We start from the raw sequence: 57,671 nt of genomic DNA on the forward strand, positions 1-57,671 counted from the left end.
GCGGTCATGTTGGCTATTTGAGCAGTAAAAACTGCCAACGCCAAGTACAAGATTCTGATCCTTGGTGGGCATGGAATCGGGTTTTACAATGGTTGGAGGAAAAGCGAATAGGGTAGTAGGCGAAACAATATTCAAGTTGCGAAAATACTCGACGGATGCAGTCGTATTGTTTGGAAGCCTAAAAAAGTCAACAGATTAGCTTGTTTTCACTACTTGTCTAAATAAAATATTGCAATACAGAGGATGGCATTGCCTGAGAAATTACCACAATATTATTGGTAAACCAGCAATAACAGAAGCAACACCTGTCCAGAGAGTAAAGCGTTCAACATCTACTTCATCTAAAGCAACGCTCATTTCCTTAATTGCTAATAGCAGCGCTGTCAGTAGCAGCACAAAGAAGGCAAGGTACTCCAAATTAATAATCATTCATTACTCACTATGTTTTGCAAAAAAGTAGTTCTAATAGATTTTTAACAAGCTTTGGCAAGATTTTTTTGTTTCAGATTTAACAATTTGTCAGAAAAATTAGTTCCCACTGAAGAGATATCTACTTCAGATAGCCAAATCATTGTTTCATAACCAAACCGACCCATTTCTGGCTCTGGCCCCATAGGCATCTCTACCAAATATTCCCAGCTACCTGACTCAAATCAGCAGTTTTTGATGATGCCTTCTCCACCCATAAAACTTACTATCTGACCTTTACAAAGCTTAGGTACTGGTAAAACACTTGCAGACATTCCTCGTAATTCCTTGGGTAAAACTGTATAGCTAATGTTGTAGCCAAAATAAAATTTCCTCTTGTCTACCAAAGGTTTTAATATATTCTCTTTCACAGGATGTAAACTTAAGTTAATAATCGTACATCTAAAGTAATAATAATGGCACGTATATGTGTATATATAGATTAATAAATAAACATATGAGCTAGGGAAAGCAATCACAGTTGCTTGTAGTTATGTTTACAGCCCGGCTTAACATTTAACAACTCTTCTGGCAGATTCATATTACGAAAAACAGGCGCAGCTACTTTGCTAGGTAATTAAGTTAATATTTGAAATGCCATCCGTCAAATTAGAAAGCATTGCCCTAATTTGATGTAATTCTTCTGCTTATTCAATAAAGGGAGTTATTGTAAAGTTTACAAAATCTTCTTTGTTGTTCAAAGCTGTGACCTCGCGTTGGTCTGGCGCATAGTATAGTAACACTAAACCGTCAAACCATATCCACCCATAATAATTGTCGTAATTAAACAAACTAGTAGAGTAAAACTCCCTTGACTTTTTGACTCAATGACCGCTTCTAATGATATTTGGCTACCTGCACCAAAAGATTTAACTTTGCTACCGGATGAGATTCATGTCTGGCGCATAGACCTTGACCAACCAGAACCACAACTGCAAAATTTAGCAGCAGCTCTTTCCAGTGATGAAATGGCTCGTGCTGAACGGTTCTATTTTCAGGAACATCGGCAGCGTTTCATCGCTGGCCGCGGTATTCTCCGAACTATATTAGGCCGCTATTTGGATATCCAGCCCTTACAAGTGCAGTTTAATTATCAACACCGTGGCAAACCAGTATTAACAGATACATTTGCCGATAGTGGACTAGCGTTTAACTTGTCTCATTCCCAAGGGTTGGGTTTGTGTGCGGTGAATTGTACTAGGGAAATTGGTGTAGACCTAGAATATATTCGCCCAATGTCTGATTTAGAAGCTCTTGCCAAACGGTTCTTTTTACCGAGAGAATATGAAATGTTGCGATCGCTATCTCCCAACCAACAGCAAGAAGTATTTTTCCGTTACTGGACTTGTAAGGAAGCTTATTTAAAAGCAACTGGAGACGGACTAGCTCAGTTAGAGCAAATTGAAGTGTCGCTAACCCCTACAGAACCAGCCAAGTTACAGATAACTGAAGACTGGAGTCTTTTTGAACTAGTACCTGCTAACAATTATGTTGCTGCTGTTGCTGTAGCAAATTGTGGCTGGGATTTGAAGTGCTGGCAGTATTAATCCTAGCCATTAGTCATTAATTAAGTTAATTATTCTTCCCCTGCTTCCCCTGCTTACTTATCTTCCTGCATATTTCTCACAATTCTTGTCACCAGCTTCCTAGGTACAAATCTGACGCTTTTTGCCAATAGTTTATTCATAAAACCAGGAATGACAATGGTTTTGCCCTTCATTAAGCCGTGAAAACCAATTTCGGCTACTGTTTGTGCATCCATCATCCTTTTACCCTTGAGCAACTTAGAGTCAGCCATTCCGGTTCTTTCATGAAAGCCAGATTCTGTTGAACCTGGGCAAAGAACCGTCACAGTGACACCTGTACCTTCTAATTCATTAGCGATCGCTTCTGAAAAAGATAAGATATAAGCTTTAGTAGCAAAATAAACCGCCATCAAAGGCCCTGGTTGAAAAGCAGCAGCCGAGGAAACATTTAATATTTTACCTTCACCTTGCTTTACCATGTGCTTCACAAATAGCTTAGTTAAATGGGTGAGACACACCAAATTTACCTGTAGCATTTCCAATTCAGTAGCTAGGTCTGTTTCGTGAAATAATCCATAGATACCAAATCCAGCATTATTTACTAGCACATCAACATTAATATCGGCGAGTTGCAACTCTGTGAAAATTTCTTCAGGAGATGTTGATATAGATAAATCCTTAACGATAGTTTTGACAAAATTCCCAAATTTTTGTTGGAATTTAGCTGCAATTTCTACTAGCTTTAACCCGTTTCTGTCTACTAAGACCAGATTGTAATCATGAGCAGCAAAAATACACGCTAATTCGTAGCCAATTCCACCAGCTGCCCCAGTAATAAGAGCAGTTTGTTTGCTCTGACCTTGATGTGTTGTGTTCATGTAAGAATATTGGTGAATTCAACTTGATGAAGCTGTATTGCATTTACAGTGGTTCTCGTTCTACAATTAAGTACGCGTAATATCTGAACCGACAAGAAATGTCTTGATTTATTACCCTTTCAAATGCTTGTATGATGTGTTGGATAGATGTAGCAGTCCAAACGTAAATTTAGGACTTATGCATCGAAGTAGTTGGGCATTAGACAAGTTCGGTTATTTCAGACTGCTAGGGCTGGTTTTTGATTAATTACAAAAGCAAGCGGGTAAAATTAAAGTTTTATGCCCGATACTAACCATTCTATACTCGATTGCTTTTGTCAAGAGATGAATACTAAAAATCTACATGATTGAGCATACACCAACAGGGCAATTATATTGCCGCTGTTGGTGTATGAGTTGTTGGCTGGCATCTTAAATATTGGCTGTTCAGTAGTACTGAGTCCTAAAGAACATAAACTAAACAAAATTGTTTTCTAGTGTGTTAGGGCTTCTGTAACGTAGTGAAAATATCCGGAATGCTACGTTACGTTAGTTACGTTACTAATGCTTAAAGATCCTCCTAAATCCCCCTTTTTAAGGGGGATTTTGAGTTTCTTTCTTTTTACCCCCTTTTTAAGGGCTGTTTCATCCCCTAAAGAGCTTTAAAAATCAAGGGTTCTAGCAATTAAAAATTGGTTATCTTGTTACCAATGTGGCGAGAAAATAAACTATTTTACTGATATTTCAGTGATTAAATGTTTATCTCATCGTCACGCTTACTTACGATTTCCTCGCTAACCATCTTGACAAATCTTGTTTGAAATGCAATGAAACAGCCCTATTTTTTAAGGAGGGATCAATAAGTATCTAAAATCACAGCTAAACACTTTTCAGACATCCTATGGTAGCTGTGAATTACTAAGTGAGATTTAAGAAACCACTTTGAATTAAGTAGGCGGTATAAGTCATAAACAATTGAGAATCGATTGGAGGGCAAGCAATAGAACTACCTGCCAATGCATGAAGAGTATCTTGGCAGCTAATATGGGGTCTTCTAGCTTGTAAATACAAATCAGGAATAGTCAGTTGCTCATCAGACCACCGTTCCAGTAAAAATGGTCGCAGAGTGTACAAAGGGTTGTCCGCAGAAGTCACATTATTGATTAACTCAGATTGCCATTTTTCATAAGGAATCATTTCAACTGAATAACCAAAAGAGCGTATCCACTCAACTAATATTTTCAAAGAAACAGGTTGGGGATGTTGTAAATTGAATGCTTTACCTATAGATTCTTTTTGGCGTGATAGATAAACAATGGCTTTACTTACATAGTCCACAGGTGACATATCCAACATATAATCTACATCAGGGAAATATCCCATTTGTAGACAGCCCTTGGTCATCAAGTTGATAAAGTCATGTGTGTTACAAATGCCTGTTTTACTATCACCTGAAATCAGTGGTGGTCTGTGGATAGTTACAGGAAGCCCACGGTCACGAGCAATTTTAACTAACTTTTCAGCTACCCATTTAGTTTGAGAGTAACCAAGATAAATACCCTCCCAATGATTGAATTCATCCTGTTCTTTAACAACCTTGCCAGCATAAGCAGTTGATTCAAAAACAGCAACACTAGAAACGTAATGTACAGGCTTGACTTTAACTTGACAAGCTAATCTCAAAACTTCTTGAGTACCTAAAACATTGGCTGCTTTCAGTGCTGAGTAGGGAAAAACATAATTTAACAAAGCACCACTATGATATATAGTATCAATATTGGTAGCTAAAGTTTGAAACTGTTCAGAGCCAACACCTAACAACGGCAAAGATAAATCGCCGACAATCGGAATAATTCTGGAGTTAAATTCTTCCTGCCAAATTGCATACTGTTCCAGATTCTTTTGGAGTTTGCTTTTGCCTTCTTCGGCATTAGCAGCACGCACTAAACAATAGATATCCGCATTGGTTTCTTGTAGCAATTCCCGGATGAGAAAAGCTCCTAAAAAGCCTGTTCCTCCAGTTAAAAAGATATTCTTGGGTTCACCTACAAGCACATTAGATGCAGCACCGGGATGGATTGTGGGGTCAAGAACAGCCTCAGCTCCTAAATCTAGAATTGAGGGTGCAGCGTTGGCATTAGAGGGTGTTACCTTTGTATCTTGAACTGGTGAACCTTCTTGCACTTCTTCAGCTAAACGCTGTGAAAGAGCTTCAATATTTGGATAATGCCACAGTAGCAATGGAGATGGTTGAAATCCTAGTAACTTCTCTAAGTTACTTACTAAAATCATTGCTTGGGCTGAATCCAAGCCATAGTTTTCTAAATGTTCTTTGACATCTATTTCATCAGTTGCTACTCCTAGCAATTTAGCTAAGTTAGATACCAAAAATATTTGAATATCGTCTGCTGTGAAAGACTGTTTTATAGTCATTTTTAAATCTCCAACAATGATGTAGAACGAACAGGGTGATACTGACTGTAATAATCGGAAGCTTGCAGTCCTTGAATTTTCAAATTTTGGACACGGTACAAAAAGGCTGCACCAGTCATAATTTGATTAGCTACATCAACTACACCACGATTATTTGGTTCAGACAGATAAGAACCACGTACCCAGTCATTGAAACCGCCCATTGCCGGGCCACACCAAATTTGATAATCGACTTCTCTACCTTTTTCCCCAGAACTAGACCAACGAGAAGATAATCCTAAATACCAGCGAAAAATCAACGCCATTTTTAGTTTAGGATTATTAACTGCTTTCCCAAGTTTCTCAGGGTTCTTTTGGGATAAATAAGCCGCAGTTCCTTCCCATACTTCGGCAATAGTTTTGCGAAAAACTTGTTTTTCTAATTTCTCTCTTTCTGCTAAAGGAATCTCTTCAATGGAATCATAAGCGCGGTAGAGTTCAAATAATTTCTGCGCTCGCATGGGGAACATTGTACCCCGTTTGAGAACTTGCAATTTGACTCCCATTTCAAACATATCTGCTGCTGGGGCCATAATCATATCAGCCATTTCAGCTTGGGCTAGTAACTTTTTGGTATGTTCACAAGCCCCAGATTCAACACATGATTGATTAATGGAACCGGTCATTACATAAGCAGCGCCCATCATAAAGGCTGCTAATGCTGATTGTGGTGTCCCAATTCCCCCTGCAACGCCAATTCTAATGGGTGTTTGGTAATGATATTTTGCTTGAATTTCATCCCGTAAGGCAATAATAGAAGGTAACACACAAACTAAGGGACGGTTATCTGTATGACCTCCAGAATCAGCTTCGACGGTAATATCATCAGCCATCGGAACTTTGGCTGCAAGAGTTGCTTGTAACTCAGTAATCAATCCTTGCTCAAGGAGTTCTTTGACTATTCTGGCTGGTGCTGGTTGCAGAAATTTAGTCGCAACTTCTCGGCGAGAAATTTTGGCAATGATTTTATTTTTGATTTCAATTTGATTGGCGCTATTCAATCCCAATCCAGCAACACGGTAATAAACAATGTTGGGCGTCAAGTCGAGAAATGCAGATGCTTCTACTGTTCTCACTTGGTATTTAAGGTATAAATCCACAGCCCGGCGTTCAATCGCAGGTTCATTAGGACTGTGAATTAAATTAAATGCATAAGGCCCTTGAGGTAAAGCTTCTTGAATGCGATTTATGGCTGCTTCCAAACGTTCTGGAGTTAAACCACCTGCACCAAAGGAACTCAAAATTTGCTCTTTTCCGAGTGCAATGACCATTTCTTCAGAAGCAATTCCGCCAGCCATTGCGCCGGTAACGTAGGCATATTTCACTCCATAAGAAGAGAGAAAAGTGGGATCTCCAAATTGTTGAATGCGGATTGGGGCTGCAAATGTTAGCAGTTCTACTTGTGCTGTTGTGCCATTATCACCAGGGGATAAATACCCCTCATTAGTGACACCGATTTTTCCGGCAACTTTCACGATGTAGCAGGGTTTATCTAATACCATCAATTTATCTTTGATGGTTTGTTTCTCGAAAGATACAGTTTCTAAAGAACCTTTCCAAACCTGGTTTTTGTTATAAGACCAGGAAGAGAAATTAAGGCCATTATCGTGTTTACTTAGTACCGTATCTACGGTTGTCACGGCAGTTATCCCTCGGATTACAAGCAATGGATAATAAAGTTGAAGGGTGTAGGCTCTGTTAATGAACCGCAGAGGCGCAGAGGGCACAGAGTAAGAGAGTAATACCAATTCTCTGGGAGATGCACGTAATAATTTTTAAACGAACCGCAAAGTACGCGAAGGGCGCAAAGGAAGAGAAAGTTTAGAGAGAATTGGTATGAGATATTAAGATTCGTCGTTAAGCAAGTTTTGGGCGCAAGCTAGTTGCAATTGAATGATTTCGCTCATTTGCTGACTGTAATCTTGTCTAGCTTGTAAGAAAGCAGTGTGTGCTTTAGTTATCTTTGAATTATTAGCATTGAGCTTTTGATACTGAGTCTTATTTAAATCGAACATGCTGATGATGCTACTAATTTTTCGAGTTATGACAGGTGGCGAAGAAAGAGAAATTGGCTGTCTAATTGCGCTTGACTCAGAAGATTGTAATTGTTCTCTCGTTTCAAAAACGTTATCAATGATATTTTTCAGTTTTACTTCTTCTGGCTGAGGCAAGATGTTAGGGGAATGACTTTCTTGTTGAGTTATGTGGTTGGAAGTGTTAAGAAAATCTGTGATTTCAGATTTTTGGAGATTAGGTATGTTTGGATGCTGTATTTTGAAGCGATCGCTCCTAAGATCCCCAGCAAAATCTTCAACAAGTTTGCGATTTTCATCGCTCAAAATTGTAGCAGCGATCGCTTTCCCACCCAACGTAACTGTTCTCAATGTTACTTTGTTTGAATTAGCACTTTCTTGGGCTTTGTTGTACAACGGTGATAAATCCACCTTCACCTGATGGCTGAGTAGTTTTGCTAATGCTTTGACCATCGAAGCATGGTCATCCATCCCTCTACGATTCAGAGAAACTGTGATATGTTCTTTGCTGCCGAGAATTTTATCAATCCATCGTGAACAAACGCTACCTGCGCCTGCTTCTAGGAATATTTTCACACCATCATCGTAGACACGATTAACTAATTGCGGAAAATCAAGTTCTTGGCACAATCCTTTGGCGATGTTGTGAGCAATAGTATCTCTTTCGAGTGCAACTGGTTGATAATCGGCGGCTGAATAAAACACAATCCCAGGAAGATTTTGTGATGGTAAGCTGTTTACCTTCTTGATTTCCTCGAACTGCGATCGCATCGCCTCACAATGTATCACATGGTCGAAGGGAGCGGGGAAAGCGTTGCAACCTAGCGTTTCAATCACTCGCTTACAGGCTGCATCTTCACCAGCAATTAATACTTCTTCTGGTGTGTTGATTTGAGTTAAGTAGACGCGATTTTCATGTTTCAGGCATTCCCTAACTTGCGATGGAGTAGCCATGAGAACATAGGTATTCCAAAAATTGTTGTTTGGTGAATCTGTTAATCCCCAATATTCACGCACAGCATTTTTCGGCCCAGATAATTTATCGCCAAATAAAGGTGATGAGTTTAAGGTATTACTTCCACCCTCAAAATCACTCCAAACCCCTTGGGCAACCATCATACTAGTTTCACCCAGGCTATACCCAAAAACGCATTGCGGCTTGACTTGAAAATCATCTCGGAAAATTGCCGTCATGTATCTAGCAAAGGCAATTTCACTTTCAAACATTGCCAGTGAATCATCTAACAATTGCTTTTCAAGAGTTTCTAGTTGCCTGGTTGTCAATTTAGGTAAGCTTCTGGGATAAACCAGCTTTTCAACATCGGCAGCCCGGTTGTAGAGATTGTTACTTTTTAAGTCCTCGAAGACTTTAGGAAATAACCGGAAGACGGTACGACCAATGCCGATATAAGAATTGACTGCTGCGGGGTAAACATAAGCAACTGCTCCGGTTTTACCCAATGGTTTCGCTGTGAAATAACTACCTATTGGTGTTTGCCAATCTGTGCCGTTCTCAAAGGCATTATTTACACCTTTACGAGCAGATTCAATTTCTTTGAGTATTTCTTTGGTGTTACGTCCTGCAATTGATAAGACGTATTTTGCATCAGATTGCTGCTCAAAGGTAGCAAATGTTTGGCTGGCGGTAGCTGATAAAGAAGAACTAGCTTCAATGGATTTTTGAAGATGGTTTAGGATATCGGGTATAGTGGAGCGATCGCTAACTGCGATAGGAAACAGATGAAAAGGCATTTGCTGCAAATATCTATTATCACGCTCCTCTTGGCTGGGTTCCTCCGATAAGATTAAATGGGCGTAACTGCCATCTATACCCATGCTATTAATTGCTGCTATTCTGCGTGTGCCGCCTTTATCGACAAACCAAGGTCTTGATTCCATTGCCACATAGAAGGGACTACCTTCCCATACTTGCGGTGTTTTGACACCAGACCATTTTGGTGTGGCGGGAATATACCTGTAATAAAGACAGAGAGCGGTTTTGATTAAGCTAGCAATTCCCGATGCTGTATAGGTGTGACCGATATTAGCTTTGACGCTGCCTAATGCACAATGCAAACCATTGCCCACTTTTGGATAAGCTTGCAGTAAACCTGTGATTTCGGCTTCATCCTCTTGGGGAATGCCACTACCGAAGACTTCCACATAGTTAACTTCTGTGGGTTGAATCTCCGCCATCTCGAAAGCTTGTTTGCAGACATTGCTGATAGCTGAAGCATCAGGTTTTACCAAAGCGTCACTCAAAGTAGAATTACCTTGTGCAAAACTCATGGCATCAATTACTGCATAGATGCGTTCATTGTCTTCTTTAGCAGCTTCGTAGCGCTTGAGGACGACAGCACCAGCGCCTTCGCCAACCGTCCAGCCATTAGCTTGTTGGTCATAACCCAACGTATTGACACCTGTATTAATCGGTGCAAATTGGCTGCGGAATAAGACATTTTCCACACCACCTGCTAAATCTACTGCACCAACAACCACCGCGTCTACTTCTCCGGTAGCGAGTAGCATTTGGGCAACTTCCAACGCCTTGAGGGCAGAATTTTCGCCAGCGCTGACGGTGAATGCAGGGCCGGTAAAATTCCACAAAGCCGAAATCCGACTCGCCATGATGTTGGCAATGTGACTCACATATTCGCCGATTTCTACTGGTTGATGAATACTATCTTTAACAATGGTTTCCAGTTGGGAAAGCTGTTCGGCAGGTAGAGAAATTCCTTGGTTGAGTAAGCCATCCTTAACTTGCCAAGACAAATTCCATCTTTGCTGTAGCTGATGCACAGAGAATTCTGTCTCGGCGGCAACAATTACAGCCACATTGCTACCCTCCTGTAGTTTCGCATCTTTCACGGCGCGATCGCTAACCTTCAGAAGCAACAATTGTTGTGGGTTTAGCTTCTCGATTTCATTTGGTGGGATTTTGCACGATAAAGTATCGATTTCAAAATCCCTGATATATGCCCCTACTGGTGCTTTACCATTTGTTAAACCGTACTCTTTCAGGACACTTTCTTGATTTTCTATACCGTGCCATCTTTGAGGCGGTAGAGAAGTAAAATGCTGTGTTCCATCATAAATGCTGCGTTCAAAAGCATCTAAACCATTGCAATTACCAAAAAAGGCATCCATGCCAACAATGGCGACTTTGGTAGGTGGAACAGGTGGAGTTGATTCAACTGATTCTGCTGTAGTTCCTTGTTCTAAAATCAGATGAGAGTTAGTACCACCGAAACCAAAAGCGCTAATAGCTGCCCGTTTAATTGGTGCGTTATTATTCGGCCATGTCGTAGCTGTTCTAACAATTTTGTCGGCGGAAATTGTACCTTTTTCTGATATTAAAGGTTCAGAAACATTCATGGTTGGTGGAATTACACCATGAGACATACTCAAAATCACTTTAGTCAAGCCAACCATGCCAGCAGCAGTTAGCAAGTGACCAGTATTTGCCTTAGCAGAACCTACTAGAGGTGCAGCTTGATGTTGACCAAAGAATGTTTCTATAGAGTTGAATTCAGTTGTATCTCCTAGTAATGTGCCGGTGGCGTGACACTCTAGATAATCGATGGTTTTTGGGCTAACTTTTGCCTCATTATAGGCTCGTTCAAAAGCTAAGACTTGTCCTTTAGGATTTGGACTGAGTAAGTGTTTACCTTTGCCATCATTTGAGAGTCCATTACCGCAGATAGTAGCGAGAATATTGTCGCCATCTCTAACGGCATCAGAATATCTCTTCAGCATCACCATCCCAACACCATCGGCGGGGATTAGCCCTCTAGAGGATTTATCTAAGGGCCGGCTAATGCCGTTTTCTGCATACCCTTGAACACCGGAAAATAACATCCGCACAAATAGCGAATCTGCACAACTGATGGCTCCAGCTAACATGACATCAGCTTTGTGTGACCATAAGTAATGAGATGCTAATTTAATTGCATAAAATGATGAGGAGCAAGCAGCATCCAGACATAAATTAATCTGGGATAGAGATAAAGCTTGAGCTACGATAGATGCTGGTAAACCAGATATCATCGCATTGTATAAAGATGCTTTAGTTGCGCTTGGGACAGCTAAATCAAAATCTTCATACTGCAAAAGTTCTCTAACAGCAGGATTAATAGCTTGCTGGTAAATTGGAGAGAATAATTGATTAGATAGTTTTGTCGGGAATGACAAATTACCTAAAATTACGCCGCATTTTGCCAGAACATTTTGATTACCCCAATAACCACTTTGTTCAATTGCTTGTTTAGCAGCATACAATGACCATTTGAAGGTGTTATCTAAACCAGCAACAAATTCTAATGGGAGATTGTATTCAGATGGATTAAACTGGAAGTTGCGGATGTATCCGCCTTTGAGAGAATAGGTTTTGTCTGGTGTACCTTTAACTGGATTGTGAAATATTGTCGGATCTACTCCGATTTCTTCGACGGTTGCAGAGGATGTCGAATCTTTTTGATTAACGATGTTTTGCCAGTATTCTTCAGGATTCTTTGCATCGGGGAATAGGCATGATAATGCGATGATGGCTATTTTTTCCACGATTTATATGCTCCGAGTTTGGGTATTTAGCAAGAGATAATTAAAAGGCAGGATTTACGCTGTTCCCCAAACTTTGAACGAGGCAAGTTATAGCAATCCTATCTGAGTTGTGAAAATTACTTTTTTTAATCGAACTACAGAGGCGCAGAGAGCGCAGAGAGAAAAATAAAGAGAGATTTTTACAACTGATTTAGGACTGCTATATGGATGTTGATTGGTAAAGGAAGATTATTAGCTTCTGAGCATTTTCATTGACCAAATAATGGCATGAGCGCCGAGCATTCGTGAATAGATTTTTCCCTGGCGGTCGTGTATGATGAAGTTTGCGATCGCACTACTTGGTGTCTTAGATAGTACTTCACACGAAACGTAAAATGTTTCGTTATGTGGTATCATTGCGAACTGTTCAAATTTTTCTACTTTTCCAGGTAAACAACCTTCTTCATGAAAGTGTTGTGTCCAAACCCATAAGGCGTGCATACTCAAGTCTGTTGTATAAGGATTGACCCATTGCACCGGGAATTGTCCTTGTTGCTGTGCGCTGAGTTCTGGCCACAGACATTCTGTAGTGATTTTTTCAGGACTGATGTTTAAGACTCTTTTGATTTCTTGAAAAGCGGGGCCATGAAATAATGTAGCCCCACCATTTTGGTAAAAATCTTTTCCTGTAGCGGTGATGATATTATCTTCTTCGAGATTGAGAGATTCATAAGTGGGTACATCTGGGATTTCTCGCTGGAGATTAAGTTGAGCGCTAAAATGAAAATGGATTCTGCCTTGTGGGTTTTTACTCGAAATTCTTGCTTTAAGTTCGATTTTTTCAAGATTAGCTTTAGAAATTTCTTCTATCTCTAAAATATGCTCTTTCGCTAATGTCTCATTGAAAGTAATCCCTTTTAAAACTTTAAAATCTTGGTAATTAAACAATCTGTAACCTGGATATAATTGCTCAGAAGCATTGATAATCCAGGTCATTGCACAAGTTGCTGGTAAAACTGGAGAACCAGCAATAGTATGATCGTGTAAAAATGGATTAGCCTCCAATGTCATTTGGCGACGAATACGATAGGTTCGTAGTTCTGAATCTAGCTCTGTAGCCATTGGAACTAGTGGACTACCAATGACAACTTGTGAGGTTGCATGGTTGGTATTATCCATTTCCTTAACGAGCATTTGTGCCCCAACTGCAATGGGAATTATATCAATTTTTCGCTCTTGAAAAATCTTCTTTAATTCTGCTGTCACCATCCCACTATCCCAAGCGCCCCAGTTGATAGCGACTACATGACATGAGGGATAACTTTGCTTAAATATATGGGCTGATTTGTTCAGAATTTCATTTGCGATCGCATAATCAGATTGTCCGGGATTTCCGTAAAAGCCTGTTACGGAAGAAAACAAAACTAAATGCTGAAGTTGATTAGGGTTGACGCAAGTTAGCAGGTTTTCTAAACCTTGAACTTTAGCGGTGTAAACTTTTTCAAAATCCTCTTCTGTTTTCTTTTCAATTAACTTATCAGCTAAGTTTCCAGCGCCGTGGATGATTCCGGTAATTGGGCCGAGATGTTGCACAGCAGTGGCAAGTTTTTCTTGTAAAGCTGGCGTATCTGTGACATCGACGCTGATATATTCTGCTTTAGCTCCGGTTTTTTCAATTGCTGCTAGAGTCTTTTTAATTTCCCGGCTGGAGGTAATTTTGTTATATATTTTTTGTACATTCATGGGTGTAGGCTTCTCTCCTTGAGAAAGAAGATTTTCCATGATGCATTTTTTCAATGCGGAGTCATCAGAATTTTGAGCATAATCTGGCTCCGTTTCTAATAGTTCGGAGCGACCGAGGAGGATGAATTTGCAGGGTTGCTGTTGAGCTAATCTGATAGTACACTCAGCCGTAATCCCTTTTGCACCGCCGCTCACGACAAAGACAGATGATGGACTAAGCTGGGCTGTTTGTGTCATAAATCCTCGTGAATACCTGCATAAATTGGGTTTTTTGATGTGTAACTGATTCTTGAAACCCCACTTCCATTCCTCTCCCCCACAGGGAGAGAGGCTTTGATTCTTACTCCCCTTCCCTTGTAGGGAAGGGGTTGGGGGTTAGGTTCTAGAGAAAGTTGCACACAGCGTTAATCTGCTTTTTAATCAGCGATAATGGTAACTCGTCCTTGTGATCCGTAGCCAACTTCACTTATATAAAGGTTGGGATCGTGAAGTTCGGCAATTATGTTGTGTACTGACTGTTTAGCATCAAGCCTGGGGCTTAGGTCGATCGCACGAGTAAATACCTTTGGCCATTCCCATCTCAGAGTTTTGGTTAATCCGAACAAACCAGCGCCGATCGCACCAAAGTTGACTTTGTACTCTAAACCGAAGGCTCCATCAAGATGAGCAACTGTGCAGAAACAACTACGTCCATGTTTTGCGGCTTCGTTGAGGGAGGGTTTGAGGTGTTTCGCCATCAAAAATACCTGCTTGACGATCGCCTTTTCTTGTTCGTTATAAGAAATACTTCCGGTGTGATTTCCTACAAATATCGGATGGAGATGGATGAAGGCCCCAATCGTTCCGCAGTGAGATGCGATCGCTTGCAATTGTTGTTGAAGATGTTCTTCACTCAAGTTTGCTAAGGTGACGCGGGTTACTCCTGTGGGTAATGGCGCTTGTTGGGCGATGAGCGATTGGGGGAAGCTAATAACTACTACTTTCCAGCCTTTCTCGATTAGGGATTCAGTTAATTTATAGGTGGTGAGGGAACCATCATCGGTGATTAAACCGATGTGTCCCTCTGGTAACGTGAAATCCAAGTAATCAGGTTGTGCTAGGCTTCTGAGTTTGACCGGATGGCGCTGGATGGTATGCTCTAATTCCGGTGGTTGTTGGACAAACTCAGGTTCAGACTTTTTTTTTTCACCTCCAGCCAACTGCTGTAGGTAATCGACTATTTGACCGATAGTGCGGAGATCGCCGAGTTCTTCGATATTTGGTTTGGGTAAGTTGGGGTACATTTCTTGCATCGCCCCTAAGATTTCTACCCGTTTAATCGAGTCAATCCCTAAATCCGCTTCCATGTCCATTTCCAGTTCCAGCATCTCGACTGGATAGCCGGTCTTATCGCTGGTGATGGCTAATAGGGTTTCACCTAAGTTTGCAAATTCATCACTTGTAGCGGGAGCGACTTCTGGTTCTGGAGTGAATGCGACAACTACACTTGGTTCCGGTGCAGCGACTACCTCAACTACTGGTGCAGCCTCTACTGGAACCTCGGCTGCTTGTTGTATTTCGTGAATTGCAATTTCTACAGAAACACTTCTGGAAGCGTGAGATTGCAGATACTCTACAACTTGGCCGATGGTGCGTTTTTCTGACAGTTCTTCTAAATTGGGCTTGGGTAAGTTGGGGTACATTTCTTGTAGCGCCCCTAAGATTTCCACCCGTTTGATAGAGTCAATTCCTAAATCGGCCTCCATGTCCATGTCCATTTCCAGCATCTCGACTGGGTAGCCGGTCTTGTCGCTGGTAATGGCTAAGAGGTTTTTATCCAAGTCAACAATATCGATGGTTGCACCAGATACAGGTGCAGCAGTTGTAGGTGCTGGTTCTGCAACAACTTCCTCGACTGGGGGTGAGCTAATTTTGACTACAACCTCAGCTTGGGGTTCTTCTACTACTGGGACAGGTGGCGCGACTACAGGCTCTACTGTCTCGACGGTGGCGAAATGGGGCGTGGGAAGTGGAGAATAGGAAGTTTCAACTACAGGCTCTACAGCAGTCGGTAGAGGTGCTTGGATAACATTTAAGCCATTTTTAGCTACAGGCTCAGTTACAGGTAAAGGCTGGCTTTCTACTATCTTGGTAGTAGCAGGTACGGGTGCGTCAGTAACAGTTGTTTCTGTTGTGAACGGAGTGAAATTGCTTAGTTTCTCAGTGAGTTGAGTTACTCCCTCACCAGAGATGATTTGAGAATATTCTTGCTGGATGAGTTGGAAAAAGTTTTTAGTATATTCCAACTGCTCTTGAAGATATTGCTCATGGATGCGTAGGGTTTCACCTTGTTGGGTATGAAACTGCATCATGCTGCGCTCTAGGCTTTCCATGACAACTAGCTTCATTTTGGCAGTTTCGGCTGTTGATTTACTTTCACTCAACAAGGAATTCTGCTGCTGCATCAGTTGGAAAAACGCTTTAGCGTATTCCATTTGATGGTTGAGATAAGTACCGTGAACTTGTAAGTTCTCGGCTTGATTTTCCTGGAACTGTGTCAGGAGGTATTCTAAACTTGCTAAAAGTTGTTCGTAATTTGTAAGTTTTTCTGGTGTTGGTTGCATCTTAGATTCCTGGGCTGGTTGTAAAAGGGTCACAGGATTCATTTGTTGCTCTGGCTGGCTGATGATATTAGAACTCACACCGTTCATTGTTGGCGTGGATTGCTTATGTCCGTTAGTCTCGATCGCAGCGAGAGTTGGAGTCACACCTGGGCTGCTAAATAAAGGAACCGCATCAGGATATTCAGGGGTGGGTAATGTGACTTTATGCCCATCTTGCAAAGCTTGAGCGAAGGCATTTTTCGTTTTTTCGGATCTGTAGTTTATCCCGTTTAAACGGACATTTAATGTCTTCTTCGTCTCAATTGGCGGGATGCTTTGGGGAAGTTGGTAAGGATCGAGGTTATTCAAAGTCATACCGATCACCCGCAACTGCACAAAGGCTTCTCGCAAAGAGCGATCGCTATTCTTTTGAGTGCTGGGGTTCAAAGATATGGTAGTATGTGGACGATCGCCAAGGATATCTTTGACTAAGTTGGTGAGAATTCTTCTCGGCCCAAATTCCACAAAGCAAGTACCACCCGCCGCATAGATATTTTCAATTTCCTGTTTAAATAGCACTGAGTTGGAAAGGTGGCTTTCGAGGATTTTTTGAATACCTTGGGCTTCTTTGGGATACTGCTTACTGGTAACGTTGCTGTAAACAGGGATTTTGGGACTTTGAAACTTGACAGACTTAGTGGCGATCGCAAAGGATTTTTGAGCAAAGGCAATTAGCGGTGTATGGAACGCTGCTGAAACAGGTAACAATACAGCCGTATATCCTTTCTCGTGTAAAGCCTCTTTGATTCTCGCTATTTCTGCGGTGGGGCCAGCCAAGACAAATTGGGTTGGAGAATTTTGATTAGCGATCGCAACTTGCGGAAAATGTCTCAGGACTGCTTCCACTTTGCTGATGTCTTCTTTGACAGCCAGCATACTTCCCGCATCATGATCTGGATCTTCGGGTGCAGCCATTGCTTGACCCCTAGCTTTCACTAAGAACAAGTAATCTTCAGTACTCAAAACCCCCGCAGCCCATAGCGCTGTTAGTTCACCAAAGCTATGTCCCGCCGCAAAATCTGACTTAAATCCAGCTTGTTGCAGTATGCTGTACATCCCTGCACTCAACACCCCGATGGCTGGTTGAGCATATTCTGTGCGTTGTAAGGCAGCAATTTGGACATTTTTTTCTGCCTCTCCAAACACAGGATGAGGGAAAACGATTTCTGAAAGCGGCTGCAAATTATCTTTGAGCAACAGGCTATCCATATAACCATGAAGACGGCGCATCAAAGGAAAATTCATCACCAGTTCGCGTCCCATCTCCAGGTATTGCGAACCTTGACCAGAAAATAGAGAGACAACTTTTCCGCCCAACTCCATACCAGAGGAACGGTAATAAATCCCTTGGGGATGCTCCCAAGATGCTGCTGTTCCTTTGTGTTTCAGCCACTCAATGCTAGTTTGCAATAACTTGCAAGCTTCTTCCAGATTCTCAGCTACAAACCCAAATCTGGCAGCAGAAAGGGGAATTTGTTGTGATTTGCACTCATTGACTAATTGTGAATAATGTGTAGGTGCATCTGGCGAACGCAACTTACCTAAAATCTCTTCCGACTTGCTCAACAATTGCTCTACTGTAGGAGCAAACAACAGCACTTCACTAGCATCACTGTGTAAGCGGTAAGCGGCGTTTTGGTCGGCTTCATATTCTTCCAAGACAACGTGATAGTTAGTGCCACCAAAGCCGAAAGAACTTACACCTGCGCGTCTTGGTGCTTCCCCTTCTGGACGAATCCAAGGTCTGGTTTGAGTATTCAAATAAAAGGATGAATTTTTAATGTTGAGTTTGGGGTTTGGCTCGGTGATGTTAATTGTGGGCGGTAATACTTTGTGATGTAAAGCCAAAGCTGTCTTAATCAAACTCGCCGCACCCGCAGCCGCTTTTGTGTGTCCGATTTGCGATTTCACACTACCCAAAGCGATGTGCTGCTTTTTGTCATCATGTACATCAAAGAAGTCTTTTAAAGATCCGAATTCTGTCGGATCTCCAGCCATTGTCCCAGTGCCGTGTGCTTCCATCAAACCAACAGTAGCGGGAGAGAAGCCAGCATCTTCATAAGCGCGTTCTAAGGCTTTAACTTGACCTTCTTTGCGAGGAGCATAAATGCTCTTGTAGCGTCCATCGCTGGAAGTACCAATACCTTTAATTACGGCATATATTTTATCGTTGTCCCGTTCAGCATCTTCTAACCGTTTAAGGACAAGCATGGCGATACCTTCACCCAACATCATCCCATCGGATTTAGCATCGAAAGGTTTGACATTTTCGCTAGGAGTAACCGCCGGTGTTTTGCTGAACGAGATGTAAGCCATGATGGTGTTATCGGTATCAACACCACCAGTCAGCATCATGTCAGAACGATGCTCAACTAGTTCGCTAATTGCCATTTTTAAAGCACCAAAGGAACTAGCGCAAGCGGCATCAACTACGCAATTCATTCCGCCAAAATTTAGACGATTGGCAATTCTACCCGCGACGACGTTAGCTAACATTCCAGGGAAAGCGTTCTCATCCCACTTGACGTAAGCGCTTTTGATTTTATCAACGATTTTTTGGGTATCTTCGTCAGATAAACCACTGCTTTTGAGAACTTTTTCCCAAATCGGATATTCCAATCTGGCAGAAAGTGGCATTCCTAACTGCTTGGCCATAGCCACGCCTAAGATTACCCCAACCATCTCGCGGTTAAACTCACGTTTTTCGCCATAGCCTGCATCTTCCATCGCCTCTTTCGCAACTAATAAACTTAATAGTTGCGATACATCTGTAACTTCTAAAATGCTGGGTGGTATGCCGAATTCCATCGGGTTAAAATCTACCTCTGGAAGAAAGCCACCTCTTTTACAGTAGGTTTTATCTTCAGTAGTTCTGGGATTTGGATCGTAATAATCTTCGACGCTCCAGTGAGTGGAAGGAACATCAGTAATACAGTCAATTTTGTTTACTATATTTTGCCAATATTCCCGCAAATTTCTGGCTTGAGGCAATAGAGAAGCCATCCCAACAATGGCGATAGGATTGTGTTGTAATTGTCTGTTAATTCTGTTGATTGACACTGATTTATCTGATTTCATTTTTTTTCCTTCGATAGACTTAATTACAGCCTGTTCACAATTATTTATCAGGCTCTCTAACTCCGTTAATGCAGTATCAATTGAATAAGCAGACATAGGGCATAGTGAGTACTGTGGATTGTGTAGTTACAGTAATTTCTGTTGCCTACTAATAATCAAAAACTCTTGTTTTGTAAGCAGTTAGCTATTTTATATTTGCTAAATGCTTGTTTCCAAATCGACACCACACAATACATACTGCCAGGGTAAAGCTTTATGTTTCCAGGCGGCTTTGGCACATTGCGTAGGCGTAGCCCGTCGTAGACATCGCGAAAAAATCTTATCCAACGCTAGACTCTTTAAATTGTGGCAATAGGTCAATGACGTTGTTAAAACTGGTAAAATAGTCTTGGAGTGTAATAGCTGCTTGACCAGTGAATTTAATCCATTCGTAATGGTAAAGATTTTGAGTAATGGTATCCTACTGGAGCGATGGAAGCTGAGGAGTAGCTAAGAGAACATAAACGTTTTTTCATCCGAAATTGTTTGATTATCTAGTCTAACCACAGCATCATAAATGTTGTTAATGACAACGTTCTGTATCTTGATCAATGCCATAGCCAATTTCAGCATCTGGGATAATATATTTTATGGGATCTAACCCAGTCAAGTTGACAATTTCGTTACAGAAAACACACCACCTTTAATCTGAATTTATGTAATTTTTGCAATTAATTAAACGATCAACAGGTGATGTATGAGCAGTTATTTTTAGTTATTTTTAATTTTAAAATTTAAATTAAATAACTAATTTGCTTAACTGCTTTTAAGCATTGAATTAATAAAAACAATAACACACTTTATATAAACTAAATCATTCCTTTAAAGTTATTTTATAAAGAAGCCTCCACGATTGCTGATGTGAATTTTGAATAGAATCCAGCTTAATAGTATAATTTATGACCATATAAATGTGTGAGATATTTTGTTACTTACGGGTTAGCCAAAAATTTGTGCTTAATTAAGTTAACAATGTAAATCTGTTGTCTAGTAAGTAACAATTCAATGAATACAGAGATAAATTGAATAACCATAAGTATGTTTTCTCAGAGAAACATCATAATTAAATCAAAGTTGTTAGTTATTTTTCAATATAAGTCAAGTTAAGAAGCAAAGCGGTTATTTATAAAGCAAATATTAATTTTTAGTATGTTGCTTGATAAACATAATCATGGTTACATTCAGTTAAAAAGGCGAATAGAATTGCCTGCGGCACACTACGTGTAGCGCGGCTATACAAATATAGGCAAAGCTTCTCGCAGGCTAGTCCGCCTCCGCAGAGTAAAAAAATTTGGTGTTTGAAACCCACGGAGATAGGTTTTGACTGTGTAGATGCGGTTCCTAACCGCCCTTTAATTACTATGAGTAAAGCTGATATAGCGGTTCGCGTAAACGAGAACTGCTATAAAAATGTCTTATACTACACAACCTTGCTAATAATAATCTGTTAGTAATATCAAATCTAATTAATAACGAACCATCTGTTAGTATTTAATTAGCAGATAAAGCATTAGTAATGAGTAAAATATTTGAGCATCTAATCCTACTGTGATGAAATATTTTAGTGAGAGAATCAGGATTTATGTAAAGATAATTAGTTGACAAAATCTAATTTATATGTCATTGTTAATAACAAGTTTATCCGAGCTTTAAGTTCACATTTACTGGCGCTTCGTTGTTCTTGATAATTAAGTTTTCTGGCTAGCGCTATTGTATTTTACGCTACTGGATTAAATGTAAAGATAGGATATAACTTAGGAAGCTTTGAAGTAACACCATCATTAATTTTCACGCCACAATAGTTAGTTTGGGCGGTAAAAGCGTACAACAATTCATATAAAACCAATTTAGATCCATCCACTTTATTAAGGTAGAAACTGTAGAGGAAAAATTCTCTTAGTAATTTGTGGAGTCTATATCTAATCGACTAAATATAACCAGGCTATGCCCTAGAAAACAGAATTGGAATGAAAAGATGGCAGTAAATAAAGAAAGCCGATTATTCACAAAACCCGTAAGGCGATCGCAGGTAATTTTAGCAGCTTCTTTGACTTTGGCGGCCGGATTAATAGCTTTTTATAGTTTAGTACCGTTTTGGTCTAAAGCTAAAGTTGAGACACCACCAGCAAATCCTCCCAAAGCTGTCGCTCCTGCGAAAGTTGCTGTAACTGCCTTGGGACGTTTGGAGCCAGAAGGTGAAGTGACTTCTTTGAATGCTCCCAATTCCAATAATGGGGTGCGAGTAGAAAGACTGTTGGTAAAAGAAGGAGATGCGGTTAAGGCAGGGCAATTATTGGCCTATCTAGAAAATTATGGTCGTTCTAGAACAGCTTTGCAACAAGCTTTAGACCAACTGCAAGTGGCCAAAGCTAAACTAGCGCAGGTGAAATCTGGAGCTAAAACCGGAGATATCGAAGCTCAAAAGGCAGCGATCGCCCGTTTAGAGCCACAATATAAAGGAGATGTTGCTACACAACAGGCGACAATCGACCGCATCCAGGCTGAAGTAGACAATGCTCAAGCTGAAAACGATCGCTATCAGCAATTATATAGACAAGGTGCGATCGCGGCTTCTGTAGCAGATACCAAAGCTTTGCAACTCAAGACTACACAACAGCAGCTAACAGAAGCTCAAGCTACTCTCAAGCGGACTCAAGACACATTCCAAGAACAACTTAAGCAAGCACAAGCGCAGCTCACCAGTATTAGCGAAGTGCGTAGTGTAGATGTTCAAGTCGCACAAACCGAAGTTAACAGTGCAACAACTGCTGTTCAACAAGCAAAAGCCGACTTGGATTTAAGTTACATCAAATCTCCCATAAATGGCAAAATTTTGAAAATTCATGCCAAAACCGGAGAAGTAATCAACACCAGCACAGGATTTGCTGAAATCGGTAAAACATCTCAAATGTATGTGATTGCAGAGGTGTATCAAACCGATGTTAAAAAAGTGCGTGTAGGACAAAAAGCCACCATTACCAGCACTGCATTTACTGGAACATTACAGGGAACTGTGAAAGAGATTGGTTGGCAAGTTGATAGGCAAAGCATCTTCAGCCTCAATCCTGGCTCAGATACAGACCGCAGAATAATTGAAGTAAAAATATCCATCGATAATCCCGCAGATAGTAAGCGGGTAGCTCGTTTAACTAACTTACAAGTGGATGTCGCCATTCAAATATAGTCATTAGGCATAGGACATGGGGCATAGGGCATTGGTCATTCACAAATGACAAATGACAAATGACAAATGACAAATAAATTCATGAATTTCAAAATTCCTTTAGGATGGCTACAGCTAGCGCAGCAAAAAGTTCGTTTACTAGTAGCTGTAGCCGGGATTGGTTTTATTGTGCTGCTAATGTTTGTGCAACTTGGTTTTCAAGATGCCCTCTATTCAAGTGCAACCGCAGTACATCAGAATCTCAAAGGAGATTTATTTTTAGTTAGTTCGCAATATAAATCTTTGACCTCAAACCAAAGTTTTTCGCGGACTCGTTTGTACCAATCTTTGGGGTTTGATGGCGTAGAGTCAGTTAGCCCCATGTATTTGCAATTTGCCAAACTAAAAAATCCAGCAACCGGTGAGAAATATTCAATATACGTTATTGGTTTCGATCCAGGTAGACCTGTGATGAACCTCCCAGAAGTTGAGAAAAATTTAGATAAACTCAAAATTCCCGATGTCGTGCTTTTCGACCGGAGTTCTCGCCCAGAGTTTGGCCCAATAGCTAAAAAATTTGATGCGGGAGAGACTGCACAGACAATTGAAATATTTCCCTATAGTTTATTAGTTGGCTATAGAGTCAGAATTGGTGGTTTATTCAGCTTAGGGCCTTCCTTTGGGGTAGACGGAAATTTGCTTGTCAGTGACTCAACTTTCTTGAGAATAAATCCCAATACTCGTCCGGCAGATATGATCGATATTGGTTTGATTTCCCTCAAACCTGGTACTAATGCAGAAACAGTACTGAGAAATTTGCAAGCAAGTTTGCCTAATGATGTCCAAGTTTTTACACGCCAAGGCTTCATTGATTTTGAAAAAAAATATTGGGCTGTCAGAACGCCTATTGGTTTTATACTTAATTTGATGTTGACAATGGCTGCGGTTGTTGGTGTAGTAATTGTTTATCAAATTCTTTACAGCAATATTGCTACACAGTTCGTTGCTTACGCCACTTTAAAAGCCATAGGTTATGCCAATAGATATTTATTAAACGTGGTATTTCAGCAAGCTTTAATTTTGGCACTTTTAGGTTATATTCCAGGGTTCCTTACTTCTGTTTTGTTATATAGTTTTGCAGCAGAAGCAACTAAACTACCAATAGTTATGACCGTTAATAATGCAGTAATTGTCTTAACTTCAACAGTTTTGATGTGTATGGCATCAGGTGCGCTTGCTATCAACAAACTTCGCTCCGCAGATCCAGGAGATATTTTCTAGCTATTCTTATCAGCAAAATAATCAAATTATTTTCCCTGATATAGATTCATAACTAAGCACTGGTGAAGCCTCTCCACAGAAAGATTACTCTTTATACCCATTTTAGATTTTAGGTTAAAAGTCTTTACCAAAATTCTAATTAGTTCGGTATAACTTTGAAACCTTTTATCTAAAAACTCAAATTCACCTATTTAACAATAAGCCCGAATTTATGAACTTCAAAAACAAAACCCTCCTAATTACTGGGATTGATGGACTTGTCGGGTTGCGTACAGCCGAGTTAGCTATAGCGCAAGGAATGAATGTTCGTGGACTGCAAAGTTCTACAGAACAGAACAAAGAATTACAGAATTTAGGTGTTGAAGTAATTATTGGTAGTATTACCGATTCTACTATTGCCCAAAAGGCTTGCCAGGGAGTAGATATCGTTTTACATACAGAGCAAATTGCCGAAGAAGCTGGTGCAATTAACCATTTTCGTGATGTGAATGTTGGCGGTACTGTCAACATAGCTAAAGCCGCTAAACAAACTGGTGTCAAAACATTTGTGCATCTATCCAGCGCGATGGTTTACGGTTTCAACTATCCTAATGGTGTTACAGAATCCGGGCCACTCTCTGGCGAAAATAATCCCTACTGTCAAACAAAAATAGAAGCCGAAACAGCAGTATTAAAACTGAACAATCCTCCAGATTTTGGCATCATCGTTATTCGAGCTGGAGATGTTTACGGCCCAGGAAGTATTCCCTGGATAGTCAGACCAATTTTAATGATGCGTCAGAAATTATTTGCCTATGCCAACGATGGTAAAGGAGTAATCAATCACGTATATATAGATAACTTAATAGATGGCATCTTTCTAGCGATTGAAAAAGAAACCTACGGGGAAATATTTAATATCACCGACGGACAAGAAACATCGTGGAAAGAGTATTTTATGCGTTTAGCAGCGATCGAAGGTTTATCAGCACCGCTTTCATTACCAAAAGATGAAATCAAGTTGTTTCTAAAGCTACGGGTTCAAGGACAAAAACTTTTTCGCAAAAAAGTTGATATTTTACCAGAGTCTATAGATTTTATGACTCGTCCTTATGCTTATTCTATTGCAAAAGCACAAAGCCTGTTAAATTATAAACCAACAATTGACCTAGAAGAAGGAATGCAGCGAACACATGAATGGCTGCAAAAAACAGATATTCAAAACTTGATCAAATAGTCAAGAGATTTTTTGAATCACTAAAATTAGATCCCCGACTTCTTAAAGAAGTCGGGGATCTGGACACCACCAATGATTCTGACATCTGGCTTCTGAATTCTTCCGTTGCATCTGCCTAACAATTATCTGCAATTAATCATAAAATAATCCACAGATTTTCCGAATACTTGTTTTATATGAGTAGCAATCAGCCACGATTGAGCATCGGATTACCTGTATATAATGGTGAAAAATTTATCAGAGAAGCCATAGATTCACTCTTGGCTCAGACCTTTGAAGATTTTGAGCTAATTATTTCAGATAATGCATCTACAGATAAAACTGAAGAAATCTGTAGAGCTTATGCCGAGCAAGACCAACGTATTTGTTACTACCGCAATGACAAGAATATCGGTTGCGCCCGTAACTTCAATCGCGTTTTTAAATTGTCTTCGGGTGAGTACTTTAAGTGGGCAGCCTATGATGATCTACATGCTCCAAGTTTTATCAAGAAGTGTGTTGAGGTACTTGACCAAGATCCTACTATAATCTTGTGTCATTCCCAGACATATTTCATTGATGAAGAGGGAAGTTATCTCCAAAACTACAATATCAAACTCAAGGCTGATGCACCAAAACCACAGGAGCGTTTTCATGAATTGCTGACCAAGCATCTATGTTATCAATGTTACGGTGTAATTCGCGCTAGTGCCTTGAGAAGGATACCGCCTATGGGTGGTTATGGTAATGCAGATGGAATGCTCTTGTTAAGACTTGGTATTCTCGGCAGATTTTATGAAATTCCTGAATATCTGTTTTTTGCAAGAAGCCATCCAGAGCAATCAATGAGTATGTTTTTCCCTAATTATTTGTTGTTTAGTAACAACAGTAAAAAACCCTCATTGAATATGCTGCCTGATTTCTATGAGTATTCAGTGTGGTTTGATTCAGCAAAGAAAGGACAATTTTTATTGCCACATTGGAGAATATTCTGGGAGTATGTACTTTCTATATGGCGTAGTCCCCTGAGTTTATATGAGCGGCTGTGCTGTCATATAAGTCTACATCAGCAGTTAAAAGGGACAGAATATCTTTTGCTTAAAGATTTGCTAATAGCACTACAAAAGCTTTGGAAAGGTTGGCAAACAGCATTGATTAAAAAACAGCAAGTCAAACTTACAACTAATCATTTCAAAAATTAAAGCTGGCGTTGGCGGAGCTTTTTCCTAACCCAAGAATCACCTATTATCCACTATAAAATTATGCTGAAACTATCTCAGATTTCTCATGTTTTGCTTGCTACTTTAGTAAGCATCAGCTTTGCTAAAACAGTGAATGCAGAGCCAACTGCAAAATTAAGTGTAGTTGTAAATGGAATACGCCACCAAAAAGGTGAGATTTGCTTCAGAGTTTACGCAAATGAAAAAGGATTTCCGATGAGTAGTACTAGTGAAGCTCAAAGTGGCTGCACTAAGATTACTGGCAATTCTGTAACAAAAGAATTTTCTGGTTTAAAGCCTGGAACTTATGCTGTCGCCATAGTTGATGATCAAAATGGCGATCGCAAGCTCAATAAAGACTTTTTCGGTATTCCCAAAGAAGGTTTTGGGATTTCCAAAAATCCAACTGTGTCTATACAAACAGGCACACCAAAGTTTCGTGATGCCAGTTTTGTTGTAAATAAAGATACAACTGTCAACATCATCATGAAATATTCGCTGGATTCGTAAAGGTGACTGGGGAGTGGGGAGTGGGGATGAGGGAGATGAGGGAGATAAGGGGGATGAGGGAGCAGGGGAAGAAGAACTATTGATTGATTCTTGAGCCATGCCCTATGCCCCATGCCCCATGCCCAATGCCCAATGCCCCAATCCCCAATCCCCAATCTGTTATTCTGTCGGAGACTAAAAATTTAATGGAAGATTTGGCGATATTTCTATCTAAGTCTTTGACGGGTTGGTTGGTTATTCAGGTGTGTTTAACGCTTGTCTTTATATGGTATCTGCGCTCATCTAAAAAAAACTTGTTGCCAGATGACCAGTTACCCAAAACAGCAGTGATTCTTTGCCTACGCGGAGCCGATCCGTTTTTGCCTAGATGTTTGCGATCGCTCTTAAATCAAAACTATCCACAGTATGATTTAAAGTTGATTGTTGATAGTCACGAAGATCCCGCTTGGAAAATTGCCAGCGAAACCATCATAGAGCAAGAAGCGACCAACGTTCAAATCAGCCCTTTAAGAATAGTACGCAACAATTGTAGTCTCAAATGCAGTTCTTTAATCCAAGCTGTCCGTGAATTGGATGATTCCTACAAGGTGGTTGCTTTAGTAGATGCTGATACGATAGTCCATGTGAATTGGCTACGAGAATTAGTCAGTCCTTTAGGCGATGCGAAAGTAGGAGCAACAACAGGTAATCGTTGGTATGTACCTACTGGTAGGTATTGGGGATCATTAGTGCGCTACGCCGGTAATGTATCCACAGTAGTGCAAATGTTCCTCTTCCAAATTCCTTGGGGTGGAACTTTGGCTGTGAAAACAGAAGTACTTCATCAAACAGAACTGCTAGATAAGTGGGGACAAGCTTTAGGCGAAGATTTTATGATGCACGACATCCTTAAAAAACATGGGTTGCAAGTAAAGTTTGTGCCTTCACTGCTGATAGTAAATCGTGAAGAGACTGATTTATTCAACTTAATAGATTATCTCAAGCGCCTCATCCTTTATTCTCGACTCTATCACCCACGTTGGTTAGCTTTAGTTAGTGAAGCTGTTTCTAGCATTTTGTTTCCTACTACAGTCATCATCTTAATTCTAGAGTCATTGTTAGCGGCAAAATGGGAAGCTGCGGCTCTCTTGTTAGGCTGCTATGGAGCCTATACTGTAGCATTACTCTTGATAATGCTCGTGTTGGAATTAGAGATCCAGCGAGTGGTTCGCTCTAATGACCAGGCGATCGCAAAATTATCAGCTGCTACAATCATTAAAATGTTGATTAGCATTCCCTTGACACAGTGGGTTTATGGGTTAGCGATGCTATCATCCATTTGGATCTCAACAGTCACCTGGCGCGGTGTTTCTTATCGGGTTCAAGGGCCCTGGAATGTCCGCCTAGTAGAATATCGCCCTTATCAATGGTTAGATCAGCCTATTGATAGCAAGCTTTCTCTTTGAATTAAATCGCTAAATATGAACTAGGGCATGAAAGTTATTACACTAAACATTCCCTAGTCTTCAAATTATATTATCTTATATTTAGTAGAAGTATATTAGCTATAACTCTTGTTAGAATACACGCTTTGGCTTGTTGATAACCAAATGTATTTGCATTAATTGCAAGAGTTTAGACAAATATATTAAGGGGAATTTTGACTGATTAACTTGGATGTTTTGATAGTTTTTCAGAGGATGTTTGTAAATCTTATAGTTGTAGTGAGATCCCCGCTAGCCCTTTAAAAACGGGGAGACAAACTTTTCAAGCTCTTCTTCTGTAAGGAGAATTTAAGAGGATCTCAAGTTTTTAGATACATTGTTGGCTATCTTTACAACATTCTCTAATCTAGGTTTATAAACATCCGCTTCACAATCGATAATTTCAATTATTTGAAAATGCGTAAATCCTTAGTCTAACTATATTGGTGGGAATTTCTGAACGAAAAAATCAGGATGTTCATGAAACATTTGCTGCGTAAATCCTAAATTGAAAAACAGCATTTTCGTGAAATATTCCCCTTTCTTATGACTAAGAAACCACTTCGTATTGCACTGTTTACAGGATTGTACGCTCCTTTCTTAACTGGAGTTTCCGTTGCAGTACACCAACGGGTTCGTTGGCTGCTAGAGCAGGGACATGAGGTTTTTCTAATCCATCCGCAAATCAACGATCGCTACCCTAAAAATGTTGGCGATCGTCCCATGCCAGGTTTGAATGAAATTGAGTCTTTCCCCAATTTCTCTGCTTACGCATTCCCCACACAACCACTGTTATTCTATAAATCTCTTCCTCAACCATTAAACTATCGATATTGGAGCGATACCAAACTGCTGGAGAAATTTCAGCCTGATATTATCGTGGTTGAAGAAGCCGCGCAAATGAGAGGTTTATACTCATTTTTCTTGCAAGGTTATGGTCGCCCAATCGGGACTCAATACGGAAGACGAACAGGCACACCAACAATATCACTCTTCCATACTGATATCGTTGCATATATCAAATATTACTTTGGGGACAAGTTCTTTAACTTGGTTCGTCCGATCATTCCTACTTTGGTCAAGCAATTTAGTGAGTCTTATGACTTCAATTACTTTTCTTCTAAAGAACAACTCGCTAAATACGAAGAACTAAAATGTCAACGCGCTGAATACGTTGCTTATCAAGGTATCGATTGCGAAAAATTTCACCCGCGAAACATTTGTTACAACCCCATTCCTAACGACAACCGACCAACTCTTTTGTTTGTCGGACGCATCACACCCGAAAAGAATGTCAACCAACTGCTTGATATATTTCCACTCATTGCTGCCAAAATCCCTGATGTCCATCTGGTGATTGTTGGTAGTGGCCCGCTAGATGAGGAGATCCGTGAGCGTGCCCAAAAGTTTGGATCGGGTATTACTATATGGGGCGAGTCTCACGGTACAGAACTTCTGGGTTGGTTTGCCAGAGCTGATGTCTTTGTCAATCCCTCCGTCACCGAAAACTTCTGCACTACAAATAACGAAGCACTAGCCTCTGGAACCCCTCTGGTTGCCGTTGTTGCACCGTCAACTTCAGAACAGGTATTTCCTGGTCGTAACGGCTTTCTTGCCCAACCTAATAACCCTACAGACTTCGCTCAAAGGGTGATTACGATTCTAGAAAATCCTGATTTGAAAGCAGATATGACTCGGCACGCTCGCCCCTCTATACTTGACTTTGATTGGTCGGCATGTATGCAAAAATTTGAAGACAAACTTTACCAAATCGTTGAAGGATCGCAGAAGGTGGAGGTAGGTACAGGCAATATAAGACACTAACGATAATACCCACTAGCGATCGCTAGTATCTACAGTACTAGCGATCGCTTATTCCTAGTTCTTGAGCATTATTAGTTTCAGGGGGACGGTTTTGTATCCAGGCAAATAAGGCAGCACCACTAACTAAAATTAGGGTAATGGCTGTTAAAATTTGCAGCATAATACTGTAACGCATAATGTGATTTTGGATTTTACAGGGTTTAGCAGTCGAATATTAAGGATTAAACAAGGTTGAAGTGTTCCATGTGGATGTTCATAGGTGGAACTTCAAGTTGATGCAACGCTATTTCTACTTGATCCATCATCTTTGGTGATGCACAGATAAAGTATTGCCGTGTTGCCCGTCTTTTCGGTATATAACGTTGTAAAAGTTCCTTGTCTACATAGCCAGTTTCCCCTGGCCAATCTTCAGGTGGTTCCCTAAGAACATGAACCACATTTAGGTCTAGCTTCTCCTTGAGTTCATCAAGTTCTTCCCGGAAGGTGATATCTTCCCAAGTCTTACTCGCGTAAATTAATAGGTAAGGGCGTTCATCTTTTCGTTCAGCGTGGGTGGTTAACATACTGATCATGGGAGTAATCCCAATACCCCCAGCAATCAGCACAAAACCGGCTGTGTCTTCATAGCGGTCTGTGGTAAATACTCCATAGGGGCCATCTAAAAAGGCTTTGGTTCCGGGTGGCACATCTTTAATGGTTTTGGTAAAATCTCCTAAAGCTTTAATACTGAACTCTATCTTTTCAAGATTGTCGCCATTGGAAGACATAGAAAAGGGATGTTCTCGCATCCGAAACGGAGAGATTTCCAGGGTAATCCAGGCAAATTGGCCAGGTTGGAATTGAAAGCCTTTGTGTCCTCTTGGCCGGAGTGCGAGTGTCCACACATCACCACGTTCGGGACGAACTTCTTCTACTAGATAAGGCTTTTTCAGCATTAACCAAGGTTTTACCAGACGCACATAAACTAGTAACCATAGAGCAACTAGTGCGATCGCAGTCCACAATACTGCTTTCCAAAATAGCCCTAAATAATTACCCACGCCAATAGCGTGTCCCAGTCCCAAGCCAACTGTTAAAACTGCCAAAACACCATGAGCAGTGCGCCAGGGTTCGTAAGGGATATTCAGTTGTTGTCGCCAGACGGTGGTGACAACCAGTGCTATCAACGCCAAAGTTGCCGAAACAGCCATCTTTGCTCGCCACGGTGCTGTAAAAATGTTCAATAGTTGCAGTGTTTCTGGCTGGACTACGAACAAAATCAACGGATGAATCAGGACAAAGGTAAATGCTACTAGCGAGATATAGCGGTGAAACTGAAGAATGATATCAACGCCGTAGGAGGCTTCAATCCGATTGATGCGGGCGGTGAGAGCAAATTGTAATGCCATCATCGCCAAAGCAATAAAACCCAATGCAACTGAAAAATCAATCCAAAATCCTCTTCCAGACAGTGGAGGATAAATGAGCAAAATTAGTAAAGGTAATAGGGTGATGAATATATACGCCCAAATCCAACCAAATGCGATCGCAACTGGGCTATGCATTAATAAACTTTTCATCAGCCACCTCCTCTAAGTTTGTTGGCGTGAGGCTTGGGAGCGTCTATTTACTTCCGACCAGTTGACTACATTCCACCAGTTATTTAAATAATCGGCACGGCGATTTTGATATCTTAGGTAATAAGCGTGTTCCCACACATCATTACCCATAATGGGATACAAGCCTTCTGTAATTGGGCTATCTTGATTTGGTGTACTGGTAATTTGCAACTGACCTTGGGGATTACGCACTAACCAAACCCAACCACTACCAAAGCGATCGCCTCCCGCTTCATTAAACTGTTTTTTAAAAGCATCAAAACTGCCAAAGTTTTGGTTGATTTCTTGAGCAATTTCTCCTGTTGGTTGTCCGCCACCTTGAGGACTCATAATTTGCCAAAAAATCGTATGGTTAAGATGACCGCCACCATTGTTACGTACTGTTGTCCGAATCTCTTCAGGGATGCCATTCAAATCTCGTAGCAAAGTTTCTACACTGCTATTTTGCAGTTGCGGATATTTTTTTAAGGCATCGTTGAGGTTATTGACATAAGCTGCATGATGCTGATCATGATGCAGTTTCATTGTTTGTGCGTCAATAGCTTTTTCTAGAGCGTTATAAGCGTAAGGTAATGGTGGCAGTTGGGCGGGATTTGTGCTTAGTTGGCGATCAACATAAGCTACAGGGCGTGTATTTGTTACAGGCGCAGTCGTTTGTATAGGAGTTGCTGTAGTAGTTGGAGGCGATGCAATCTCTTGAGGTTGACAAGCAAATAGAGTAGATACTAGAAAAATCCCCATGCAAAACCACATGACTGGTTGCCTAAAAAATGATTTCATGGCTAACGTTCTCCTACTGGTTATTAAATAAAGGAAAAATGTTCATACTGTTCCTTTTTCTTAGGTAAAAGGAGCCAAGATTCTTAATAGAATTGAGTTAATGATTGCTAAAGTAATGGAACCTAGCAAAGCGCTCCAAAAGCCATAACGTAATCTAAAACCTGGGACAATTAAAGCCGACAATCCAAAAGTGATGGCATTTAAGACAAAGAAAAATAATCCCAAAGTAAGCACAATGAATGGAAAGGTAAAAAAGGTAAGGATAGGCAGCAAAACAGCATTTAAAATACCAAAGACTATGGCAGAAATTACTGCTTTACCAAAACTATCTACTTCTATTCCCAAAAATGGAATTCTAGAAATAATCAAAAAGCTAATAGCAGTGACTAACCAAGTTACTATGAGTCCTATCATAATAATTTTTCTCCTTCTTAATGACTTTTATCAAATTCAATTTATAAAAAGAATGTGAACAGAAAGTGACAACAAAGCAGTAGTCTGCGAGGAAGATTTAATATATATGAATAAATATAAATTAATTAGTCGTATGTATTACGCCGTAGGCTAAAGCACTTTGGATTTTTGACGGTGCGTTGCGCTCTGCGACAACACACGCGACATTAAAATTCCTTAACGTAGTTAAAAATATTAGCACCGACTTATTTGATTGCCTTAGACACAGGGCAAATAGCGGAAGCATAATCGCACTAAGCATAAAACTGAGAGTGGGTTATTCACCACTCCCTACTCTCTTATGCTTCAATAACCACCCGTAGATTACCGCGTTTTTTCGCAACGCGACAAGCAGTCGTAGTACCAGAACGCTCAAACTCTAAATCAAGGATGGTGGGACCAACTCGCAAATTATGGAAGGACAAGCGATTAATTGATTCTGGCAAAGTAGGATCAATTATTCGCAAGCAATTATTTTGAGCATCAGGTACCAAGTTAACCATCATTTGTAGCAGTTGGAAGACACTACCAGTAGCCCAAGCTTGGGGAGTGCAGGCAACTGGATACTGCACAGGGGCATTATCACCGTTCCGTTCGTAGCCGCAGAAAAGTTCTGGAGGTCGTTGATAAGGCTGCTGACTAGTCATGTCGAATAAACCTTGGAAAATTTCTAGGGCTTGATCGATAAGACCGAGCGATCGCAATCCCATTGCAATTAGAGCGTTATCATGGGGCCAAACCGAACCAATGTGATACCCCATCGGATTATAAGCGGGTGACAAACTACTCAAGGTACGGATGCCCCAACCATTAAACATATCTGGTGCGCGCAAGCGTTCTGCTACACTATAGGCTTTTTCGTGGGTGAAAAGCCCCAAGTGCAGACAATGCCCAGGATTTGAGGTAATACTGGCTACTGGCTTGCCATCTCCATCCAAAGCCAAAGCACAGAAATCTTGATCTTCTACCCAAAAATCTTGATTAAAACGAAGCTTAAGATTTCTAGCCTCTTCTTGCCAACGATCTGCCAAATCAAGCCGTTTTTTCATCCTAGCTATTTCTGCTAGGCGCATTTTTGCAGCATAGACATAAGCTTGCACCTCACAAAGGGCAATTGGCCCGTTGGCTAATTCTCCCTTGTGGTCTACGATACAGTCGTCAGAGTCTTTCCAACCTTGGTTAGGAAGACCGCGTTTAGATTTACGAAAGTAGCTGAGGTAGCTGGTTTCTTTCATATTGCGATCAATCCAGTCCATTGCTGCTAGAGCATTCGGCCAAAGTTGCTCTAGGAGTTCTTGATCGTGAGTCCAAGCATAATGTTCGGCATATAGCATCAGCCATAGAGGAGTAGCATCAACTGTACCGTAGTAGGGTGTATGGGGAATTTCTTGACAACGAGCCATTTCTCCCAAACGCAACTCGTGTAAAATCTTACCCGGTTCTTCTTCGCGCCATTCGTCGTCGATTTTACCTTGGTATGTGGCTAGTAATATCAGAGTTTCTTTGGCGATTTGCGAGTTTAACATCAGGGTTTGGGAAGCTGTAATCAGCGAATCTCGCCCAAATAGTGTAGAAAACCACGGCACTCCAGCCGAAACTGTCTTATGCTTACCAAAAGACTGGCGCAACAAATACATATCTTGTTCGGCTCGCTCAATCACTCGATTGAAAATGCTCTTATCTGAACTAATGCGGGTAATTTGCTGTACCCAGTGTTGCTCCTCCATTAACTCAGCGGCTTTCGCCTGTCCTAATGTGATGGCGGCGCTGACGGTTGAACTGGACTGGTTGTTTTTCAACATATTCACCCGGTAGCCCAGCTTTTGAGTTTCATGAGAAGCCAACTCTAGCTGCCAAACCGCAGTGTACCCCTTAAAATAGTCTGGTTGGCGATACTGGAATAAAATACGAGATTCCATCACCGAGCCATCAAGACCTTGATAGGCAAGTGTTAAAGATTCTTCTTTAAAAGCGTGTAGCTCTTTGGGTACAGGTGGAACGCCATCGGCTAGAGAAGATGTTCCTTCTTCAACCGTCGGTTCCACTAAGCGTAAAAGCCTACCTCGTTTTTCTCTGTCATAGCCCCGGACTTCAAATAAATCAACAAAATCTGCATCAAAGCTGATACTTAGTTCAAAACTGACGGTTGTTGTGCTGTAGTTAGATACCTCTATTTCTTCAAATAGTGCCCCATTCAGCACCATTTCTCGGCGAATTCCTACAGTGTCGGCTTTCAGGCGTTCATCGATTCTGGGGTTGGTACACAAAACTGAGAGTGAAAACCCTTTTTCAGCAGTACTACTGAGGAGTACAGGCGATCGCCCTTCAATTTGAAACTCTAGGCGATTGAGAAATCTCGTATCACAACAAAACAGTCCCATGCTAGGATTACCATCTTTGAGGGAACAGCCAGAAATGTTCCCGATAGTATCTGTCACAAAAAACAAATCATCATCTTTAACCGTCAGTGTCGGTTGTGATTTTTCACTCACAACACCAGGCCACTCCGGGATAGGTAATTGTTCGGCAGGAATAAAAGTTTTTCCATCTAGGAAAATTTTTTCCGGGGTCATTAGCGTATCCGGTGTCATTAGTTAAAGTTCCGTATACAGGTCTATATTTTTGTGGTCTTGCGAGTAGAGTTCGCTGACCCTCACAACTTTCAAAAAAAATATGCTCCTAAAACTCGTTTGAACGATTGGAGTTAAAAAAATAATACTTACATCATAACTACTGATGACAAAATAGCAGTGTTCAAATTTGTATAAGCAGAAATTTATAAACTTATATTTTATAGCTCAAAACTCAAGGCTGGAAACTGAGGATTTTTAGATAATTTATTTAGTCATTAAACTTTTCCAAGACACAAGACATATAAGATACTCAGCAAAAAGGCGAAATTAACAGTTTTTGTTGGACATAGATAGTATTTGTTCTCTAGTGGTATACGATTTTGTCTTAAATAGCTATGGTGTTTAATTAAATTAATTTATGATAATTAATTTATTGATTAATTTATGTGAATGTAGCAATAATGATTTTTGGGTAAAAACATTTATTTACAACATAGGGAAACTAGGCAATGTCTACGACAGGCTACGCCAAAGCCTGGGCTATCAATCACTGCCCAGTGTTTATTAGCGAATGTAACAGTTAAAACAATACAATAATTAGTTATTTGGTACTTAGCCATGAAATATTTTAGTTATGCAAGCATATTTCAAAGTTGGTCAAGAATGTATATTGGGCGTAGTAGGTTGTCAATCAACAAATCAAGTTGTACCCACTCCTCCTAATTCGTAACAAAGTGTTGCTCCTGCTTTGGCAGAAAGTGCTTAAGCGCGTTCTTTACATATTGCAATCCTCTATTTAACTTGAGAGTCCCTTGGAATTTGTACAATGCAGCTGTGACTTTTGATCTTGTCGAGGTTGAGCGTTTAACAATAATTCATGAGCATTTCGACTTCTGTGCTGAGTGATCTGCTAAAGTCCCTACCATACTTGCGGCCCCAGCTATATTTTAAGGCTTCACTAACGGCGCTCTCCCATGCGATGGAAGATCAAGTTTTGGCTGCGACTTTAGCACAACCCCTTGTAATTGCTAGTTTCCAGCGAGAGCGATTTTACCGCCAAGAAGCTCATCGCTACCTGCGACTTGCTTTGCGGAGTAACCAAATATATGTATTATCTGCTCCAGAAACGGATTTCACCAACAGTTCGGAACACTACGAAAAGATCGCTTTTGAGCCAACGGATGGCTTAAGCCAAGAGTGGCATTTGGTAGTGATTGCCGACAATTATGCAACTTGTCTAGTTTGCCGGGAAAGCCTTGGTTCTATTGCTAAAAACAAGCAAATACCAGAACTAAGCCCTAGTCTGGATATAGACACAGCGCGAAGATTTGAGGGAGTTTGGACATCGGAAAGGGGAGTTAGCCTCAAAGCAGCTGAATTGCTATTAGACAGGATTTTGGTTTACAGACCAGAATTGGCAAGTAAAATTGAGGAGGCACGTCAGAGGTTTGGTATAGGAGAGCCGCGGAGCTACTCTGGAGCAGAACAGCTCAATGAATATGCTTGTGACATCGATACAGACCCCTTTGTACAGCGCTTAGTAACTTATTTGCAAGCTAGTCAGTATAAATTACACAAAGCCTACCGTTCTATTGCTGCCCAGGCACGAAAAGAACAATTAGTCAACTCGATTAGCACTGCTATTCGGCGATCGCTCGATCCTCACGAAGTTCTCCAGGTGGCGGCACAAGAATTAGGACAACACCTAGAAGCTTGTCGCTGTCTAATTTACCGCGCTCAAGCCGCAGATAACCAAGCCATAATTGAACACGAGTTTTTGAATCCCGGTATTTTATCTGTTCGTGGGCAAACTTGGGAATTAGAGAAAAATTCCCTATTTCAGGACATAGTGCAACAAGGCGAAGGAGTCTGTATTAGCGATACACTGAATGACCCTCGTGTTAGCAATTCGCCAGGACTTTCCTTGATCGCCAAAAAGTTTGCCATTCGTTCTTGGCTGATGGAACCAGTATTCTATCAGGGGCGATTATTAGGCATTGTGGAGTTACACTATTGCCGAATGCCACCGCATGAGTGCCAACCTGGGGAATTGGATTTGGTAAAAGCGATCGCTACCCAAGTGGGAGCCGCTCTCATCCAAGCGGAAGCTTACGCCAACCTAGAGGAACTTAACCAGCAGTTAGAAGCCTTAGACCGCACCCGCAGCAACCTCATAGCCATCACCGGGCATGAACTGCGTACCCCCCTATCCACCATTCAAGTGTGCCTAGAAAGCCTCGCTAGTGAGCCGGATATGCCCTTGGAGTTGCAGCAGGTCATGCTCAACACTGCTCTTTCCGATTCAGAGCGGATGCGAAAATTGGTACAAGATTTTCTTACACTTTCCAACCTGGAAAGCGGTCGAGTAGAATGGCACCCAGAATCCCTGAGTTTACAAGAGTGTGTAGATTTATCACTCAGCCGCAATCGTACTCGTTCCTCAGCGGAAAAGCCGCCTAAAATCAAAACTAAAATTGCCGACAACTTACCTCTGGTAAGAGCCGATGGTGATTGGCTAGTAGAGGTACTAGCAAAACTTATGGATAATGCTTGTAAATTTACGCCACCCCAAGGAGAAATCACCATTAAAGCGATCCAGAACAGGCATCAAATGGTCGAGGTGACTGTAGCTGACACTGGACGCGGCATCGAACCGAATCGTTTAGAAGTAGTTTTTGATCGCTTCTATCAAGAAGAGGGAGCGCTGCGCCGCACTACTGGCGGGACTGGACTTGGTTTAGCAATTTGCCGTCAAATTGTTAATGGCTGGGGTGGGGAAATTTGGGCAGAGTCAACTGGCAAAGACCAAGGTAGTCAGTTTCACTTCACCATCCCCATTGTTCAAAGTAGCAAAGAGGAAAAGCGGACAAAAGTTAGGAGTAAATAGGCATAGGGCATGGGGCATTGGTTTTGAACAAAGGCCTAATGACAAATGACTAATGACTAAAAACTGTTACAGTCTATGACGCGATCGCAATATGATCCTGGTTGCAGTGTTACGATTCCTTAAAAACGTTGAGAGAACGACTTTATGGCAGAAACACTCTCTGGACAAACCCCGCTATTCGGTGGCCACACTGGTGGCTTGCTCACAAAAGCAGCATTGGAAGAAAAGTACGCTATCACTTGGACTAGCCCAAAAGAGCAAGTTTTTGAAATGCCTACAGGTGGTACTGCTACTATGCGGAAAGGTGAAAACCTGCTGTATATAGCTCGTAAAGAATATGGAATCTTTTTGGGCGGTCAGCAACTCCGGAAACTCAAAATTAATGATTACAAAATTTACCGGATTTTACCCAACGGAGAAACCACTTTACTTCACCCAGCTGATGGTGTATTCCCTGAAAAGGTTAACCCAGGTCGTGACAAAGTGCGTTATGTAGACCGTCGTATCGGACAAAACCCCAGTCCCTCTAAAGTCAAGTTTAGCGGTGTTACTACCTACGACGCTCCGTAACTAGCTTTTACTAGCTAATGGGTAATTAGTAATGGGTAATTGGTAATATAAAAACCCATTACCCATTACCAATTACCAATTACCTTTGAAAAATAATGATGTTTCCGGATTTCTCCCAGTTTTGCACCCTAGCGCAACAAGGCAACTTCGTCCCGGTATATCAAGAATGGGTAGCAGACCTAGATACGCCCGTATCTGCTTGGTATAAAGTCTGTGCAGGTCAGCCCTATAGCTTTTTGTTGGAATCGATAGAAGGTGGGGAAAAACTAGGACGCTATAGTTTAGTGGGTTGCGATCCGCTTTGGGTTTTGGAAGCAAGGGGCGAGCATACGACCCAGTTAAACCGTGATGGTTCGCAAGTCGTTTTTGCAGGCGACCCTTTTACAGCTTTAGCCGAATGTTTAGCACCTTTTCACCCAGTTAAGCTACCACAGCTACCGCCAGGAATTGGTGGTTTGTTTGGGTTTTGGGGCTATGAATTAATTCGCTGGATTGAGCCGCGCGTGCCAATTCACCCACCAGATGAGCGAAATATCCCTGATGGGTTGTGGATGCAGGTAGACCACATCTTGATTTTTGACCAAGTGAAGCGGAAAATTTGGGCGATCGCTTATGCTGATTTACGTGACCCGAAAGTAGATTTAAAAGCAGCTTATCAACAAGCGTGCGATCGCGTCACCCAAATGCTTGAAAAGCTATCTCTACCGCTATCGCCAGAAAAAACCAGATTGGAATGGAAACCGCCAAGGAGCAAGGGAGCAGAAGAAGACACAGGTAGAGAGGCAGAGGAGTATAAGAGCGATTTTACCCGGCCTGATTTTTGTGCCAGTGTCCAAAAGGCCAAAGACTACATCAAAGCAGGTGATATTTTCCAAGTAGTAATTTCCCAGCGATTATCAACAGCATACACAGGCGACCCCTTTGCTCTTTATCGCTCCCTACGTCAGATAAACCCTTCGCCTTACATGGCTTACTTTAACTTCCAAAATTGGCAAATCATCGGTTCCAGTCCTGAAGTGATGGTGAAAGCTGAAACCGATTCCGATGGTGGAGTGATAGCAACGGTACGCCCAATTGCCGGGACGCGTCCACGGGGTAAAACTACTCAAGAAGATGCAGCCTTTGCCAAGGATTTACTCGAAGATCCCAAAGAAGTTGCCGAACATGTGATGCTTGTAGATTTAGGGCGCAATGATTTGGGGCGTGTTTGTCAAAATGGTAGCGTCAAAGTTGATGAATTAATGGTAGTTGAGCGCTACTCCCATGTAATGCACATAGTCAGCAATGTTGTGGGTAAATTAGCACTTGGTAAAACAGCATGGGATTTATTGAAAGCTTGCTTCCCAGCAGGTACGGTAAGCGGCGCACCCAAGATTAGGGCGATGGAAATTATCCACGAGTTAGAGTCTAGCCGTCGGGGTGTTTATTCCGGTGTGTATGGATATTACGATTTTGAAGGGCAATTAAATAGTGCGATCGCAATTCGCACAATGGTAGTCCATGATAATACGGTAAGCGTGCAAGCCGGTGCAGGTTTGGTGGCTGATTCTGAACCAGAAAAAGAATACGAAGAAACCCTGAACAAAGCCAGAGGTCTATTAGAGGCAATTCGTTGTTTGCGCTAAATATAGCGATTCCCACATGGGTAAGGTGCAGAAAAAATAATTAACCACATATAAACACGGATACTTGTAGGGACACGGCATTGCCGTGTCCCTCATTCAAGCGAGAATTGCTTAGTTTCGCCAACTAATTGCACACTGGTTCTTGTTGGTTAATTGTAAAACCGGGCTTGAGATAAGTACAGTAACAGTTCGATTTGCTGTATGAGAATCCAGACCAGACTTTGAAAGTTGATTTATCAATATTGTTCTATTTTGAATTACATAGGCTTTAGTTTGAACTGCAAGATGTTTGGAAACAATTTGTGCTACTTCTAAACCTACGTATCCACAATACCTAGACAAATTGGGAAGCTTTATAAATCCAATTAACATCAAACTTTTTCCAAAGCTAACAGAATTTTTTAAAGTATTGAAAAGTGAAAAAAAGTCCTGGTATTCAAATCCAAGACCTTCGTTAAAGCTACGACACACTAGAAACGAACAAACTTGCTCATCCCAATTGGCTGAAGTAAATCCCCCAAAGAATTCCAGTTGCTCCAATAGCAATTAAGAGGTTAGTAAAAAATCTGCCGAATTCAATTTCTTGTCCCAGCCCCTTGTCGTCTTTACCAGCAGTGAAAAACAGTGACCACGCTTGATTTGCATTAATGGTCTCAAAGTTATTGAAATCAGGTCTAAAAACGACTGATCCAATCAAATCTTTTCTGGAGTAATCAAAATCTGTTTTCATAAGTTTGCCTCTAAATTGTTTTATTTGTCAACTAAAGAAAATTCGTAAATCTGACGTGTCTCCTCTAAAGGTTGGTTAACCATCCAACCAAATCGTTTCCGGTGAAAATTTCCAAGGCTATGAGTGAGATAAAACCAATCATTGCCAAACGACCATTTAATTTTTCAGCATATTTGGTAAAGCCTGTCTTTGGGGTTTCATCAACATAAACCTTGGGTTCAATCGTAAATCTATAGAGTTGGCCGCGCTCATTAATAGTAAAGCCTCTATTTGTTAAGCTGATACGCGCCTAAATTGTATAAACACTCTTTACGGTCGTTAACTGTTAACTGTTGACGGTTATCAGTCATCGGTCATCAGCCTTTATGTAAATGTTCAAGTTAAATGCAACAGATTATCTTTTACTCTTTGCTTTTGTTATCTGTAAACGAATATTAACTAATGTAAATATTTTTCACAAGTACTTGACATAAATAAAAAAGTAGTAAAAACCGTACCAAGCAAGTAGAGTATTTTGGATGCGTGCGCCAAGTGAGGGTGTTTACAACAGTCTGTGACGCTCAAACGCAAGAGCGTTTCGCACAATAAGTTTGCAATTATGCATAATCTGTTTTAAACAAAACTTGTATTTTATATAAATAGAAATTATCAATTTATAACTGAGAAAGTATTGCTTATTTGTAACGAAATTGTTATGTTTCTTTACATAAAGACACAAAAACAACATTAATGCGTTAAACCACAGTTGATTAAAGCTTTCTAGATAACTGTGCAGTTAAGCCTGCAATGTGCTTTGCCGAGTATTCAAACTCATAGGCAACAGAATCACTATGCCTTTGGTAAAGGCTAAACGCATCTTTCTTCCGTCTTTGCATATTTGATTTTCACATTCGATAGAACTGTAATTTTCTTTTGGGAACTTTTGTTATGTCTTTTACCATCCAGTCGGCTCAAAGTATTTTTCCCGGAACTCTAGTTGCTGACCTTGTTCCAAACATTGTCGAATCATTTTCTCAGCTCAATGCTGAAGATCAACTAGCATTACTCTGGTTTGCCTATACCGAGATGGGTAGAAGTATTACAGTTGCCGCTCCAGGAGCAGCTAACATGATCCTTGCACAAGGCTTACTCGAACAAATTAAGCAGATGCCTTTTGAGGCTCAAACGCAAGTCATGTACGATTTGGCTAACCGTGCTGACACTCCCCTGTGTCGTTCTTATGCATCCTTCACGGTGAACATCAAATTGGGCTTTTGGTATCAGTTAGGAGAATGGATGGCCCAGGGAATTGTTGCTCCTATCCCAGAAGGCTACAAACTTTCTCCTAAAGCTGCTGATGTGTTGCAAGCCATCCGCAATGCTGATTCAGGTCAACAAATTACAATTCTACGTAATACCGTAATTAGCATGGGATTTGACCCAAATGCTCCCGGTAGTTACAAAAAAGTCTCAGAACCTGTTGCTCCTCCCACTGCACCAGCGTTTCGGACTAAAGTCACCATTGAGGGCATCAATAATCCTACGGTGTTGGGCTATATCAATAACATGAATGCCAATGACTTTGATGCTGCGGTTGCTCTGTTTCTCTCTGAAGGTGCCTTGCAACCCCCCTTTGAAAGACCAATTATTGGTCAAGAGGCAATCCGCGCTTATATGCGTGAAGAATGCCAGGGATTGAAGATGATCCCAGAGCGTGGTATATCTGAGCCAGTGGAAGATGGCTATACCCAAATTAAAGTCACAGGCAAAGTTCAAACCCCTTGGTTCGGTGCCAGTGTTGGGATGAATATTGCATGGCGGTTTTTGCTAGATCCCCAAGATAAAATCTTCTTCGTAGGGATTGACTTGCTTGCTTCTCCTAAAGAACTGCTCAACCTAGTACGTAAATAAACCACTCTTGTAGAGGCACGGTATGCCGTGCCCCTACTGTGATTTAACGAGTAGATACTGTAGTTTTCAGGTGAGAAATGGAGATTTTGGGAGGCGGGCTGTATGGATGCTGATGAACTTCTCAAACGCTATTGTGCAGGAGAGAGAAATTTCACTCAAATAAGTCTGCACTTAGTTAACCTCAGCGAAGTTTGTTTAGCTGGAATTAATTTGAATAGAGCTAACTTAGCTAACGCGACTTTATCACAGACTAACCTGCGCGGAGCAAATCTGATCGAAGCAAATTTGACTGCGGCGGCTCTTTGGAGAACCGACTTCAGTGGAGCAAACCTGATTTTGGCAAACCTCAAGGCTGCTAATTTAATACGGGCAACTCTCAGTCAGGTGGATTTGCATAAGGGAATCCTTGTGAAAGCAGACTTACGTTTAGCAGACTTACATGGTGCTGACCTCAGTGGCGCAAACTTGGCTGGAGCAGACTTACGCTATACCAACCTCAGTGGTGCAAACTTAGCTGGGGCAAATCTCAGTGGTGCAAACCTGACTGGGGCAAACTTGAGCAATGCAGACCTGAGTCATACCAGCCTTGCCAAAGCTATTTTGTACAAAACTGATCTAAGTAACGTTGATTTTTCAGAAGTAGACCTGACCGAGGTCGATTTGCACCACTGCTTGTTTAATGGAGTCACCCTAACTGAACGAAGCTTAATTGAAGCGGGTTGAGCGTCGCTACGGTCTAATTAAAAATCGAAAATTTAATAAATCAGTCTTTCATTCTTAACGCTACACAAAAGTTCCCACACTCAATATACTCATAGGGTGGGTATGAATAACGGGGGTTGAGGATTGCATCTGGAATTGATTTAAAACATAAGTTAAAACAAATTCCAGATGTATGACGAATCCCCAATTATTTTCTTTTGAGACTTTATCACAATATATATTTTATATATTTAAGGATGATGTAGCTTTAGTAGAGGCGATCGCTACCCAAGTTGGAGTCGCCTTAATGCAGGCACAGGCTTATTCGCCAACTGGTAGACTTGGAGCGCACTCAAAGTAGCTTGATTGCGATCGCAAAAGCGGACAAACCACAGTCCGGCATTTGCATTTGTATGTATGAAGAGTTTTGAAATCATGAAACTTTCAGTTAACCTGAAGAGTCATTGGGCATCGGGTATGAGAAGAAGGGAAGTAAATTCTCCCTTGTTCCCTCACCTCCCGTATGCTTACCCTTTTCATTCGGGGGTTACGTAGTTAACAATGGGTTGAATGTTTTTCAAATCATCCAATCTTATGGCTAGAACTGCAAATGAATATGCCGTATACCTCCTACTGGAAAGCGGTCATCGGGAAGAAGTACGCTTTCCTACTATTCAAGAGTTTCAGAAATGGTATAGCGGCGAACTTGTGCCAAAGTCTGCTTCTAATGACTTTATTAGCGTACCGATCAAAAATATTCAAGGGGAATATATGGTAGTACGCCCTTCTCGGATTGTGGCAATCCGGGTAGAACCAATTTTTAGTTCCAGTGTTGAAAGATTCAACTAAATGATGAGAAAAACCCTTGCTTTGCTTTCCTTAAGTCTGGGAATCGCCCTTGTAAACAACCCTCTCTGGTCTTCTGTTGCTCAGGTTCCTAACTTACTGCCGTTGCCAGTACCCACCGCCCCTGATCTCCCTCTGCCAGTACCAACCATTCCTGATGTAACGCCACCGCTAAAACCAATCGCTATCGGAACCGATTGTACGCCCCAGCACGCTTGCTTGGGTTGGGATGAGCAACTGTGGGGTCAAAGGGGTAAAACAGGCGTTGGCGCTTCGTCCACCGAAGGTGATCGCAAAGCACTGTTGGCTTCCATTGATAACAGTTTGCTTTACTTAACAAAGAAAGAGGCGATCGCAGCATATCAAAATTATCCAATTCGAGAAATTACCCTTGATCGCGTCCGCCGGAGTTTGGTACGTTTTCGCCAACTAGTTGTCAGTTCTAAGTCAGCAGCGCAACTACAAGCTGCTGTCCGCCGTGAGTTTGTCTTTTACCAGTCTGTAGGTAACGATGGCAAGGGTACTGTTAAATTCACTGCTTACTACGAACCTATTTACACCGCTAGCCGTGTCAAAACTGCAATATATAAGTATCCTCTTTATCGGCTACCACCTAATTTCAGCCAATGGTCCAAACCCCACCCCAAACGAATTGATTTGGAAGGGAAGGATGGTTTAAAAGGGAACAAGAGCAAATTGCGCGGTTTAGAAATGCTTTGGTTTCGCGATCGCTTAGATGCATATATGGTACATATCCAAGGTTCTGCCCAAATTAAATTAACTAATGGCAAAAGAACATCAATTGGCTATGCAGGTGGAACTGATTACCCTTGGACTAGTATCGGCAAAGAACTAGCCAAAGATGGCAAACTTCCACTGGAAGGATTGACAATGCCACGTTTGATTAGTTATTTCCGGGGAAAGCCGCAGGAGTTAAGCAATTATCTGCCACGCTGGGAACGATTTGTTTTCTTTCAGGAAACAAGTGGTAGACCAGCTACTGGTAGTATTCATGTGCCAGTAACAGCAGAACGTTCCATTGCTACAGATAAGTCTCTCATGCCTCCGGGAGCGCTAGCGCTAATTCATAACTCGTTTCCCTATCCCGTCAGTGGTGGCAAATTACAGAAGCGTATTGTCAGCCGCTTTGTACTTGACCAAGATACAGGAAGTGCCATCAAAGGTCCGGGCCGGGTGGATTATTTCATGGGTTCTGGTAAACTAGCAGGCGATCGCGCTGGTATCACAGGCGGTAATGGTTCACTATATTATTTGCTGCTCAAAGAATAGGGAATAGGGAATAGGGAATAGGGAATAGGGAATAGTTTTCCCAGCCCCCACTCCCCACTCCCACCTAATATGGTGGATAAGCAAAATCATCTTCATCGGCATAAACGTAAGAGTTAGAAACTCCTGCCATTGCCAATTTAGGCGTTTCTGATTTCACAAGTTCCTTTCCAAAATCTTTGTATTCTTCAAAAGTCTTGCAAATCATTGCAGACTCAAGAGAATCGGAAGCAATTAAATATTGTGTTAAAGTCCCTACCGTGGGATGTTTGTAGTCTACAGTTGAAGCTACCAGAACTGTATTTGGTTCAATACCTCTTTCTTCGCACTCAATTATGGGGCAAAAAATCCCGTGAGCGTGGAACAATGGCCCTTTGGGTGCCAAGGGTTGCTTGCGATAAACAGCATAAGTTTTTTCTAGTTCAGCAACGAATCCACTAACTACTTTGCCTTGTTGATATTCGCAGTAGGTTTTGCTGAAACTCGCTCCGGCTGCACCATTAAGAGTTAGCTGTAGTGGTGATTCATGTAAAAACTTTTTATTTTCACCCACTATAAAAATTAGATAGCGAGTAAAGGTTTTAAATTTAAGTTTGTCTGCTAAAAAAGCATCATAATTCTCTTTGAGCGTACCTAGCTTCAGACCACTTTCCCGGTCTTTGACAGACAATGGTCCCCGACGCACTAAAACCAAACGTGGAGTAGTGCTAATAAAAACTGTTTCAACTCCAGAGCTAAATTCATGCTCTACCTGCTGCCAATTCTCATCTGGCACAAAACCGACAGCATTAGCATTATCTAGCTTAATCGCCAAACCGTGGGATTGCATACCATCTGTGCCATACCGAGGATTAATCATCTGACACCAGGGGATGACTTGAGAAGGCGGTGCATTAAATTTCTCGTCTTCAAAGTCGAAATTAGCAGATGCTTTCATCGTTTTAGGCTATCAAAGTGTTTTATTGAACAAGTTTATCGGCACGCTGATCCTGGAGAACCAGAAGCAGAACTTGGTACGTCGCCCTTAAAAGAAGGCTGAACGTAGCGTCAAACTGACGTAGTAGTTTTTCCAGATTAAGGCAGAATTAATCTATGTTGCAATCCCTGTATCGTTTTGTAACAACAGATCCTTATCGAAACAGTACTAGGCGCTGAGTACTTATTGCTCAGTATTATTTCGGTGAACTCAAAGTAGCAAGAGTCTTTAAATCCGGCACTTCTAAGTCAGGTTGACTTATTGCTGATCCTGCGGGGCTAACTGCTTTTTGAACTGCTCGACGGTTTACCCAGACTGTTGATAGTCCCAGAGATTTGGCTGTAACGATATCGTGATATACACTAGCAGCAACGTGTAATATCTGGTCTAACGGCAAATCAATTCTTTCTATAGCCAGTCTGAAGTTGTTTAAGGAGGGTTTGTAGCTTTTTGCCTGTTCTGCTGTAATTATCTGATCGAATTTTATCTCCAAGTGCTTTGCCGAGAAAGCAAAGAGATCGTCATCTACATTTGAGATAATAACCAGCTTAAAGTTTTGCTTTAAGACTCTAAGTGCCTCAACTGTATCCGGGAAAGGCAGCCAATGCTGAATCGAATCAGCAAGTGAACTTAGTTCGTCAGCAGTTGGTGCAAAGCTAAATTGTTCACCAAATTTCTGGACTACTCTCTTCAAAACTTCTCGATATTTGATATAATCACCATTTTCTAGTTCTGCTTCAAACTCAGCAAAAAGTTCAAGAATTTGATCGTCATCCAAATTAGTGTTATGTGCTATTAGAAGTGGTTTTAGCACGCCTAAGATGCCGTTCTCCCAATCGATTAGAGTTCCGTAACAATCGAAAGTTAAAGCCTTGTACTGATTAAAGTCAGTCATTTTTCACACTCCAGGTCTTGATTAATTATGTTCAGTTTTCACAAACCAAAAGACGAGCGAACCCATCTGCGTTGGCGCAGCCCGCCGCAGGCATCGCTATATTTGCCGCTCTTAAAGCCTCTGAACATTTCTTCTATATCAAAGCATTTAAGTAGGTAGACAATAAAAGACTAAAGTGTATGAATACAAGTAAGTAGATTTGCACAACAAAACTAAACCTTACATCTTGCACCTGGAAGTATGAATGTAAAAACTACAACTACGTGCAAAGAGAGCTAGGCGTTCAATTTCAAGTAAAAGAAGAGACACGACTATTTGGGCAAAGATAGACTATAAAGCAGTTTTTGCTTTTAACTGGGGCATTAGTGGCGTTGAACTAAGATGGGTAAAAAATAAGGTAAGCTAGCAAATTTGATACAGTCGGTACGCACAAGCTGTAATTTTATCTGCGTAAGCATACTATGTATTAGAAAAATAATCATACAATCGTATATTTTTACATTATCATCAATAATAAACATCTCAAAGCCTTCTTATAAGGTACATACTAACTAATTCATGATGATTGCATTTACACCCTATAGCTTAGTCCAGCTATCTCCATCTCTATTTTGTAGCAAAAGTAGTATTTTACCTCCTGGAAGATATAGGAATGCATAATGAACCATGTGTGAGAAATTTTTCATTGATACTGAATCAACACATATTTCGTCTGACGAAGTAGTTGTGGAGACTGCTAATCGGACTTGGTTACATCAACCCGAACATCCGGGGATGGGCTATTCCTTTACTCAAAAGATGATTGATGCAGACACCTTAACTGAAACTCGAAAGCTTTTAAATAATGCAATAGTATGTGCTTGGTACGCAGTGAAGTCGGAGCGCAGACCACCAACTCTAACCCCTACACGTTGGGTATGGCGACTTGCAGGTTTTTACCATTTGTGCCATTCCACACCCCAACTGATGGAGGAAGCGCAAGAGCGCTTCGCTTCAGCAGATCGTCAGAGTTTGGCACAGTGGGCTGTACAGAAAGCCAGAGAAGAGGCAGGCCATGACCTACTCGCTTTACGGGATATTGAGTCGATGGGATATAGAGCCGAAGCTGTTGTGCAAGCACTTGTTCCTCCGGCTGCAAAAGCGTTGCTGGATTACTTCACCCAGAGCGTTCAGGGATCAGATCCAATTGATTGCGTGGGCTATTCTTATACAGCGGAACGTTTAGGGATATGTATAGGGATGGGTTACATCCAGAGTGTGGAAGCACTGCTACCACCAGGTATCACAGCTACTCGTTGCCTGCGCGCGCACAGTGCTGTTAGCACTGAGGTGGAACACGTAAAGGAAACGCTTGCAATGATTGCTGGTCTTACTTCTGAAGAACGTGTTCGCGTGGCGAAAGCTTGTTATCAAGCTGCATTGTTGCGCTTCAGCCCACCTGAGGAACCTTATATATCAGATGAGGAGATTCAGAATGTGTTAAAACCGCTAAAAGCTTAGAAATGATCTAAGAACCAAGCGCAACTTTTTTAAGACAACTGAGAAAGTGTACAAATTAGCACAGTTAAAAAAAGATAATGGAAACAGCAACAGCAAAAACTACAGCCATTGAGCAGCAATCTTTAAGTTCTCGTAATTCTGCTATCGAGCAGCAATCTTTCAGCCCTTATAATTCTGCTAGCAGCTTCAGCGACAGCAGCTTAGAGACTTTGGATGACATGGAGTTTGAGTTGGAAAGAATCATGTTTGAGGAATTCGCAAAAGGATTACCAAGCGATATCCCTATGGCTGATTTCTAGTTTCGGCTTATCTACATACTTTAATGATCAGGCTTGAGTTACTAGTTGATATCCCTCAATTGTTTAGCTTTTACTAAGGGTTTGAAGAAGCTCAGATACTAGTTAGATTCAAATACCGTAACAGTTAAACAGTTAGGGATTGACACTTTTGGGCAGAGAAAACCTGCTGTCTACTGACCTGACGTTTCAAAAATATATTGCTGTAGGTTCCTCCAAGCGGTGAAATCTTTACTGGTTTTATATAACTCCTTGCCAAGGCTGTTTTTCCTAAGCAATTGCCCCCAACCCTTTCAGAGTAGCAATAGTCGCAGTAGTTAAACCCGTAACCCCCCTAATATTCATTCCTTCATAAAATTTCTTAGCCTTCAAAGTTTTCAAGCACTTGCCCGTGTTGATATCCCAAAGTCGAATTGTCTCATCAGCGCCACTACTAGCCAGAGTTTGATTATCTGGGCTAAAAGCGATTGACCAGACCCAAGCTGAATGTCCATGTAACGTTCTTTTGCATTCACCTGTATCAACATCCCATAACTTAATTGTGTAATCGGGACTGCTACTAGCTATAATCTGACCGTTTCGACTAAAGACGACTGCTTTAACGATACCATTTGCACAAACCTGGAAAGTTTGGAGGCAAGCACCAGTACTAACACTCCACAACCGGATTGTTCCGTCATAGCTGGCGCTTGCCAGCAATTTACCATTCGGGCTAAAAGCAATTGACCAAACCCAATTCGTATGCCCTTCTAACGTTCCTTTACACTCACCAGTGCTGACATCCCACAACTTGACTGTCTGATCCCAAGCACCACTGGCTACAGTCTTCCCTTGAGGACAAAAGGCAACTGACTGGATTGCAGCACGATGCCCCTGGAAAGTTTGTAAGGCTTGTCCCGTATTAACATCCCACAACTTCACCGTACAGTCGTGACTGCCACTTGCTAAAGTTTGACCATCGGGGCTGTAAGCAACTGACCATACTAGAGCATGATGTCCCAGGAAAGTTTGTAAGGCTTGACCCGTATTGACATCCCACAACTTTACTGTTCTATCGTCACTGCCACTTACCAATGTTTGCCCTTTTGGACAAAACGCAACTGATCGAACCGCAGCACCATGCCCCTGGAAAATTTGCAAAGTTTTACTCGTATTAACATTCCATAACCTTACTGTGTGATCGTGACTACTACTTGCTAATGTCTGACCATCCGGACTGTAAGCAACTGACCAAACTTGGCTAGTATAACCACTGAAAGTTTTGAGACATTGACCAGTATTAATGTTCCATAGCTTTACTGTTTGGTCTTCACCGCCACTGGCGAGAAGATCCCCTTTCACACTAAAGACGACAGAGCATACCCAACCCGAATGTCCTTGAAGGGTTTTTAGACATTGCCCAGTCCTAAAGCTCCATAGCTTCACTGTGTGGTCGAAACTGCCACTAGCGATAATATTGCCTTGAGGATTAATGGCAACTGACCAGACCGCAGCATGATGCCCTTGTAGAGTTTTAATGCATTCACCAGTGTCAAAGTCCCATAACTTTACTGTCTGGTCATCACTGCTACTCGCTATTGTCTGACCGTCTGGACTTATAGTGATTGATCGTATTCCATCATCATGCCCCTGTAGAGTTTTGATACATTCGCCAGTGCTGACATCCCACAATCTAATTGTGTCGTCATCACTGCCACTCACTAGCGTCTGACCATCCGGATGGAAGACCGCAGAAATTACCCAACTTGTATGTCCCCGGAAAATTCTGAGACATTCAGTGGTGCTAACACTCCATAGTCTTATTATATGGTCATTACTGCCACTTACTAGCATATTACCATTTGGACTAAAGGCTACCGACCAAACCTCACTATTATTGTGTTCCGAAAAGGTTTGCAGGCATTGACCTGTAATGACATCCCACAATTTCACAGTAGAGTCAGCACTCCCGCTAGCAAGGGTTCTACCGTCAGGATTGAAGGCAAGTGATACAACCCAGTTGGTATGACCCTTGCAGTTGAGGATCTGTTTGCCATCGGCAGTATTTCGTAAGCAAATCTCACCATTGCTATCCCCCGTAGCCAAAAGTTTGCCGTCGGGGCTAAAGGCTACGGACAAAATACCACCGAAGGCTTCAGCAAAGACAGACTTAGCTAGATCAGCGTTTTGGAAATTTACATCATGCAATTTCACATTCCGCAAGTCTGCTTGCCAAACCGTCAGTTCAGAAAAATCATGACCCCTTAAATCTGTCTGTAGTTGACAAAGCAAATTAAGAATATTTCCACCTGTGTACCCTGGTTCTTGCGGCGATTCTTCCCGTAGCCTTACTAAAATTTTAGCTAGTCGATTTTCAATGCCTTTTTTACTTCTTAATCTAGTGAGCAGCTCATCAAGAACCGGTTTGAGGATGAGGCGAATTTGACCTTCTCTTATATAGTCTTTTGCACTCGCCTTGATCAAAGCGTGGCATCTAAAAAGTTCAATATTCTCAGTTGCAATTTCTTCACAGACTTGCTCTATGAATACCTGAGTCACATATTCTATGACTACAGGTTGTAGGGTGAAAGTTATTGCACTTTTCTCAACTAACGATCGCTTTCCCAGAGATTCGACAGCCTCCATTAGTTTTGCTTGCGGTACTTGTGATATAATATCATCTCGCAATTCTTGAAGCGCCATTGGCTCACGATTAATCGCTAGCCAATACATTATTTCCTTTTCTAAATCTGACAAACGCTCAAATTGCTGCTCTAAAATATCACGAATGTCGCCGAAAACAGCTGTGTCTTGTTGCAGAAATTCAGTCACATTACCATCAAAAACATCTTTAATGGTTGTGGCGACTATTTTTAGGGCTAATGGATTGCCTGCATAACGTTCAATCATTACTTTCCATTCATTCTCTGCCGCAGATAGCCCTTTGAGTTTTAAGATTTCTTGCCCTTCCACCACTTTCAAGCCACTCAGTAGTAATGAACGAACAGATAATGCTTCTCCTTCCAGTAATGCCACTTCTTTCGGTTTTTCACGACTAGTCAGCACTAAGCAGCTTTGGTGAGTTGCTTCTCCTACCCGTCTTAAAAGTTCACCATATTCCTCATATCCTTCTCGATAAAGTCCGGCTCGACTCCCACTGCGGAGAATTGATTCTGCATTATCAAGGATCACCAAACAGCGATGATTTTGTAAATAATAGAGTAGCCGCGATACCCTCTCACTAAAGCTTTCTGGTAAATTACCTTCTATTTCTTGTTCGTCAGATAGAAATTGGATTAGGTTACTTAGAATAATTTTAACAGGCGGTACTTCTCGTAGCGATCGCCAGATCACATACTCAAAGTTCTCCTGAATCTGTTGAGCAAACTTTACAGACAGCGCCGTTTTACCAATGCCTCCTATTCCCAATACTGCTATTAATTGGCAGTGTTCATTGAGGATCCATTGCTCTAGCGTGGTAAGTTCTTCTGTCCGTCCATAAAAAACTGAGTTGAAGATAGCCTCTCCCCAATCTAAGCGAGTATTTGAGCTTGAGTAGTCACTTTTATCTATTTTTAACTGAAAAGCTGAAAAAAGCTTTTCAATAGTCTGTTTGTCAACTCCTCCTTCGCGATTTAGTACTTTCGAGATAGTAGCGGAATATAACCCAGAGCGGACACTCATTTCTTCGAGAGTATACCTGTTTCCAAAATTTTCCTTTGCTTCTGACTGATGCTTTGCCTCCTTAATTTTTTGTAACCCCTTGGTAGTAAGTGCAACGCCACGCTTGCGTCTCCAATTCTGTAAAGTCATGTATTAACTCACGTTTGGGTAATCGCCTTTGATGATAAAAAATAATTATCCACTAGGTTGCTATAGATATGAAGTGATAGCTATCACAAATGAATAATCTCATGTTGCAGAGGATTTTAAAGAGGTCTATAGCCAAAATGTTTACTGATACAAGCCACCTTTGGCAATCCACTCGTTTCACTAATTCAACACCGCTTGCTCAACAAACAATCTGGTCTGTGCAGCATTGCTGACATAAGCCCTTCAACCGAAAGCTATTTGCATCATACGTAATGGCATATTAGTTACGTATGATACTATTTATTTCATACCTAAAATTATCAGTAATATATTTGGATCGTAAAGCTTAAGTTCAATCTCAAAATCTCGATTTTCACTGGTAAAGACGTTTCTGAATTGGCAAGCTTGATAAGGAAAGTTTCTATATATCTAGCTTATCAATCTATGAATAAAACTGCTGCACCTAAATTTCCCCATTTTGCAACCTCCAGTAAAAAAAGGGCGCTTAAGCGAATTACGTTAAACTTGACATCAGATGAAGCTCAGAACCTTGAGAAATATTGTGAACAGACTGGCAAACCAGCAATAGATGTAATTCGGGAACTAATTCAAGCCTTGCCTTAACCTAACTTTTCAGACTTGGCATGAAAAGTCCCAGTCTCAAAGAGTCATAGCTAAAGTACAGGGGTTGCACATTTGGACAAAGGTTTTTAATATTTACTTTGACAAAAGTAATTCAAGAGCGTTAATCATAGATTAGACCTCATCTAATGTAGTGTGGTATATTCCCAAGTCTTTTACCGCAGACTTGGGAGTATAGCAAGATTGTACAGGATCTTTTCTTGGCCTAAATCTAACCTTACTAATACCACCACAGTTCTTAAACTTTTTCTTAACCTTACTAACAGCAAAACACGCATCTTTGATCGCGATTGACTTAATTTGGTAGGAGACTGATTTACTCCATTCTGGTAGTCCATTTAATTAATGTCAGTTTTAATCGTTTTCCAGTAATTATCCTTTGGCTGAGGGTTCTATCTTTTGCTGTTCCTGTGCATACTACCATTTATGGGCGATCGCTTGAAACTGTTGTAAAGGTTGCGATCGCGATAATTCAGTCTCCTCACTTGTCGGTTAAGGGGTGGAATGACTGTGGTAATCGTAACTACTTATCCGGACATGATATGACAAATGATTAATGACAATTAAATATTTCGTTACAATCGGCGTGTGAGTAAGGTTAGGCATTCAAGAGTTATCAGCCATGAAATTGATTTCCGATCCACCGATTCCTGTAAAAATTCAAAAGATGAAGGAACGGGTGCGGTGGATGCATCCAAGTTTTGTGCAACGGGGAATTGATCAAACCTGCATGGTTATAGATGATGGCAGAGAAGATAGCCCAGAATTTTCGTTTATGGTTATCGGTGATTCCGGTACCCAATCCCATTATCGACAACACCCACAACGAAAAGTTGCTGAACTAATGCTGACTCACCGCGATGATTGCAGTTTTGTGTTACACACAGGCGATGTAATTTATGTGGTGGGTTCCCAAGAGTATTATTCAACAAACTTTATTGAGCCTTACCGCGAATTTCTTGTAGGTGGCGACAACCCAAAAGAAATTCTTTATGACCGCATGGTGTTTAACATACCATTCTTGCCAGTACTTGGTAATCATGATTACTACGATGTGCCGTTGATGTACCGTTTATTTACTGGAACAACATCTTCATTACGTCGCCTGTTGCGCTACAAAGATATCGAGATTGGTTGGCATGGTTCATATCAAGGTAATGCCTATGCACGGGCCTTTATGGACTATACAGGGGCGATGTCTTCCCCGGAATTGGAACGTCATTTAGATCAACATTATACTGCTAAGACTGACACAGGACGCTGTTTGCGTTACGAACCTGGACAGTTTACCCGCTTACCCAATCGTTATTACACTTTCCGTTACGGCGGGATTGACTTTTTCGCTTTGGATTCTAACACCTTTAATACACCATCACCCTTACCTGCAACTCAAGAGGGAGAAATTTACCGCCGGGAATTGCAAAAGCGTTGCCAAGAAATAGATCAAGAAGAATTGCAGATTTTGGGAATATACAATCGCCTCAACCCCGATAAACCCACCGAAGCGGAACAACTTGATGACCTAAGTGCCAAACTAGACCAAATAAACGAGATCAAAATCGATATTGAAAAACAATTGGCATCTCAGAAAATGCCTGCGATAGATTTTGAACAACTTGAATGGTTGCGTAGTAGACTCATCGAATCTTGGAACACCTCTGAAGTGCGTGGACGTGTAATATTTTTCCACCATCCTCCTTATGTTACAGAAACTACCAAGTGGAATCAAGCACAAACTTTGGCGGTTCGCCACCGCTTACGCTGGGTGTTTGAACAAGTTGCACAAACTCTTGGTTCTCTAATTAAAGAACGTCCTATAGTTGATTTGATTTTAAATGGTCACGCTCACTGTTTGGAGCATCTTTGCACAACTGATACCGGATTTGCTGACTCCCACATTAACTGTATTATCTCTGGTGGTAGCGGTCATCGTCCTCGCTATCAACGGCGAGAGGGGACTGAATTAATGGAGACTTTTGCTGATATTGCAGGTAAACCCATTCGGAAAGTGGCGGATTCAATGCTTTTTGTGGGTCGTTATGACTACAATTTCCAGAAGCGCCTGCCTTACTCATGCGTGCGGATTGATGTTTTAGATGGTTGCCCGCCCAAGTTTATCATCAGACCGCTTATTACTGAACGGGTTGAAAAAAAGTGGCATAATAGCGAACTTGAACCTTTTATGATTTAAACGAGATGCGATACCTACGGTGGTAAACTACGCGTCTTAATCACTCGAAAATCAAAATCCAGTTAAATCATGATTTTGGCTAACAAATATCTAGCATTTAACAAATGCACCTTTGCATCTGAGCAAAAGCTAGGTATATCCTAATTTTGAATAGAGTTTTGATAATTTCGGATTATGGCAGGACACAGTAAATGGGCAAATATTAAACGCCAAAAAGCGGTAGTAGATGCAAAAAAAGGAAAAACCTTCACTCAGTTATCGCGGGCGATTATCGTGGCGGCTAGAAGCGGCGTACCAGATCCGGCGCTGAATTTTCAACTTCGCACGGCAATTGAAAAGGCAAAGGCGGCGAGTATCCCCAATGATAATATTGAACGAGCGATCGCTAAAGGTGCAGGCACTTTTGGCGGGGATAATGTCATCTTTGAAGCAATTCGCTACGAAGGTTACGGCCCTGGTGGTGTAGCGATTTTAATCGAAGCCTTCACAGATAATCGCAATCGCACTGCTGCTGACTTGCGTGTAGCTTTTAGTAAAAATGGTGGCAATCTTGGTGAAACAGGCTGCGTTAGCTGGATGTTTGATCAAAAAGGCGTTTGTGTAATACAGGGCGTAGTTGACGAAGAACAGCTTTTAGAAGCATCCCTCGAAGGCGGTGCTGAGTCTTATGAAATGGCTGAAGATGAGATAGCTGAGGTATTTACTGACATAGGCAATTTAGAAACTCTTAATCAGACACTCAAGGATCAAGGTTTTAAGGTGACTGATGCCGAATTACGCTGGATTCCTAGTAATAGTGTAGAAGTCATTGATCCAGATCAGGCGCGATCACTTTTCAAGTTAATTGATACTCTAGAAGGCTTGGATGATGTGCAAAATATCACAGCTAACTTTGAAATATCAGAAGAATTGATGGCTCTGAGCATTTCTTAATAAAAATTTACTCAAAGGTAGCAGCGAGGTTTTTCAATAGTTTACTCCTCTAACTTGCCCATGAGGGCGCGATCGCGTCAAAATAAGAGTTAAGATGCTGTAACTTAACTTAACAATGACCATAACGCAGCTTGATCAAATTTCCCCTCAACCTACACCGCCAGACTTGCGGGGATATGAATATGATTTGGTAATTGTCGGCGGTGGGATTATTGGGTTAACTCTAGCTTCTGCCTTAAAAGATTCTGGTTTGAGTATCTTGCTGATTGAAGCCAAAGTAGCATCAGCCGCAGTAGCTAAGGGGCAAGCCTATGCAGTTCATCAGCTTTCGGCGCTAATTTACCAAGGAATTGGAGTTTGGGACAAAATATCGCCTCAAATCGCCAAATATTGCCGAGTTCGGCTTTCGGATGCCGATTATCCCAATGTGGTGGAATTTACTACAGATGATA

Annotated in this window: 42 protein-coding genes and 1 pseudogene (2 of these 43 running past the window's edge); 24 read left to right on the forward strand and 19 right to left on the reverse strand. The window is 41.3% G+C overall.

Translation table 11 applies throughout. The features are described from left to right. Window positions 1-116, forward strand: partial view of an alpha/beta fold hydrolase gene (locus H6G96_RS18675; RefSeq protein ID WP_190912834.1) — the 3' end only. 949 nt of this gene lie to the left of the window's left edge; 116 of the gene's 1,065 nt are visible here — the last part of the coding sequence; its start codon lies beyond the left edge, outside the window; the stop codon is at window positions 114-116. Between the two features lie 145 nt (window positions 117-261). On the opposite strand, the gene H6G96_RS18680 is transcribed toward H6G96_RS18675, so the two are convergent. Then, window positions 262-429 (reverse strand): hypothetical protein, encoded by a 168-nt coding sequence (locus H6G96_RS18680; protein ID WP_190912835.1) that lies wholly within the window; start codon window positions 427-429, stop codon window positions 262-264. A 44-nt stretch (window positions 430-473) separates the two neighbouring features. After that, on the reverse strand, window positions 474-614 hold the full coding sequence (locus H6G96_RS40780) for a hypothetical protein (RefSeq protein ID WP_199339606.1): 141 nt from the start codon (window positions 612-614) through the stop codon (window positions 474-476). A 681-nt stretch (window positions 615-1,295) separates the two neighbouring features. On the opposite strand from H6G96_RS40780, the gene hetI reads away from it, so the two are divergent. Next, window positions 1,296-2,015 (forward strand): 4'-phosphopantetheinyl transferase HetI, encoded by a 720-nt coding sequence (hetI, locus tag H6G96_RS18690; protein ID WP_190912836.1) that lies wholly within the window; start codon window positions 1,296-1,298, stop codon window positions 2,013-2,015. Window positions 2,016-2,068: 53 nt separating this feature from the next. On the opposite strand, the gene H6G96_RS18695 is transcribed toward hetI, so the two are convergent. The 7 genes and pseudogenes from H6G96_RS18695 to H6G96_RS41445 form a co-directional block, all read right to left on the reverse strand. Then, complete coding sequence (locus H6G96_RS18695; protein ID WP_190912837.1) at window positions 2,069-2,872, reverse strand: SDR family oxidoreductase; 804 nt, start codon at window positions 2,870-2,872, stop codon at window positions 2,069-2,071. An 897-nt stretch (window positions 2,873-3,769) separates the two neighbouring features. After that, window positions 3,770-5,284, reverse strand: coding sequence for a thioester reductase domain-containing protein (locus tag H6G96_RS18700; RefSeq protein WP_190912838.1), 1,515 nt, complete (start codon window positions 5,282-5,284; stop codon window positions 3,770-3,772). A 2-nt stretch (window positions 5,285-5,286) separates the two neighbouring features. Then, complete coding sequence (locus tag H6G96_RS18705) at window positions 5,287-6,963, reverse strand: PfaD family polyunsaturated fatty acid/polyketide biosynthesis protein (protein ID WP_190912839.1); 1,677 nt, start codon at window positions 6,961-6,963, stop codon at window positions 5,287-5,289. Between the two features lie 204 nt (window positions 6,964-7,167). Continuing rightward, a complete protein-coding gene (locus H6G96_RS18710; protein WP_190912840.1) occupies window positions 7,168-11,916 on the reverse strand; it encodes a PfaB family protein in 4,749 nt (1,582 codons plus the stop codon). A 231-nt stretch (window positions 11,917-12,147) separates the two neighbouring features. After that, window positions 12,148-13,875: an SDR family NAD(P)-dependent oxidoreductase gene (locus H6G96_RS18715; RefSeq protein ID WP_190912841.1), complete on the reverse strand. Its 1,728-nt coding sequence runs from the start codon at window positions 13,873-13,875 to the stop codon at window positions 12,148-12,150. Between the two features lie 179 nt (window positions 13,876-14,054). Continuing rightward, window positions 14,055-19,454 carry a type I polyketide synthase gene (locus H6G96_RS18720; protein ID WP_190912842.1) on the reverse strand — a complete coding sequence of 1,800 codons (5,400 nt, stop codon included), beginning with the start codon at window positions 19,452-19,454 and terminating at the stop codon, window positions 14,055-14,057. A gap of 223 nt (window positions 19,455-19,677) precedes the next feature. Continuing rightward, window positions 19,678-19,955, reverse strand: a pseudogene (locus H6G96_RS41445) (hypothetical protein). Between the two features lie 1,417 nt (window positions 19,956-21,372). Here H6G96_RS41445 and H6G96_RS18725 point away from each other — a divergent pair. From H6G96_RS18725 to H6G96_RS18755, 7 genes are all read left to right on the forward strand, one after another. Next, window positions 21,373-22,581, forward strand: coding sequence for an ABC exporter membrane fusion protein (locus tag H6G96_RS18725; protein WP_190912843.1), 1,209 nt, complete (start codon window positions 21,373-21,375; stop codon window positions 22,579-22,581). 81 nt (window positions 22,582-22,662) lie between these two features. Beyond that, entirely contained in the window at window positions 22,663-23,841 is a 1,179-nt protein-coding gene (devC, locus tag H6G96_RS18730; protein WP_190912897.1) for an ABC transporter permease DevC, read from the forward strand. 211 nt (window positions 23,842-24,052) lie between these two features. Beyond that, window positions 24,053-25,057: an NAD-dependent epimerase/dehydratase family protein gene (locus tag H6G96_RS18735; RefSeq protein ID WP_190912844.1), complete on the forward strand. Its 1,005-nt coding sequence runs from the start codon at window positions 24,053-24,055 to the stop codon at window positions 25,055-25,057. Between the two features lie 176 nt (window positions 25,058-25,233). Further along, window positions 25,234-26,238, forward strand: coding sequence for a glycosyltransferase family 2 protein (locus tag H6G96_RS18740; RefSeq protein ID WP_190912845.1), 1,005 nt, complete (start codon window positions 25,234-25,236; stop codon window positions 26,236-26,238). Between the two features lie 60 nt (window positions 26,239-26,298). Then, a complete protein-coding gene (locus tag H6G96_RS18745; protein ID WP_190912846.1) occupies window positions 26,299-26,766 on the forward strand; it encodes a DUF2141 domain-containing protein in 468 nt (155 codons plus the stop codon). Window positions 26,767-26,951: 185 nt separating this feature from the next. Then, on the forward strand, window positions 26,952-28,211 hold the full coding sequence (locus tag H6G96_RS18750) for a glycosyltransferase family 2 protein (RefSeq protein ID WP_190912898.1): 1,260 nt from the start codon (window positions 26,952-26,954) through the stop codon (window positions 28,209-28,211). Window positions 28,212-28,775: 564 nt separating this feature from the next. After that, a complete protein-coding gene (locus H6G96_RS18755; RefSeq protein WP_190912847.1) occupies window positions 28,776-30,053 on the forward strand; it encodes a glycosyltransferase in 1,278 nt (425 codons plus the stop codon). Between the two features lie 37 nt (window positions 30,054-30,090). Here H6G96_RS18755 and H6G96_RS18760 read toward each other — a convergent pair whose 3' ends face one another. From H6G96_RS18760 to H6G96_RS18780, 5 genes are all read right to left on the reverse strand, one after another. Further along, a complete protein-coding gene (locus tag H6G96_RS18760; protein ID WP_190912848.1) occupies window positions 30,091-30,228 on the reverse strand; it encodes a hypothetical protein in 138 nt (45 codons plus the stop codon). A 46-nt stretch (window positions 30,229-30,274) separates the two neighbouring features. Then, window positions 30,275-31,612: a ferric reductase-like transmembrane domain-containing protein gene (locus H6G96_RS18765; RefSeq protein WP_190912849.1), complete on the reverse strand. Its 1,338-nt coding sequence runs from the start codon at window positions 31,610-31,612 to the stop codon at window positions 30,275-30,277. A gap of 12 nt (window positions 31,613-31,624) precedes the next feature. Continuing rightward, complete coding sequence (locus tag H6G96_RS18770) at window positions 31,625-32,431, reverse strand: superoxide dismutase (protein ID WP_277932934.1); 807 nt, start codon at window positions 32,429-32,431, stop codon at window positions 31,625-31,627. Window positions 32,432-32,491: 60 nt separating this feature from the next. Next, entirely contained in the window at window positions 32,492-32,845 is a 354-nt protein-coding gene (locus H6G96_RS18775; RefSeq protein ID WP_190912850.1) for a phage holin family protein, read from the reverse strand. A gap of 338 nt (window positions 32,846-33,183) precedes the next feature. Further along, window positions 33,184-35,475: an amylo-alpha-1,6-glucosidase gene (locus tag H6G96_RS18780; protein WP_190912851.1), complete on the reverse strand. Its 2,292-nt coding sequence runs from the start codon at window positions 35,473-35,475 to the stop codon at window positions 33,184-33,186. An 859-nt stretch (window positions 35,476-36,334) separates the two neighbouring features. Here H6G96_RS18780 and H6G96_RS18785 point away from each other — a divergent pair. The 3 genes from H6G96_RS18785 (at window position 36,335) to trpE (ending at window position 40,539) form a co-directional block, all read left to right on the forward strand. Further along, complete coding sequence (locus H6G96_RS18785) at window positions 36,335-38,344, forward strand: DICT sensory domain-containing protein (protein ID WP_190912852.1); 2,010 nt, start codon at window positions 36,335-36,337, stop codon at window positions 38,342-38,344. Between the two features lie 144 nt (window positions 38,345-38,488). Then, window positions 38,489-38,914 carry a photosystem I reaction center subunit II PsaD gene (locus H6G96_RS18790; protein ID WP_190912853.1) on the forward strand — a complete coding sequence of 142 codons (426 nt, stop codon included), beginning with the start codon at window positions 38,489-38,491 and terminating at the stop codon, window positions 38,912-38,914. A gap of 95 nt (window positions 38,915-39,009) precedes the next feature. Continuing rightward, window positions 39,010-40,539: an anthranilate synthase component I gene (gene trpE, locus H6G96_RS18795; RefSeq protein WP_190912854.1), complete on the forward strand. Its 1,530-nt coding sequence runs from the start codon at window positions 39,010-39,012 to the stop codon at window positions 40,537-40,539. Window positions 40,540-41,029: 490 nt separating this feature from the next. On the opposite strand, the gene H6G96_RS18800 is transcribed toward trpE, so the two are convergent. Together H6G96_RS18800 and H6G96_RS41450 are read right to left on the reverse strand one after the other, a co-directional pair. Continuing rightward, window positions 41,030-41,269: a hypothetical protein gene (locus tag H6G96_RS18800; RefSeq protein ID WP_190912855.1), complete on the reverse strand. Its 240-nt coding sequence runs from the start codon at window positions 41,267-41,269 to the stop codon at window positions 41,030-41,032. 64 nt (window positions 41,270-41,333) lie between these two features. Beyond that, window positions 41,334-41,525 carry a high light inducible protein gene (locus H6G96_RS41450; protein WP_347242250.1) on the reverse strand — a complete coding sequence of 64 codons (192 nt, stop codon included), beginning with the start codon at window positions 41,523-41,525 and terminating at the stop codon, window positions 41,334-41,336. Window positions 41,526-42,196: 671 nt separating this feature from the next. On the opposite strand from H6G96_RS41450, the gene H6G96_RS18805 reads away from it, so the two are divergent. The 5 genes from H6G96_RS18805 to H6G96_RS18825 all read left to right on the forward strand — a co-directional run bounded on the left by H6G96_RS18805 (window position 42,197) and on the right by H6G96_RS18825 (window position 45,997). Next, on the forward strand, window positions 42,197-43,159 hold the full coding sequence (locus H6G96_RS18805) for an orange carotenoid protein N-terminal domain-containing protein (protein ID WP_190728059.1): 963 nt from the start codon (window positions 42,197-42,199) through the stop codon (window positions 43,157-43,159). Between the two features lie 102 nt (window positions 43,160-43,261). Beyond that, window positions 43,262-43,882 (forward strand): pentapeptide repeat-containing protein, encoded by a 621-nt coding sequence (locus H6G96_RS18810; protein WP_190912856.1) that lies wholly within the window; start codon window positions 43,262-43,264, stop codon window positions 43,880-43,882. Between the two features lie 172 nt (window positions 43,883-44,054). Further along, window positions 44,055-44,222, forward strand: a complete 168-nt coding sequence (locus tag H6G96_RS18815; RefSeq protein ID WP_190912904.1) for a hypothetical protein — start codon at window positions 44,055-44,057, stop codon at window positions 44,220-44,222. A gap of 233 nt (window positions 44,223-44,455) precedes the next feature. After that, entirely contained in the window at window positions 44,456-44,710 is a 255-nt protein-coding gene (locus tag H6G96_RS18820) for a hypothetical protein (RefSeq protein ID WP_190728057.1), read from the forward strand. 3 nt (window positions 44,711-44,713) lie between these two features. Next, window positions 44,714-45,997, forward strand: a complete 1,284-nt coding sequence (locus H6G96_RS18825; protein WP_190912900.1) for a murein transglycosylase A — start codon at window positions 44,714-44,716, stop codon at window positions 45,995-45,997. A 64-nt stretch (window positions 45,998-46,061) separates the two neighbouring features. On the opposite strand, the gene H6G96_RS18830 is transcribed toward H6G96_RS18825, so the two are convergent. Continuing rightward, entirely contained in the window at window positions 46,062-46,931 is an 870-nt protein-coding gene (locus H6G96_RS18830; RefSeq protein WP_190912857.1) for a DUF5895 domain-containing protein, read from the reverse strand. A gap of 235 nt (window positions 46,932-47,166) precedes the next feature. After that, on the reverse strand, window positions 47,167-47,865 hold the full coding sequence (locus H6G96_RS18835; RefSeq protein WP_190912858.1) for a haloacid dehalogenase type II: 699 nt from the start codon (window positions 47,863-47,865) through the stop codon (window positions 47,167-47,169). Between the two features lie 666 nt (window positions 47,866-48,531). Here H6G96_RS18835 and H6G96_RS18840 point away from each other — a divergent pair. Together H6G96_RS18840 and H6G96_RS18845 are read left to right on the forward strand one after the other, a co-directional pair. Further along, window positions 48,532-49,365: a hypothetical protein gene (locus H6G96_RS18840; protein ID WP_190912859.1), complete on the forward strand. Its 834-nt coding sequence runs from the start codon at window positions 48,532-48,534 to the stop codon at window positions 49,363-49,365. Window positions 49,366-49,442: 77 nt separating this feature from the next. Then, a complete protein-coding gene (locus tag H6G96_RS18845; RefSeq protein WP_190912860.1) occupies window positions 49,443-49,664 on the forward strand; it encodes a hypothetical protein in 222 nt (73 codons plus the stop codon). Window positions 49,665-49,931: 267 nt separating this feature from the next. Here the strand turns inward: H6G96_RS18845 and H6G96_RS18850 are convergent, their stop codons facing one another. Then, a complete protein-coding gene (locus tag H6G96_RS18850; RefSeq protein ID WP_190912861.1) occupies window positions 49,932-53,453 on the reverse strand; it encodes an NB-ARC domain-containing protein in 3,522 nt (1,173 codons plus the stop codon). Window positions 53,454-53,897: 444 nt separating this feature from the next. On the opposite strand from H6G96_RS18850, the gene H6G96_RS18855 reads away from it, so the two are divergent. From H6G96_RS18855 to H6G96_RS18875, 5 genes are all read left to right on the forward strand, one after another. Further along, window positions 53,898-54,077 (forward strand): CopG family transcriptional regulator, encoded by a 180-nt coding sequence (locus H6G96_RS18855; RefSeq protein WP_190912862.1) that lies wholly within the window; start codon window positions 53,898-53,900, stop codon window positions 54,075-54,077. A gap of 428 nt (window positions 54,078-54,505) precedes the next feature. Then, window positions 54,506-54,652: a hypothetical protein gene (locus H6G96_RS18860; protein WP_190912863.1), complete on the forward strand. Its 147-nt coding sequence runs from the start codon at window positions 54,506-54,508 to the stop codon at window positions 54,650-54,652. A gap of 65 nt (window positions 54,653-54,717) precedes the next feature. Next, a complete protein-coding gene (locus tag H6G96_RS18865; RefSeq protein WP_190912864.1) occupies window positions 54,718-56,286 on the forward strand; it encodes a metallophosphoesterase in 1,569 nt (522 codons plus the stop codon). A 174-nt stretch (window positions 56,287-56,460) separates the two neighbouring features. Next, a complete protein-coding gene (locus H6G96_RS18870; protein WP_190912865.1) occupies window positions 56,461-57,219 on the forward strand; it encodes a YebC/PmpR family DNA-binding transcriptional regulator in 759 nt (252 codons plus the stop codon). A 115-nt stretch (window positions 57,220-57,334) separates the two neighbouring features. Then, on the forward strand, window positions 57,335-57,671 hold the start of the coding sequence (locus tag H6G96_RS18875) for an FAD-dependent hydroxylase (protein ID WP_190912866.1). It continues 965 nt past the right edge of the window; 337 of the gene's 1,302 nt are visible here — the first part of the coding sequence; its start codon is at window positions 57,335-57,337; its stop codon lies beyond the right edge, outside the window.

It is taken from the genome of Nostoc sp. FACHB-892, assembly GCF_014698795.1.
Taxonomy (GTDB): Bacteria; Cyanobacteriota; Cyanobacteriia; order Cyanobacteriales; family Nostocaceae; genus Nostoc.

What these genes read in the sequence shown, in the direction of transcription:
- H6G96_RS18810 (WP_190912856.1), top strand. Translation starts at nt 43,262, where the DNA reads ATGGATGCTGATGAACTTCTCAAACGCTATTGTGCAGGAGAGAGAAAT.
- H6G96_RS18790 (WP_190912853.1), top strand. Translation starts at nt 38,489, where the DNA reads ATGGCAGAAACACTCTCTGGACAAACCCCGCTATTCGGTGGCCACACT.
- H6G96_RS18855 (WP_190912862.1), top strand. Translation starts at nt 53,898, where the DNA reads ATGAATAAAACTGCTGCACCTAAATTTCCCCATTTTGCAACCTCCAGT.
- H6G96_RS18820 (WP_190728057.1), top strand. Translation starts at nt 44,456, where the DNA reads ATGGCTAGAACTGCAAATGAATATGCCGTATACCTCCTACTGGAAAGC.
- H6G96_RS18680 (WP_190912835.1), bottom strand. Translation starts at nt 429, where the DNA reads ATGATTATTAATTTGGAGTACCTTGCCTTCTTTGTGCTGCTACTGACA.
- H6G96_RS18830 (WP_190912857.1), bottom strand. Translation starts at nt 46,931, where the DNA reads ATGAAAGCATCTGCTAATTTCGACTTTGAAGACGAGAAATTTAATGCA.
- hetI (WP_190912836.1), top strand. Translation starts at nt 1,296, where the DNA reads ATGACCGCTTCTAATGATATTTGGCTACCTGCACCAAAAGATTTAACT.
- H6G96_RS18865 (WP_190912864.1), top strand. Translation starts at nt 54,718, where the DNA reads ATGAAATTGATTTCCGATCCACCGATTCCTGTAAAAATTCAAAAGATG.
- H6G96_RS18850 (WP_190912861.1), bottom strand. Translation starts at nt 53,453, where the DNA reads ATGACTTTACAGAATTGGAGACGCAAGCGTGGCGTTGCACTTACTACC.
- devC (WP_190912897.1), top strand. Translation starts at nt 22,663, where the DNA reads ATGAATTTCAAAATTCCTTTAGGATGGCTACAGCTAGCGCAGCAAAAA.
- H6G96_RS40780 (WP_199339606.1), bottom strand. Translation starts at nt 614, where the DNA reads ATGGGGCCAGAGCCAGAAATGGGTCGGTTTGGTTATGAAACAATGATT.
- H6G96_RS18695 (WP_190912837.1), bottom strand. Translation starts at nt 2,872, where the DNA reads ATGAACACAACACATCAAGGTCAGAGCAAACAAACTGCTCTTATTACT.
- trpE (WP_190912854.1), top strand. Translation starts at nt 39,010, where the DNA reads ATGATGTTTCCGGATTTCTCCCAGTTTTGCACCCTAGCGCAACAAGGC.
- H6G96_RS18765 (WP_190912849.1), bottom strand. Translation starts at nt 31,612, where the DNA reads ATGAAAAGTTTATTAATGCATAGCCCAGTTGCGATCGCATTTGGTTGG.
- H6G96_RS18715 (WP_190912841.1), bottom strand. Translation starts at nt 13,875, where the DNA reads ATGACACAAACAGCCCAGCTTAGTCCATCATCTGTCTTTGTCGTGAGC.
- H6G96_RS18805 (WP_190728059.1), top strand. Translation starts at nt 42,197, where the DNA reads ATGTCTTTTACCATCCAGTCGGCTCAAAGTATTTTTCCCGGAACTCTA.
- H6G96_RS18750 (WP_190912898.1), top strand. Translation starts at nt 26,952, where the DNA reads ATGGAAGATTTGGCGATATTTCTATCTAAGTCTTTGACGGGTTGGTTG.
- H6G96_RS18745 (WP_190912846.1), top strand. Translation starts at nt 26,299, where the DNA reads ATGCTGAAACTATCTCAGATTTCTCATGTTTTGCTTGCTACTTTAGTA.
- H6G96_RS18845 (WP_190912860.1), top strand. Translation starts at nt 49,443, where the DNA reads ATGGAAACAGCAACAGCAAAAACTACAGCCATTGAGCAGCAATCTTTA.
- H6G96_RS18780 (WP_190912851.1), bottom strand. Translation starts at nt 35,475, where the DNA reads ATGACACCGGATACGCTAATGACCCCGGAAAAAATTTTCCTAGATGGA.
- H6G96_RS18825 (WP_190912900.1), top strand. Translation starts at nt 44,714, where the DNA reads ATGAGAAAAACCCTTGCTTTGCTTTCCTTAAGTCTGGGAATCGCCCTT.
- H6G96_RS18725 (WP_190912843.1), top strand. Translation starts at nt 21,373, where the DNA reads ATGGCAGTAAATAAAGAAAGCCGATTATTCACAAAACCCGTAAGGCGA.
- H6G96_RS18870 (WP_190912865.1), top strand. Translation starts at nt 56,461, where the DNA reads ATGGCAGGACACAGTAAATGGGCAAATATTAAACGCCAAAAAGCGGTA.
- H6G96_RS18800 (WP_190912855.1), bottom strand. Translation starts at nt 41,269, where the DNA reads ATGAAAACAGATTTTGATTACTCCAGAAAAGATTTGATTGGATCAGTC.
- H6G96_RS18735 (WP_190912844.1), top strand. Translation starts at nt 24,053, where the DNA reads ATGAACTTCAAAAACAAAACCCTCCTAATTACTGGGATTGATGGACTT.
- H6G96_RS18740 (WP_190912845.1), top strand. Translation starts at nt 25,234, where the DNA reads ATGAGTAGCAATCAGCCACGATTGAGCATCGGATTACCTGTATATAAT.
- H6G96_RS18720 (WP_190912842.1), bottom strand. Translation starts at nt 19,454, where the DNA reads ATGTCTGCTTATTCAATTGATACTGCATTAACGGAGTTAGAGAGCCTG.
- H6G96_RS18775 (WP_190912850.1), bottom strand. Translation starts at nt 32,845, where the DNA reads ATGATAGGACTCATAGTAACTTGGTTAGTCACTGCTATTAGCTTTTTG.
- H6G96_RS18840 (WP_190912859.1), top strand. Translation starts at nt 48,532, where the DNA reads ATGTGTGAGAAATTTTTCATTGATACTGAATCAACACATATTTCGTCT.
- H6G96_RS18770 (WP_277932934.1), bottom strand. Translation starts at nt 32,431, where the DNA reads ATGAAATCATTTTTTAGGCAACCAGTCATGTGGTTTTGCATGGGGATT.
- H6G96_RS18700 (WP_190912838.1), bottom strand. Translation starts at nt 5,284, where the DNA reads ATGACTATAAAACAGTCTTTCACAGCAGACGATATTCAAATATTTTTG.
- H6G96_RS18815 (WP_190912904.1), top strand. Translation starts at nt 44,055, where the DNA reads ATGACGAATCCCCAATTATTTTCTTTTGAGACTTTATCACAATATATA.
- H6G96_RS18760 (WP_190912848.1), bottom strand. Translation starts at nt 30,228, where the DNA reads ATGCGTTACAGTATTATGCTGCAAATTTTAACAGCCATTACCCTAATT.
- H6G96_RS18755 (WP_190912847.1), top strand. Translation starts at nt 28,776, where the DNA reads ATGACTAAGAAACCACTTCGTATTGCACTGTTTACAGGATTGTACGCT.
- H6G96_RS18785 (WP_190912852.1), top strand. Translation starts at nt 36,335, where the DNA reads ATGAGCATTTCGACTTCTGTGCTGAGTGATCTGCTAAAGTCCCTACCA.
- H6G96_RS18835 (WP_190912858.1), bottom strand. Translation starts at nt 47,865, where the DNA reads ATGACTGACTTTAATCAGTACAAGGCTTTAACTTTCGATTGTTACGGA.